Raw genomic sequence first — 55,026 nt, 5'->3', positions numbered from 1 at the left:
TTACCGCCTCGCTCAGCAGCACGTGAGCGAGGTCGGCCCGAGAGGTGAACCGGCCGGGCAGGCGGGAGGCCGCGACCCGGTAGTCGCTCACCGTCCGGGTGTCGAAGAGACCGCCCGGGCGGATGATCGTCCACGCGTGGCCGCTCGCGCGCACGACCTCCTCCATGCGTCGCATGTCCTCGTAGACGGTGTGTCCGACGAAACGGACGATGAACGGTTCGATCACCTTCCGGAAGAGGAATCCCTCACCGGGAGCCTCAACTCCGAACAGCACGGTCGACGTCACGCACACCAGGCGGTGGACACCCTGTTCCGTCATGGCCTGCGTGATGTGGGTGAGGCCCGTCGAATACACCGTGACCGGGGCCCGGCCGTAGGGAACTCCGAGCGTGGAAATCACCGCGTCCTGTCCGGCGACCGCACGCTCGACCGCGGCGAGGTCCAGCACGTCCGCGGCTTCCACGCGCAGCCGAGGATGACTCAGGGGGAAGGTGTCGGGATGACGGGTCACGGCGGTGACCGTGTGTCCTGCGGCGATCGCCTGCTCGGTGACCTGCCGTCCGGTCGGGCCGTTCGCCCCGAAGACGACGAGTTGCACTGGCTTCTCCTCTCTCACCAAGGAAGCTGTTCTCACCAAGGAACCTGTCGCTGGAGGAGAGGAGGGAGGAGGCGGCGAGTGTGACGTGTCAGGCACAGGGTGAGACGTGAAGCACATGTCCGCGGTGGATGTCACATTCCCCGGGGTGCGACGCCTCCCAGTAGGGAGCCATAGCGAGGAGGCGCGTCATGAGCGACGACCAGGTGCACACGTCCGCGGACACCGCCACGCAGGTGTTCCTCGACCACCGCGAACTGCTCTTCGCCGTCGCTTACAACATGCTCGGCACCGTCGCCGACACCGAGGACGTGCTCCAGGAGACCTGGTTGTCCTGGGCGGCCAGGGCGGGCAGGGCGGGGCGGTCAACGGCCACGGAATCCCCTCACGCGGGCTCGGGGCCCTCAGCGCCGATACCAGTGATCGAGAACCCGCGTGCCTATCTGGTGCGGATCGCTGTCAATCATGCGCTCGCGCGTCGGGCGAGCATCAGCCGGCGCCGTGAGACGTACATCGGCCCGTGGCTGCCGGAACCGGTGGTGACCGACAGTGGAGCCGACTCCCCGGGTACCGCCGACGCCTCGGATCACGCGCTGCGCACCGAGTCCGTGTCCTTGGCGCTGCTGGTCGTCCTGGAGACCCTCAGTCCGCTGGAGAGGGCGGTGTTCGTCCTCAACGAGGTGTTCGGATACGCCCACACCGAGATCGCGGACATCCTCGACCGCAGCCCGTCCGCCGTGCGCAAGATCGCCCACCGGGCCCGCGGGCACGTGCACGCCCGGCGCCCACGCTACCGGACCCATCCCCGTGTCCAACGGCAGGTGACCGAGCAGTTCGTGGCCGCGACGCTCGGTGGCGACATCCGGTCCCTCATGGAAATCCTGGCGCCGGACGCGACCATGTGGACCGACGGAGGGGGCAGGACGCGGTCGGCTGTACGGCCGATCCGTGGGCGCGACAAGGTCGCCCGGGCACTGACCGGTTACGCCTCGCGCTCCACAACGGGGTTGGAGTTCCAGCACCGCAGCGTCAATGGTGACGCGTCCGTGGTGGTCTTCGAGGGAGACTCTCCCTACGCCGTGATGGTGATGGACCTCGACCCGGACAGCGGCCAGGTCTCCGGCGTCTATCTGGTCACCAATCCCGACAAGCTCTCCGGCGTGCACCTGGACGATGCCGGTGCATTTTGACGTCGCCGGAGACTGGTTGAGCGTCCCGCAGCGTCAGCTGTGTGGCTTCGCAACTGCTGATGCCCAGTGCGACGCCCGGGTTGCTGAGACTGGCTTCGACGAAGGAGATCCAGCCTGCGACCTTGGCGCCGGGAACAGTCCGTTCCGCGCCCTGGGTGGTCGCGGGGTCCTCACTCTCGTCTCCGCGGACATCGATCGCTACACCACGCAGGAACGCCTGCCAGATGCGACGTTCCAGAGGCGTCAGCTCCTGAGTGAGGCGTTGTCGTACCAAGAACGGCTGCCCTGCCGCCTCAGGACAGTGGCCTTGTCTGTCTTACGTGGGGAACTCGCCGCACCAGTTGCGCCCCAGGAGGGCGGTGGGCAGGTACTCGGACTCGACCTCGATGGGCATGCCCGCGTCGTGGGCGACGCAGGCGATGGCGAGCGGCGCGAGCGCGACGAGGCCCGAGATCTGGAAGGCCCGGCTCTCCTCGCTCCAGTACTCCTTGTGCCACTGGAGGGCGTTGGCGAGTGCCCGGTTGAATCCGGCGTGGTCCTTGCGGACGAAGCGGTGGAACATCTCCATCGGCGGGTACAGCAGCTTGCCCACCGTCTCCGGATCGGCGACGACCTCCGGGTCGGTGCCGTCGACCGCCGCAACCAGCTTCGGGACTAGGTCGGGGCCTCCGAGCCAGTAGGTCTGGAGGGTGTCTATCCAGGCGTAGTGGTACTCCTCGAAGCGCGAACCGTTCTCCCGGAGCAGGGACATGGGCACGTGGCACAGGGCCGTGATCCTCTCCTTCTCCCGGCACACCACGGCCAGGTAGAAGGCGGTGATCCAGGCGCCCGGGGTCACGTACCATTGCGGGCCGGTGGCCCGGAGCGTGCGGTCCTTGTGCGCGATGCGGCACTGCACGTGCTCCTCGGCCGTAGTCGCGGTGGCGAACACGGCGGACCCGACCTGCATCGCGTTGACCCAGGCATCCCACGTGGGGAAGATCGACGCCTGCGGGTCCATCAGACAGTGGGCCTCGGCCAGAGTGAGCGTAGTACTCAGAGCATCGCCCAGATTGGTGGAGCCCGCCTCCAGACCGTGGATCAAGTCCTGCGCGTTCTCCTGGAGCACGGCGAGGCCCTCTTCCGCGTTCCCCGTGGGAAAGGGATGGCGGGGAATGATCGAGACCAACGCGTTTCTCCTTAGAAGATCTTGAAGTGCTTCAGCCAGGCCCGTGCGACAACCCCTCACTTCGCCACCGTCGGCGTCGCCGCTGGCCCATCTCGCCGCGAAACGCCCCACCGCCGTCCGCCGCGGCGGCACCTGGGTGCCCTTGCGGGCCGGGGCGCCGGCGCGGCGGACACACCCGGACGTCGTGGCCGCGGCGCGGGCGCCTCGACGGCTGAACCGCGGTCGCGTGACTGCGTGTGCATGTGGTGGTTCGGTGAACTGAACTGCCGTAGCTCACAGGCGTGGTGGGCGGCGGGGACGAGTCGTCGACTGTCGACGTCGGTGGCGCGCGCCGGGGTCGCGGCGGGCGAGGCGCGGCCCTCGGTTCGCTTCATACCGTGGTCGACACTATGCCCTTGGTGGGTGAGGTGTGCCGATGTCCTATGCGTGATCGGCTTCGGCTTGCCGGCGGCGGTATGCGGCTGCCCTGGCCATGTAGTTCTTGTGCTCCTGGGCGTGGTCCGGGGGAAGGTGCGGGGCGTCCGGGGACGTGGTGGCGAAGAAGCCCCGGAGTGCGTTGTTCGAGCCGGTGGCGAGTTCGCCGGACCGGGGGAACATCGTTGCCTCGTAGCGTGTGATGGCCTTGTCGACGGTGTCCTCCTTGACGATGGCGTGCGCGAGGTCGGCGGCGTCGAGGAGGGCGAGGTTGGTGCCGTGTCCGCCGAAGGGCGCCATCAGGTGGGCGGCGTCGCCGCTGAGGGTGACGCCGGGGAGGTGGCTCCAGGTCAGGGGTGCGGGCAGGGCCCAGAAGGAGCGGGGTATGTAGTCGCCGTCGTTGTCGGTGAGCAGCGGACGCATGGTCGCCGACCAGCCGCTGAACTCCCGCAGCAGAAAGGCCCGGACGGCGTCACGGTCGGCGAGGTCCACGCCTGCTTCGGCGGGCCAGTCGGCTTCGGCGCGGAAAGCGATGTAGCCGCGGACCACGTTGTTGCTGTTGCGCTGGACGATCACTGCCCGGCCGTCGTTGTCGTTGGCGAACATGTGGCCGTCACCGACCAGCGCGGCGATCTCGGGGTGGCGGGTGTCGACGTCGTCGAACCGGACGTCGAGGAAGCAGACCCCGAGGTACTGCGGCGCCGCGTCGGTGAGCAGGGGACGAACCTTCGACCAGGCTCCGTCGGCCCCGATGACCAGGTCGGCCTGCACGCGGGCGCCGTTGGCGAACTCCAGGTGGTGTGTCCCGTCACCGATCGGGGTGACCTGGAGCAGTTTGTGTCCCCAGCGGACGGTGCCGGGCTCGAGGTGTTCGAAGAGCATGGTGCGCAGCTGGCCGCGGTCGATCTCGGGGGCTGCCGTGTCGTCCTCGGCCGGGATGTATTCGGCCAGGACGGTGCCGTGGTGGTCCCGGCGGGTCTTGGCCTGGCCCTCGACGCGGGCCAGCGCCATGAAGGCGTCCATCAGGCCGGCGTCCTCCAGGGCGATCTGGCCGGCGTCGGCGTGCAGGTCGAGTGTGCCTCCCGCGTCACGGGAGTCCACGGCGACGTCGGCGTCGTAGACGGTCGGTTCGATGCCGTGTCGTTGCAGGATGCGGGCGCACATCAGTCCGGCGGGTCCGCCGCCGACGATCGCGATGCGGGGTGTGGTGGTGGTCACGGGTGAGATCCCTCTTCTGTCTGGGAGCGGTCGTCCGCCGCGGCGGCGCCGGGGCGCACTGTCGGCGGTCGTCCTCCGGCCGGCCTCGGTCGGGCGGCCAGGCACCACCACCGTAAGTGAAGCCGATAAAAAAGCGCAACGGTTAAACTTAGTTATCGGATGCGCTAGTGTGGCGGTATGACCGAGATGGGGCGCCGCGAGCGCAAGAAGGCCGCGACCCGCCAGGCACTGGCGGACGCGGCGCTGAGGCTGTTCCTGGAGCGCGGCTACGACGCGGTCGGCGTGCGGGACATCGCCGAGGCCGCCGACGTTTCAGTGACCACGCTGTTCAAACACTTCCCCGACGGCAAGGAAGCGCTGGTCTTCGACGAGGACGCGGACCGCGAGGCCGCACTCGTCGCCGCCGTCCGCGACCGCCCCGTCGGCCAGACCGTCCTCCAGGCGCTGCGCGGACTCCTGCACGAGGAACGCTCCCGGCAGGTCCGCACCGACCCCGGCTTCACCGACTTCCTCCGCCTCGTCGACACCACCCCGCCGCTGCGCGAGTACGGCCGCCGCATGTGGCTCCGCCACGAGAACGCCCTGGCGGCAGCGATCGCCGACGACGCCGGCCTGCCCGCCGACGACCCCGGCTGCCAGGCATTGGCCCACTTCGCCCTCGACGCCGTTGCCCTCGTCCACGGACGACCGGACGCCGAAACCGCCCTCGACCGGGTCTTCGTCCTCCTCGAGAGCGGCTGGAGTGGCATGACCGGTCCGGGCGACGCGGGCGGGCGGGAACGCTAGGCATCCCTGAGTCCACGGGACGCCGGCATGGCGCGCACGGAACTCACCGATGACGAAGGGGAGTTGATCGAGCCGTTCCTGCCGACAGGCAGGTCCGGCCCGTCGGGCAGCGCGATCAACATCGGCAGCATGGCCGGCAGCCTCGGCCTGGCCACCGGCGCCGCCCACGGCGCGACCAAGGCCGCACCGGCATCACTGACACGGGGCCGTGACGGCCGAGTACAGCGGCCGCGGCGTCCGCTTCAACACCGTCGCCCCCGGTCCGGTCTGCACCCGACCGGAGGCCCGCGACCCGTTCGACGCGCTCGCCCCGAGGCCGCCGAGCCGGTCGACGACGACCGGGCGCAGCTCCTCGTAGGGGCCGCACCCCTGCCACACCACCGCGATCAAGCGCGCCGCCCATTCCGCCCAGCCCGCCCAGCCCGCCGAGGCCCCGAGGCCGTCGCGTTCCTCGTCTCGCCGAAGGCCGGCCTACATCACCGGCGCGACCAGCGCCGTCGATAGCGGCCGGCGCCTGCTCGCGGCCGCACCGCCAGCTGAACCTGCCTACTATGAGAGAGCGACACTCATGAACCACACCGTCATGAACAACACCGTGTACGGCCTGAGCGTCGGCGCCGCCGACGCCGAGAGACTCGCCCATTTCCGGGCCGAGGTACTCGGGAGAGACGTCACCTCAGGCGCGAGTCCCGAATCGCCACACTCGCCCCGGACGGGCCCACCCCTCGGCTGAGCTTCCACCGGGTCCCCGAGCCGAAGTCGATGAAGAACCGGCTGCACCTCGACCTCACCAGCCCCGCCTTCGAGGCGGGGCCACAGCGGCTGCCAGCGCTGGGCGCCCCCTCGGATCCGTGACGTGGCGCAGGGCTCCGCCCGCTGGACGACGTTCGCCGATCCCACGACTCACACATGAAAGGTCACCGCCATGAACAGGCTGGACGGCAAGGTCGCCCTCGTCACTGGCGGCAGTAGCGGTATCGGATTGGCGATCGCGCAGAGGTTCGTGGAGGAAGGCGCCTACGTGTTCATCACCGGGCGGCGCCAGCCCGAACTGGACAAGGCGAAGGACGAGATCGGCAGGAATGTCACGGCAGTTCAGGGCGACATCACTGTCCCCGCCGACCTCGGCCGGCTCTTCCAGACCATGGAGAAGGAGAAGGGGAAGATCGACGTCGTCGTTGCCAACTCGGGTCTGGTCGATCCGCAGGAGTTCGGCCAGATCACCGAAGAGAGCTTCGACCGCACCTTCAACCTCAACGCCCGTGGGACTCTCTTCACCGCCCAAAGAGCGCTGCCACTGATGAACGACGGCGGCTCGATCATCCTCGTCGGATCGATCGCCGCCTACACCGGCATGGACGGGTACACCACCTACAGCGCCACCAAGGCCGCCGTGCGCTCCTACGCCCGCACCTGGACCAAGGAGCTCAAGGACCGCGGCATCCGGGTCAACACCCTCAGCCCCGGGCCGATCGACACCCCGATCATGGACAGCCAAGCAGACTCCAAGGAAGGCGCGGACGCGATCAGAGCAGCCTTCGCATCGGTCATCCCCCTCGGACGCATGGGACGCCCCGAGGAAGTCGCCGCGGCCGCCCTCTTCCTCGCATCCGACGAGAGCAGCTTCTGTGCAGGCATGGATCTGAGCGTCGACGGCGGCATGGCTCAAGTCTGAGGCTGGAGTCCGTCGATCCGGGGAATCTCGTCTCCTCCCACGAGTCCAATGGGACCCGCCTCACCAACAGCGATCCGCCGCCACCTGCAGGCAGGCCGTCATGTTACCTGCGGGTACGATGCCAGTCGCCGCGGGCGGACGGCAACGGTTGCGGCCTTGGGCCGTGGAACGTCAGTGCCGCGTTGGATGCGGCAGCCTCCGCGAGGAGCTCGCCGGTCACCGGACGCCGTCCCAGAGCGCCCGGATCGTGCCCCGCGGATCGTGAACGACGTACGAGGAGAAAGGCGACCCAGACCGTGCAGACGGCGTCGGCGGGCGGCTGCGGTGCTCGACGCGAACGGCAGCCGGTCGGCGTCGACGAACTCGCCCGCGCCCTCGGCCACCACTCCGCTGCCCCAGGCGTGTCAGCCCCTGACGGCCTTCGCCCAGTGCTGGGTGACCGTCTGCTGCGACTTCTCCAGTTGCGCGTCTGTGGGGAATTCCGGCGTGCCCTCAACCGTCGGCAGCCTTGCGGCGGCGACCCTGTCGAGGGTGCCGCTGTGCTCCATGGCGTCCATGAGGACCGGGCGGGCGTAGCCGGCGAGCCGGAGATTCTGGCCCTCGGTGCTGAAGAGGTACTCCAGCCATAGGCGGGCAGCTGCCGGGTGCGGGGCGTCCTTGTTGATCGCCTCCGCGTAGTACTGGGCGAAAGTGCCGTCGAAGGGGATCGCGACGTGCCAGTTGATGTCCCTGCTGCGGAACCGGTCGGCGTAGCCCAGGTTGAGGAAGTCCCAACCGATACCGATGGGCGTCCGACCCGTCCCCACCCCGGTCGACGTGGCCTCGGCGGGGTTGAAGTTTCCCCTCCTCCTGAGCTCGGCAAAGAAGTCGATACCCGGCTGGATGTCTTGGAACGACCCGTTGTTCGCAAGGGCGGCCGCGTAGACGTCGGCGAAGCCGGAACCGGCGCGGGTGGGGTCACCGGAGACCGCAACCTTGCCCTTGTACTCGGGCTTCAGCAGATCGGCGAAGGTCCGGGGGCAGATCCGGACGCGGTTGGCGTCGCAGCCGATGGAGACGTAGCCCCCGTAGTTGTTGGACCAGCGGCCCTGCGGGTCCTTCTGGTTGCTCGGGATCGAGTCGTACACGGCGACCCTGTACGGTGCGAGCAGATTCTGCCTGGCCGCTGACCGCGCGAAGGTGTCCCCCATGTCCAGCACATCCGGGGCATCCGGCCGGCCCTTGCCCTTCTGCATCGCGTCGATCTCGTCCTGGCTGTGGCCCTCCGGAATGGCGACCGTGACCTTGATTCCGTACTTCTTCCCGAAACCGTCGATCAGACCGCCGTTGTTGGCCCAGTCCCGCGGAAGCGCGATCCCGTTGAGCGCACCCTCGCGCTTCGCTGCGGCGATCAGTGCGTCCATACCCCCCACGTCCGCGGCGGAGGTCGCCACCGATGGCTTCTGCGGTATGGCGTGGGGGGTGCCGCCGCAGGCACTCAGGCCCAGTGCCACGCAGGCGAGGCCACCGACGACGGCCGCTGCCCGGGCAGGAGGTGCAGTCACGACGGCTCCAGCAGTGGAGAGACCAGGAGATCGACCGGTTTTGCCGCGCAGCGTCGGTTGGCTCCAGGGCGCTCGCCGGTATCACCACGCCATCTCCGCGCCCAGTATCTCCGCACCCCAGTGTCTCCGCACCCCAGTGTCTGCCCACCCCCACTGTCTCCGCACCCCCAGTGTTTCTGCACGTCAGCGGGCTGAGCGCGCCTCCTCCGCTGACCCTCTCGGGCCGGTCCCCACCACTCTCGTTCGTTCGCCCGGCTGAGCCTGCTCTTCAACCTCGGGAGGTCGGAGCCGGATGTTCCCAGGTGCGCAAGTCTGCGACGTCGACCGGTAGTTGGGCATTCCGATCGATAGCCGGCCAGCCTGTCGGTCGCGTGTCCGCCGCACGGTGAACTGCGTGACCGGCGACCGGTGAACTGCGTGACCGGCGACGACGTGGCTCGTCATCGCCGCCCGCACCCAGCTCCGGCTCGTCCGCCAGGTCGCCGCCGACCTACGGCGCCCGTGGGAGAAGCCGGCCGGGCCCGGGTCCTTCTCCTCGTCGGCGGGCGAGGTACCAGCGCCGGCCAGTGGCGAAGGCGCGCCGTGCCGTGCGTACGGCAGCGATCTGGCTGGCAAGGTGGAGTTGGTGGTGCCACGGGCTCTGGCCACCGTGGCGTACCGACATGGCGTGCGCGAACGCGACCGCATCGCGGTCGATGTACTGGTCCAGGTGCTCGAACCACGCCATGCTCGTACGCGCTGCCGCCTGCACCGGATGGAGTTCCGCGCGGCGATGGCGGTCGTACTCCCGCAACGCGTCCTCCACATCAAGGAATTCGTACAGGCTGTGTGCGAGGACGATCGCGTCGATGATCGCCAGTCTGGTGCCGGACCCCAACGTGAAGTGGGTGGTGTGGGCAGCGTCGCCGACGAGCACCGTCGTGCCGTGGTACCAGGTCTCGTTGGTCACGTGCGCGAAGCGCTGCCAATGCGCCGGTGCACCCCGCGACCGGCTGAGCAGTCGGTGGCCGTCGAGAGCGCGCTTGAAGATGTCCTCCAGCAGCCGCACTCCCTCGTCGGGCCCGAGCACGTCGAGCCCCAGACCTCGCCAGGTCTGCGGTGAGCATTCGACGATGCAGGTGCTGGTCCCCGCGACCGAGGGATAGGCGTGAAACCAGATCCATCCGGCGGACGTCCGCTCGAAGCTGAACACAAAGCTGCGGAACGTCTGGTCCGTGCCAAGCCAGATGTAGGGATTGAGACCGACATCGATACGAGTGCCGAATGCTCCGTGGTGTCCCCGGATCCGGCTGTTGGCACCGTCCGCGGCAACGAGAAGATCCGCCTCGGGAAGCGCCGAGAGATCTGCGACGGGGTGGCCGTACCGGACGTCGACGCCGAGCTGCGACGCACGCCGAGCCAGGACGTCGAGCAGCGCCGATCGGCTCATGCTGTAGCCGTAACCACCGAAGTACGCCGTCTGCTCGCCGCACGGACCGTGCACACGCACCTCCTGGTCCTGCCACAGCACGGACCTGGCGGTGACCTCCCAGGCGCTCTCCGGATCGTTGCGATAGAGGACGTCCAGCAGGTCGTCCCAGTACACGACACCCCAGCCGTAGGTGGCCGCGGGCGGGTCGCGGTCGAACACGGTGATGTCGTGCCCCGCATCGCGCAACTTGGCAGAGATCGCGAAATACAACCCCGCGGGTCCCGCACCGACGCACACGATCCTCACCGCTGCACACCACCCCGAGTACGGGTCGGACGGGACGCCTGCCGCTTCAGACGGGTCCGGATGCCCGAGATGCTCGGGCATCCGGTGCAGCACTCGCAAACTGCGGCGTGTTGATCACACTCGTTGCGTTGATGCGTCAGTAGCCGTGGCCACCACCACCGTGATCACCACCACCACCGTGATCGCCACCACCGCCATGATCACCACCGCCATGGTCGCCACCACCGCCATGGTCGCCACGGAAGCCGTGGTCGCCGCCGAAGCCGTGGTCAAAGCCCCAACCGTCACCGGAGTGGCCGCGGTCTCCCCAACCCCAGCCCCAGCCGTCACCGGAGTTGCAGCGGTCTCCCCAGCCGCCGTGGTGAGAGGAAGCAGAGGCGACGGGGGACGACGAGGGGGAAGCGGCCGCGCTGGCAGCGCCGGCTCCGGCCGCGATGGCGAGGATGGGTGCGGTGCAGACGGCAGCGGCTATTCGCCGCATCCTGGTCGTAGTCGCGCGCATGATGATGTCCCCCTTCCGGGGGTCGGAACAGGATTCTCGGGCGCTCGCAGGGGACGCCCATACGCATCAGATCCTGCGCGCGGGTCTGGTGCGCGGTGATCCACCCGCCGGAGGTGCTGAGCAATGTCGAAGCGGTTCCCCGGCAGGCTCGCGGGATCTTACTATTGAGTAGAAGAAAAGGGCATACGGTACGAAACGCCTCGTATCGCCAAGATAGGGTCACTCTTCGGTCAAAGTCAAAGGCTGCACCGGTGACTCACAAGGGAGGCATACGGTGGCTACTCCCAGGCACCAGAACGGCCGTCAGGACCCTTTGGCCACTGAGTGCGCCGCCCCGCCCAACCGCATAGCGCCTCGCTCCCGGCGGCGCCGCCGGGAGTCTCACGAAGCCGTGCTCCGGGCCACAAAAGCCCTGCTCAGCGAGGTCGGATATCAGCGGCTCTCCTTCGAAGGCATCGCGCGGCGGGCCGGGGTCAGCAAGGCGACCATCTATCGGTGGTGGCCGAACAAGGCCGCGCTGGTGATCGAGGCCCTCAGCGGGGACGTGCCCCTTCCTCCCATCCAGGAGACCGGCGACCTGGAAGCCGACCTGCGCACCGCCGTCCGGCTCACGGTCGAGCTCGTCTCCGCCATGCCCACCTGTCTCATCCTCCCGGCGCTGCTCGCCGATGTGATCGAGGATCCCACCGGTACCGGAGCCTTCGCCGAGCTCATCGAACCGCGCCGCGCGTCGGTCGTGGAACTGCTGGAGCGGGCCCGCCTCGAAGGGCGGTTGCCGCCCGACACCGATACGTCACTGATGGTCGACATCTACTCCGGAACCGTCGTCTACCTGGCCGCGGTGAGCCGCGAACCGCCGGGCGAGGCGGTGATCGACCAGGTCGTCAGCCTCCTCCTGCACGGCCGTCTCCCGGCCCTGAAGCCCTCCCACGTCAAGGAGGAGGCTGAGCCAGGCGACCTGCCCAAGGCGGGTGCGGCAGCGCCATCGCCCTTGGCCCCACACGCAAGCCTCGTAGCGCACGGGACCGAGGAACGGGACGCCCGCTGATGCAACGATGAATCGGCGGCCGTCGGGTCGCCTCGTGAAAGCCCGCCCTTCGGATGTGAAGCCCGGGCCAGTGACCGGCCGTCGCCGCCGTCGGATGGCGCGGATGCACCAGACCCGCCGCGGCCAACAGCAGAGGCGGCGCGGTCACAGGGGTCGTCGTCCGGAGGGTTCGCATCGCGCCACCGTACGAGCCCGCCGAGCCCGCTACCGCCCCGATCCCAAGTGCGTAGACACCCGTAGGACGGCCCGGCAGGACGGAGAGCGGACGGGACCTACGAAGGTGGCCGCCGACGGCTGCGGCGGGTCCCCCGCGCGGCCAGCACGAGGGCCGTGACCGTCGCCACCACCCCTAGCGTGAGCAGCCAGTTGCGCGGGTAGTCCAGCGGCAGAACGGAGGAGTTGGCCGGCTTCCCCGGGCGCAGCAGCACCGGCAGGGCGACCGCCGTCAGGGCGCCCGCGACCAGCAGTGCCCCGCGGACCGGCCCGCGCACCCCGCGGCGGACGAGCACCAACCCGATGAGCAGCACCAGCGGCGCGATCACCACGTCGTGCAGGACCAGGGCCCCGCCCAGCCAGACCAGCACGCCCGTCGGGTCCGTCACGTCCGACAGCAGGGACGCGCCCACACCCATGAGCACCAGGCCGACCGCGCCCGTCAGCACTCGCAGCATGCTCACCCTCATGACAGCACCTCCAGTCGGCCGACCCACTTGGTCTGCAGCACGCCGGGCCGGTTCGGGGCTATCAGCCGTGCCGGGTAGCCGTGGTCGGAGGAGAGTTCCTGGCCGTTCAGGCGCAGAGCGAGCAGGGTCAGCGGGTCACGGGCGTGCTCATGCCCCATCTCGGATACCCGGTACCCACCCCGCGTCTGCAGGGACACCACCCGTACGCGGGCGTGCGGTGGGGCGCCCGCAAGCTCGAGAAGGTCCACCATCCGCACACCCGTCCAGTGCGCCGACTTGCTCCACCCCTCCACGCAGGCGATCGGCAGCTCCACCTCGCGCTGCGGCAGGCCACGCAGCTCATCCAGCGTCAGTGTGTAGGGGCGCGGCCCAGCGACCGTCAGACGGTAGCGCTCGGCGGAGATCAGTCCGACTCCGGCCGCGGCGGCAGTGCGGTTGACCGGCAGACCCTGCGGGCCGTGGTCCGGATGGCGGGGTGCGAGCAGGACGAGGTCCTTCAGGGAGGTGAAGGACTGGCCCACGGTGGTCACGGTGACCGCGCCGACCGCCGCCGCCACCGCGGCCAGCAGCGAACGCCGGTCGAGCCCGTCCTCCTCCGGCAGGGCCAGGGTGCCCGGCGACCGCCGGCCCCAGTGGGCCCGGATCTCGGGAGCCTTGACCGCGATGTGCAGTACGAGCGATCCGGCCACCAGCCAGGCCACGGCGTAGTGCACCGGCACGAAGGAGAACGGCCACGGATACCACTGCGCGGTGTTCAGCAGGCCAGTGGCCACTTCGAAGACGGCCGCCGACACCAGCACGGCCACCGACAGCCGCTCCAGGGCGTGCCGCACCGACCGCACCGGCGGCTGGGCGAACAGCCGCGGGTACACCGTCCACAACTTGGCCAGCAGCAGCGGAATCGCGGCGATGCCCGAGGCGACGTGCAGCCCCTGCGTAATCCGGTAGCCCGACACCGGGCGGCTCGGCAGGTCGACGGCCAGCCAGCCGGGCGGATGCTGCAGCACATGGCTGATCAGACCGGTGACGAAGCACACGGCGAAGGCGAGGCCGAGCCACCGCCCGATCGAGGTCGCCGTGCGGGCGTCGTGCAGCCTGCCCTTGAACACCGGTGGAAACAAGCGCGATCTCATGCCTCCCATCACAGCCGCCAGGAGGCCGCCGCGGAACGCCCTTACCCCTTACGGAACAGGGACGCCTGCGAGCAGCAGGCCGCACGGGATCACCCTGCTCGCCGAGCGGGGCACGCCACGCAGACCAACGCGTCCAGTCCACGCTGGACACAGCTTCACGGTCTTCTGCACAGCGAGGGTGAGGTGTACCGCGTGAAAGCCCTGGGCGGCCCCGTGACGGCTCAGCCCCGTGATGGCGCGGCCGCAGCCCTGAGCGCCGCCGTCCACCGAAACCGCCGCCGCACCGCAGGCTCGTTCACTCACCCTGTGAATCGAGATGAATCGAGGCCGGCTGTGTGATGAACCTGCCGTTGGTTTGTTAGATTGCGCAACTACGCAATCGAAGTGACGCCCCATTTCACCTGACGGATCCGGCCACGCGCCCCTGGTCGCACGCCCGACGGTCTGCTGGGCCAACTGTTCGTGGGAGTGGGAGATGAGTGACCTGCGCGAGGATCCGACCGGCCCGGCAACACGCAGCCGGACCGCCCGGGTGCCCCGCCCGCGAACAGATGAGCCCATCGATCGGCGCCCTCAGGGCGGCCGGGCAGCGACACGGGCGGGCTCCCGCTCGTCCGGGCGTGCACACTCGCGGCGCGGCGGCCGGCCGGTGCGGCGCGGCAGGCGGGCGCTGCGGATCGCCGGGATATGCCTGTCCGTTGTGCTGCTGGTCGCCGTCGGGGGCGGGTGGTGGCTCTACCAGCACCTGAACGGCAACATCCTCAGTGTCGGGCTGGACGGAAGTGGCGGCAGCGAGAAGGCGGATGCCTTCGGCCGTACGCCGATCAACATTCTGGTCATGGGATCGGACGGCCGTACCAGCAAGGACGACTGCCGGCTGGGCGGCGGCTGCTCTCAGACCGGCGTGCAGTCCGGCTGGGGGAACGCGGATGTCGAGATGGTGATGCACATAGCCGCCGACCGTTCCAACGCCACTGTGATGAGCATCCCCCGCGACACGATGAGCAACATTCCGGCCTGCAAGGACAGTAGGAGCGGCACCTCAACGCCCGGCTACTACGGCCAGATCAACAGCGCCCTGTCCTACGGTCCGGCCTGCCAGGTGGCCACCATTCACCAGCTCACCGGTATCCCGATCGACCACTTCGTCAAGCTCGACTTCTCCGGCGTGGTCAGCATGTCGGACGCGGTCGGCGGGGTGTCGGTCTGTGTCAGCTCCAACGTGTACGACACGTATTCGCATCTGAAGCTGTCCAAGGGCACTCACGACCTCAAGGGGGTCGCGGCCCTGGAGTTCGTCCGTTCCCGGCATGGCTTCGGCGACGGCAGTGATCTGGGCCGCACCTACGCGCAGCACATGTTCCTGAGCTCGATGATCCGCAAGTTCAAGAGCGCGGGCACCTTGGCCGACCCCACCGCCGTCTACGGACTGGCCGACGCGGCCACCAAGGCGCTCACCGTGGACACCGGCCTCGGCAGCATCGACAAACTGGTGGGACTGGCCTCCGACCTGAACAAGGTTCCTCCGAAACAGATCACCTTCACCACCATGCAGACCGCGCCCGACCCCAACAACAGGGAACGGCTGGTCGTCGGCTCGGGTGCCAAGTCCCTGTTCGCCGCGATCGCCAACGACCAGTCCCTGACCGGCTCGTCCGACAAGAAGTCCGCCACGCCTACCGCCACCGCGCAGGCGGTCGACACCGCGCAGATCGCGGTGAAGGTCGAGAACGGCACCGGTATCGGTGGCCGCGCCTCCGTCATCGCCACCGCCCTCACCGACAAGGGCTTCAGCTCGGGTACGACCACGGCCAACGCCTCGGGCACGACGTCCAGCACCACCCTCACGTACGGCACCGGCCAGAAGCCGCAGGCCCAGGCCGTGGCCCACGCTCTCGGCCTGACCACGTCGCACCTCAAACAGGGCAACGGCGGCGGCCTGACCCTGGTGATCGGCAGCGACTGGCCCAGCGGCACCACCTATCCGAACAGCACCGCCTCTTCCCCTCAGCCCGCCGACACCCACGCCGCCGTGTCCAACGCACATGCCCAGACCGCCGACCAGTCCAAGACCTGCGCCGGGGTCAGCCCCTACAAGACCGTCTCGCTCAACGGTGTCAGCATGACCCCGGCCCAGGCATACGCCGCTGCCTCCAACCAACCCGATTCCGACGCCTGAACCCGATGGCTGCCTCCGCCCATCAGAGCAGGGGTCGCCGTAGCCGCGCCGGGGCATGCGCGGGCCCGGCCCGGATCGAAGGATCCTGGGCCGGGCCGGATCTGTCTGCCGATCAGTTGAACGTGGCGGCGAACGAGCCGGGCTCGTAGGAACCTCCCCGCTGGTGCACGATCACGGCGAGCCGGTTGGCCGCGTTGATCAGGGCGACCAAGGAGACCAGCGCGGCAATCTGGTCGTCGTCGTAGTGCTTGCGTACCTGGGCCCAGGTCTCGTCGGACACACCGTGGTGGGCATCGGCGAGCCGGGTGCCCTCTTCGGCGAGCGCCAGCGCGGCCCGCTCGGCCTCGGTGAACACGGTGGACTCGCGCCAGGCGGCGACCAGGTGGAGCCGGACCGCGGTTTCACCGGCGGCTGAGGCCTCCTTGGTGTGCATGTCGATGCACCAACCGCAGCCGTTGATCTGGCTGGCGCGCAGCGACACCAGCTCCTGCGTGGACTTCGGCAGCGGCGACTGGTGGATCACCAGGCCGGCGTTGGCGAACCGCTTGGCGAACTTGGCGGCGATCTCGTTGTCGAACAGGTTGAATCGGGCGTCCATGACTTCGTCCTCACTCGTGGTGTCGCACTGAACGAACACGAGATGCCGGCGACCCGCTCCTTGTGACGGGGAGCTCGTGTGACGTACGCCACCGCTCATGGGTGTCACAGAGCCGCGGGGACCGGCGTCTTGTGCGCGTGGCACCCTCGAGAGCGAACAGGCAGGAGCAGCCGGTGAAGAGCGAGCACAGCGAGCGCGCAGAGGACACGGCCGGGCAACTCGCCGACGGCGAAGGCGCGGAGCCCGCCACCGAGGCGTTCGTCGCCCATCGCAATCTGCTGTTCACCGTCGCGTACGAGATGCTCGGCTCGGCCGCCGACGCGGAGGACGTCCTGCAGGAAACCTGGCTGCGGTGGGCGGGTGTCGATCTGGGCACGGTCCGGGATCAGCGTGCGTACCTGGTCCGGATCACCACGCGCCAGGCGCTGAGCCGGTTGCGTACGCTCGGCCGCCGTAGGGAGTCCTACGTCGGCCCCTGGCTGCCCGAGCCGCTGCTCACCGCGCCCGACGTGGCCGAGGACGTCGAGCTGGCCGACAGCGTCTCCATGGCGATGCTGCTGGTGATGGAGACGCTCACGCCGACCGAGCGGGCGGTGTTCGTGCTGCGTGACGTGTTCGAACTCGGGTATGACGAGATCGCCGAAGCCGTCGACAAGAGCCCGGCCGCGGTCCGCCAGATCGCGCACCGGGCACGGGCACACGTCGCGGCGCGCCGGCCGCGCGGGGTCGTTTCCCCGACCGAGACCCGACAAGCGCTCGATGCGTTCCAACGGGCGGCCGAAACGGGCGATCTGCAGAGCCTGCTCGACATACTCGCGCCGGATGTCGTCTTCCTGGGTGACGGTGGCGGAGTCAAGCAGGCCGTCCTGCGGCCCGTCCGGGGGGCCGACAAGGTGGCCCGCCTGCTGGCCGCCGGGCTGGGCAGGATCACCGCGGCGTCGCTGCGGCCGGCACAGGTCAATGGCTACCCGGCGCTGATTCTCCGGCTCGACGGAGCGATCGACACCGTCCTGGCGGTGCGCATCGACGACGGCCTCATCACCGGGCTCTACGCCGTGCGCAATCCCGAGAAACTGTCGCACATGCAGCAGGAGACCGCCCTGCGCCGCTGAGCCCGGGGCCCCTCGTAGATGGGCTGCCAGGGCATCGACGCGGAACACTGCGGCACCCGAGGCCTCAGAGCACGCGCAGGACCCCGACGACCTTGCCGAGGATCTGCACCTGGGAGCCGGGGATCGGCTCGTACGCGGGGTTGCGGGGCATGAGCCACACCTGCCCTTCCTGACGGCGCAGCTGCTTGACGGTGGCCTCGTCCTCGAGGAGGGCGGCGACGATGTCGCCGTGGTCGGCGCTGTCCTGGCGGCGGACGGTGACGATGTCGCCGTCGCAGATCGCCGCGTCGATCATGCTGTCGCCAGACACCGTCAACGCGAACAGCTCGCCTTCGCCGACCAGCTGGCGTGGCATCGTGTAAACGTCCTCAACCATTTCTTCCGCGAGCAGAGGCGCGCCGGCGGCGATCCGCCCGACGAGGGGCACGTCCACGGCGGCAGCCGCGTTACTGCCGAGGTCGGGAGCCCAGGTGGAGCGCACGCGGTAGGCGCGCGGCCGGTTCGGGTCGCGGTACAGGACCCCCTTGCGTTCCAGCGTCATCAGCTGGTGCGCGACGGAGGAGGTGCTCGCGAGGTGCACGGCCTGGCCGATCTCCCGCATCGACGGCGGGTAGCCCTGCCGCTGGACCGTGTCGGTGATGAACCGGACGATGTCCTGCTGGCGGCCGGTCAGCTCGCCCTCGACGGGCCGGATGCCGGGCGGCCGCCCCCGACCTACCGGCGCGTTGTTCTCCATCCCGGGCACCTCCGTACAAGATCTCTCAGAGCGCGACCTTAACCCGCCGGCGTCGGCAGATGGAACGCTCTTCCGGCTGGAGCCTGCCCGGCCAGATCCTGGCTCCGGCACGGAGTCACGCCGCCGCACCAGGTTCTCTCGCGCAAGGTGCGCCTACCAGGGCATGCCCAGGTGCCGGTGAACGACGGGTGCGAGGTAGTCCACGAGCGGTCCGGAAAGGGCCTTGAGGTCGGTGGGGGCGTATAGGAACTCGATCTCGTCGAATTCGGGGGCGCTGCCCGCTGCCTGCGCAGCGGCCGCCACAGCCGCGTACCGCTCGTGCAGAACGGCTCGGGGCTGGAGCGGGGCCTTGTGGAGAACGCCGATGTTCCCGTTCTGGCCGCGGCTGGTGGCCCCGAGCCCGAGGTCGTCGGGAGCGGCGTCGACTCCGATCTCCTCGGCCAGTTCCCGGGCGGCGTTCTGCCGCGGCGCCGTGGTGCCGAGCCGTTCACCGTCGCCGGGTGTGTCGACCGAGCCGCCCGGCAGCTGCCAGCGGCCGGGGGCAACGGTCGAAGACGGATCTCCGCGGCGTCGCGGCACCCGGCACGCACTCTCGCCGCACCGTGTCGGCCACCGCGGCCGGGTCGCCGGCACGCAGGGCCGCGCAGGGGTGTGGCGTCGTCAGTGTGCCAGCAGGTCGTCCAGTTCGGCCGCGAAGAGCTGCACGGGGTCGAATCCCATCCCGGTGAAGTGGCCTGCGACTTCGAGGGACAGGACGCCGTGCAGCCGGGTCCAGAAGGTCAGGGCCCGGTGGAGGACCGCGGGCGGGGCGGGGTGGCCGTCCGCCCACTGCCGGTGGCCTTCGAGGTGCGTATCGAACGGTGCCGTGGGGTTGTTCGAGGGCAGCGCCGCGAAGGCGTCGAGCAGGGTCGTCATGATCTCGGAGGCGATCGCGGTGATGTCGTCGGGTGCGTGGTAGCCCGGGACGGGCGTGCCGTAGACGAGGAAGTACCGGTGGGGGTCGTCCAGGGCCCAGCCGCGCAGTGCGTGCGCCAGCGCGGCGATGTCGGCGCCGGACTCGGAGGTCGCCGAGCCCGCCCGGAAGGTGTCGGCGAGGCTTCGGTACGCGTCTCTGACGAGCTCGGTGATCAGCTCGTCGCGGCCGGCGAAGTACCGGTAGAGGGCAGGTCCGCTCATGCCCATCTGCTTGGCGATCGCGTTGAGCGAGAGCGCGGACGCCCCCGCCGTGGCGATCTGCTCCCACGCGCGTTGTTTGATCTCCGCGCGCACCTGGGCGCGGTACCCGTACGCTGGACGGCCACCGGCACCTACGCCGGCGGCTTCCCCGGCGCCCACGCCGAGCCCGGCACCTTGGTCACCTTCACCGGGACCGACACCCTCCGCATGCAAGACGGCAAGTTCGTCGAGTACTGGGTCAACACCGACACCCTGCAATGGCTCACCCAGCTCCAGGCCCTCTGAACCACAGACCAGCCCCGAGCCACTGCCGCCCTCCTCAGCCCGACGCGAGGAGGGCGGTGGCGCGGCGGCATGGTGATCGGCAGGTGAAAACGGTGACGTATGAAACCGCAGCGGTGGTGCCTGCGTCCTCGTCCACCTCGACGGCGATGTTGGTCGTGACGTGGTGGGTGCGTGGCGTGCCGTCCTCGTAGAGGATCACGGCGTCCCGGAGCATCTTCTCTACGGCGTCACCGCCCATGACCGGTGGACCGCTGCCGATGAGCACGCCGTCGGCAAACAGATCGCCGACTGCGGCAAAATGTCCGGTGTCCACCAGTTTGGTGTACTTGCCGATCGGGTTCGTTAGTTACGGCGAAGGTGTCCGCAACTGCGCTCATGCCCTGTGGTGTTAGGAGATCGTTGCTCACAGGGTGCGCGAGCTGCGTCCGCCACCGTAGGTGCGGTGACCTACTGGACGATGCTCGTGACTGCCCCGTCTTCGGGGTCCCCGTACTTCGCGATCAGCTCTCCGTCGGTCATACGGTCGACCTCTGCGCTCCGTTCAACGGGAAAGATCACGTGGATCTCCTTGTCCGTCCAGTACTCGACGACGCGATGGGTGTCAGTGGCGCGGGCCATGCTGTGCTCCCTTGAGGTACGTGAGGGTTCAGGGTGCATGTGTGCAGGTCGAGGGTCAATAGGAATGAGGTCTTCCGATTTGGCCATCGGAGGCGTACGTTCCGGTTATCCCGTGAGGGCGCCCTTCAGGGCGTCGGCCCGCCGAACCCGGGGCGGCGGGCCACGCGGGGGCCAACCAGCCTGCGGACATCTCCCGCGGCGTCGTCCCGTGCTGTGTTCGGGGGCTACGGCCGCTGTACGCCTCGACGCACGAGCACCCACCCTGGTGTGGGGCGCTCGATCGGGTCGCGCTTCTCGGGCCGTGTCACGTGCTCCGCCGGACGGACGAGCCCCCGCGGTGGCCGCCTTCCCCACCCAACTCGGGGCAGCACCTGACAACTTGGCATCGCGAGATGTCTCCGTGGACAGAACACCCTGCCCCCCAGCCCCTCCCTGGGGTGGCTCGAGTACGCCGCCTGGCAGTACGCCGGCGACTCCGCATGGGAACCCCTCGCCTCTCCCCCGGTTGTTGCCGTCCCGGTCTGTGCCGAGCAGCGGACGTGGACAGCCGCAGCGAACGGGAGGCACGATGGCGCATACTGGGGGCAATGACAAAACCTGCTGCATCGAAGCGTCATCTGCCTACCAGCCCCTTCAAGGCCCCGGTCACTCCGGCTCCCAAGCACTTCGCCGTGGGCGACCAGGTCACACACGACATGTACGGCCTCGGCCGGGTCATCGGCGTCGAGGACGGAATCGCGGTGCTCGTGGATTTCGGCTCGGCGCAAATGCGGATCTTGAGCCCGTACGCCAAGATGACCAAGCTGTAGGACCGCTGTGCGCGGTCACGGCACGCCAGGCCCCTTCAGGGACCTGTAACGAAAGAGAGACCTCTCATCGATCTGACGTCGTTGTTCTCCGCTCTGGAGGGGCAACCCCGCTGTTCCGCCGCAGCAGCATTGCCGCCTCCGACGACAAACCCCTTCCGGGCGCCGGACTTCGGGGAAGACGAGACCTTCCTGCTCGAGGACGCGCAGGGACCCGCTTCGGGCATGCCTGGCGCGACCCAAGGCGGCTTAGCTCCCCCGAGTGACGGTGGTTTCGGCAGCTGGCCGGGGGCTGTCTCCGGTGCTCCGGTGCTGCGGTGAGGCGTGCGGCCGTCTCGGTTTCCGTCTCATTCAGCCCCTTTCACCATCGTTCGGACGAGACCGTGTGCCGGGCCTTCCCGTAGGCAGGCCGCCCACGAACGCAGGAGCGGCCGACCTCGATGCCCAGCTGCCGGGCCTGAGCGGTCAGGGAGTCCAGCGTCCAGTCAGCCGGCCCAGCCTCGTCCGCAGCCGACAGGTCCCCGCCCGCCTGCACGGTCAGCCGGCCGGGCGGTACCTGCCGAACCAGGGCGATGATCTGGCGGCGCTCGGCCTCGGTGATCCGCCGCTTGCGGCCCTGCCTGCCCCGATCCTCCAGCCCCTTCAGCCCGGAGCGGTTGATGATCGAGCGGCGACCACCGACTCCGTAACCCTCGGTCACCGTGGGACGACGTTCCGTTTTGGGGTTCGTGAGGGAAACAGCCGGTCGAGTCCTTCGACCTGGGGGGCGGAGAGCGAAGGGACACTTCGTCCCATCAGGTCTAGGCGATCGGCTACTCGCCTTGGGCAAGCTGATTGATGAGTGCTCGTTCGCGGTCCGTCGGGTTGGCTGCAAAGGGGACCGAGATCGTGCTGGTCTTCGACCTGGGCGCAGGCACCTTCGAGGCCTCTGCTGGATGTGGGCGACACCGTGCGGAGTTACCTGCCACGGCCGGTGACAGCCACCGGAGAGGTCACGGCCGGTGACAGCCACCGGAGAGGTCACGGCCGGTGACAGCCACCGGGGAGGTGACGACTTCGGCCAGCGGCGGGTAGGTCCCCCTTGCCGACGTCTTCAAGCGGAGGCACGGTATCGACCTGTGCAGCGATCCGCCAGGCTCCGCAGCGGCTGTTGAGGCATCGCGGATACCTCCGGCCCGAAGTCCCTCACTCAGACGGTGACTTCGGGGAGGACGAGGCAAACGGACCGGGAGGAACCCAGATGACGCACGAACGAGCCGGCCAGCCGGCCCAGCCCGAGGACTTGGTAGACGTCGCCCGGCTGGTGACGGCGTACTACGCGCTGCATCCGGATCCAGCGGAACCGGCCCAGCGGGTCGCCTTCGGCACCTCCGGGCACCGCGGCTCATCGCTGTCTGTGTCCTTCAACGAGGACCACATCATGGCAACCTGCCAAGCGATCTGCGACTACCGCGCGATGCGCGGCACGGACGGTCCCCTGTTCCTCGGTGCCGACACCCACGCATTGTCCGAGCCCGCGAAGGTGAGCGCCCTGGAGGTCTTCGCCGCCAATGACGTCACGGTGCTCATCGACAGTGCCGACGGCTATACCCCCACGCCTGCGGTGTCGCACGCCATCGTGACCCACAACCGCGGTCGCACGGGCAGCCTTGCGGACGGGGTGGTGGTCACACCGTCCCACAACCCGCCCTCGGACGGGGGTATCAAGTACAACCCGCCGAGCGGGGGCCCCGCCGACTCGGCAACGACAGCATGGATCCAGGACCGGGCCAACGAACTGATCGCAAGCAGCCACAGGGGCGTAAGACGGCTCCCCTATGCCCGCGCCCTGTCCGTGCCTACGACCCGGCAGTACGACTTCCTGGGCCGCTACGTCGATGACCTGCCGGCCGTAGTCGACCTGGAGGCCGTGCGCTCCGCAGGAGTACACATCGGTGCCGACCCCATGGGCGGCGCATCCGTCGCCTACTGGGGTCGGATCGCCGAGCAGCACCGCCTGGACCTGACCGTGGTCAATACACTCGTCGACCCCACCTGGCGATTCATGACCCTGGACTGGGACGGCCAGATCCGCATGGACTGCTCCTCGCCCTACGCGATGGCCTCATTGATCAAACAACGCGCCGCATTCCAGGTGGCCACCGGCAACGACGCCGACGCCGACCGGCACGGCATCGTCACCGCCGACGCCGGCCTCATGAACCCCAACCACTACCTCGCCGTTGCCATCTCCTACCTGTATCGGAACCGGGACCAATGGCCCGCCACGGCCGGAATCGGAAAGACGCTGGTCTCCTCCAGCCTGATCGACCACGTCGCCGCGGACCTGGGGCGCAAGCTCGTGGAGGTGCCCGTCGGCTTCAAGTGGTTCGTCGCCGGCCTGGCAGACGGGTCGCTCGGCTTCGGCGGCGAAGAGTCGGCAGGCGCATCTTTCCTGCGCCGCGACGGATCGACCTGGACAACCGACAAGGACGGAATCATCCTGGCCCTGCTCGCCTCCGAAATCACGGCTGTAACCGGCGAATCCCCGTCACAGAGGTACGCAGCACTCACCGAACGCTTCGGGGCGCCCGCCTACGCCCGGATCGACGAGCCGGCCTCCGCGGAGCAGAAAGCCATTCTCTCTCAGCTATCTCCCAAGCAGCTGTCGGTCGACACCCTCGCAGGAGAGCCGGTCACCGCCGTCCTCACCGAGGCGCCCGGCAACGGCGCCCCGATCGGTGGCCTCAAGGTGACCACCCGACATGCGTGGTTCGCCGCGCGCCCGTCCGGCACGGAGGACATTTACAAGATCTACGCCGAATCCTTCCTCGGCCCCGACCATCTCGCCCGCGTCCAAGAAGAGGCCAAGATGCTCGTGACCACAGCCATGAACACCGCACGGTAGCCTCGAGCCCTCGGTGGCGTGCCACCTTCAGGTCGTGACGGGACCGTTCCAGACCGCATACCAGGCACCTCTGGCATCCAGCAGGGCATCCCTCTCATCGAACACGCCGGCAAGGCCCCGAACTTCCCCCTGTTCGTCGAGAATGACGAAGCCGTCGTAGAACGTGCCGAAAACACGGGATGCGCCGACGCCATGCGCAAGTTGGATGCTGTGCGTGGTCGCGCTGTACCGACCCTCGACCGGATGATCAGCCAGCCTCGCCTCCAGCCCGCCGTCGGACAGGACCCTGAAGATGCTCAGAGGCGTCGAGGTGTACTCGTTCGCCTGGCGGGTGCCGCCCGCATGGAACGTGTAGCTACCACGCACATTCACCATGTCTGACTTCCCTTTCCTGCTCGCCGGGCTGAACATTGGCAAGGACGTCCCGCTGAAGCCAGGGCGGATCCATGAATCCGCACCGTCTGGGTGACACGGTTCCCACCGTCTGGCGGGTAGATGCTGTTCGCCAACCCCGTGGCCGGGGCGAGAGCAGCGGCAAGGGTGTGAGTCGGAAAGGCCCACCTGGACTGCGCCGGGCGGGGCGGCTCAGCCAGGGGTGGTCAGCGCAGTACCGGAGTGCACCGCGACTTCCTCCGGTGGCACCTCGTGGCCCTGCTCGCAGGCCAGCCGCAGCGCGACCGGTGCATCACATCCAGCGTGGCGCCCGGCGGCCTGACCACCACGGACGTGGTCTCGGCACCCCAGCACCCCAGCACCCCAGCACCCCAGCACCCCAGCACCCCAGCACCCCAGCACCCACAGCGTCACGCAACGCCATCCCACTTGAAGCGGATAGGCCATCCGGATCTGCTATCGTGGCGCCAACCGGATGACCTATCCACTTATGCAGAATGGGTTGCGCGATGACACAGACAGCGGTGGTCACGGCAGGGACGGCGGGCATCGGGTTCGAGACCGCCTTGGGGCTGGCCGAGGCAGGCCTTGCGGTCACCGTGGTCGGGCGCAACGCCGAGCGCGGTGACCGTGCGGTCGAACGGATCAACGCCACAGCACCGCTGCACTCTGCGCGGTTCCTGGCCGCCGACCTCTCCTCGCTCGACGCGGTCCGCGCTCTCGCCGACCGGATCGCCGCAGGCGGTCCGCTGACCGTGCTGGTCAACAACGTCGGAGCGATGTTCCCCGACCGGCAGGACTCGGCCGACGGGATCGAGGCAACGTTCGCCGTCAACCACCTCTCGCCGTATCTGCTGACCGAACTGCTGCTGCCCACGCTGCGAGCCGGTGCGCCGAGCCGGATCGTGAACGTCACCTCGGGCGCGATCGGCGTCGCCAAGCGCGTCTTCGACGCCGCCGAGCCGCCGGGTGGCTACTACGGATTCCACTGGTACGGCCGCGCCAAGCTCGCCAACCTCGCCTACACGCTGGAGCTGGCCAGCCGACTCGACGGCACGGGCGTCTCGGTCTTCGCAGCAGACCCCGGCGGCGCCGCCACCGACATGACCAACGGCACCATGCGCGATCCGAAGATCGTCTCGCCACGGCTGCGGCTGCTCTGGCCGCTGGTCCGTCGGAAGTTCGAACGCTCAACCTCCGGCCCGGCGTCCGTGGCGGCCAAGCCCTCGATCTTCGCCGCGACCGACGGCGCGCTGACCGGCCGGACCGGCCTCGTCATCGGACCCCAGGCGCATCCGGTCGCCCCCTTCCGTCCGGCAACGGATCCCCGCATCGCCGAAGCCGTCCGCCGCCTCAGCGAGCGGCTCGCGCCACTCACGGCCGGGTGATGAGACCCAGGCTCGGCACGGAGTTGGCCGTAGGGGCAGATGGGTGACTGATCCGGATCACAGGTCGCAGCAATGCGGTGAGCCATCCGACTACACTTCTCCCGTGACGACCGCCCCCCTGCGCAAGGACGCAGCCCGCAACTGGGAACGGATCGTCGCCGTGGCGCGTGCTCTCGTTGACGAGGGCACACCACTGCAGCTCAACGATGTCGCCCGCCGCGCCCACCTGGGCGTTGGCACCGTCTACCGCCACTTCCCCACCGCCGAGGCTCTCCTGGAGACGGTCGCCACCCCCAGCCTGGAGGCACTCGCCGCCCACGGCGAGCAGGCGCTGGCCGATGACAACCCGGGGCGCGCCCTCGCCGACTTTCTGACCCGCACCATCGAAGCGCAGGTCACCGACGCTTCCCTGTCCACAGTCACTGCCGCGCCCACGGACGCCCTGCCGCACACCACCGAACTGAAGCGGGCTCTGCGGTCGGTCGGCCGACAGCTGCTCGAGCGGGCCGTCGACGCCGAGGTTGTGCGCGCCGACCTGACCTCCGACGACATGGTCCCGCTGATGTGCGGAATCGCCTACGCCGCGAACGTCCACAGCGCCCCCGCCACCCGCATGGAGACCGCCCGCCGCTATCTGACCGCACTGCTGGAAGGCATGTACCTCCGTTAAGGGGGCCCCGGAACAACCGTCGCCGGCTTCGTTGTGGCGGGATGGGATGTCAGAGCTTGTCGTAGATGGTGGCCAGGTGTGGCAGGACATCGGTGGCGGTGTCGTGGTGGCTGAGGCGGCGTGCAGGGCCCGGGTGAGGGCGGCTTGGCGATCGCGGTGGCGCTGCGCGCCGGCGCGACGCGTTCGAGGCGTTGTCGGGCGGGGTCCGTCAGTCGTACAGGGTCTGCGCGATTTCCAGCGCCAGGCGCAGTTCCAGTGAGCTGCCGGTGATGGTTGTCGCGGGCAGCAGTTCCTCTGCGCGCTTGACGCGGTAGGTGACGGTGTTGCGCGCCACGTGCAGACGGTCGGCCGCCATCCGCAGGCCGTGCTCCTCGGCGAGGTAGACGCGCAGGGTCTCCACGTCCACGACACCGTCGTCGTACACGAGAACCAGACGGTCATTGATATTGGCTGTGCGCATGGCGCGCCTCCTCCGGATGAAGAATCGGAAATCGGGGATCGGTCCGTCAGGTCGCAAGCCGGCGCCAGCGCAGGACCAACTGGGTATCGCCGGGTTCGGTCGTCGGGTGGGCCCGTCCCCTTGCCGGGACGGGCCCACCCGGGGTGGATGTCAGTCGTTCACGTCCCTGTCTCGGTGTCCCCCGAGGCACCTGTCACTTGGGCAGTGGATACGACGTGTACACGATGAAGCCCTCGTGGCCCTTCCTACGCGGCAGCCTCTTGAGGACCACTCGGCGGCGAGGCGGAGGGCCAGACGTCGTCCTGGGACTGGGCGGGCCGGCGAAACCGGACCGGGCGTTGTGCCAGGAGACGTCGCCGACCGGCGTCACTCTGCCCCAGGAAGTGCACCGGCGGCCGCCCGTGCGGAGCTCCCAGCAGGCGCGCAGCTGTGTCGGGGACCGGGCGGGCAGCATGGGCGTGACGACGTACTGGTCGGTCGAACCCTGGTTGATGACGGTTGCCGTCTCGGCGGAACCGGCGCGATCCTCCACCCTCACTCGGTCGCCGACGGACGAGTAGGAAAGCCGTGCCCAGGCAGCGGCGCAGTTGCGGCTCACTCGGAGCTCCACATGGCTCATGCCGACCCGCAGATCGGCGTACGAAGCCGCATCGATGTCACAGGCCATGGCCCCCGCCTCCCGGCCCCTGCACTGATCGCCCCTGCAACCGACGGTCAGGGGGACCGGATTGAACGCCTTGGGACCGACGGGCCGAGCCATGTCCGGCGACGCGCCGAAGATCTCGGCACAGGCCCAGGCGACGGCGGCCACGACCGCCGCCACCATCACCCCCAGGCGAATCCAGCCAGCGGCCCCATGACGATGCGAAGGGCCGGAGACGGGCGAGGACTGCGTGGGGACCGGCCGAGCGGTGTTCCCCGGTGGGACCACACCGGTCACAGGCTCTGCGTCACGCCCGCTCGACTGTGCCTCGGCCAGCTTCCACAGCGCCACCACCCTCGCGGGCGGCTCTCCCGCGAGCCGGCCCAGCATTTCGACGGCCTGCCGCGGAGGCAGCTTCAGGCCGCGCAGGTAGCGGTCCCATGACGACCTGCTGTACGGCGTCCGCGCCGCCAGGCCGGTCAGGCTGAGTCCGGAGCGGTCCTTCAGCTCTCGCAACACCTCAACCAGGTAGGCGGTCTGCGGATCGAGGGACGGCGGGAGGGGGCCCCGGGCGGTGCCGCTCATGTCCGCAGCAGGGCCCAGGTCTGCGGGCCCACCTTCCCGTCGACGGCGGCGCCGCCCGCACGCTGGAGTTCCTTCACGGCCTTTTCCGTGAGTTCACCGTAGAGGCCGTCGATCCGACCGGGGGAATGCCCGTGGTACGCCAGCAGGCACTGCACCTCGACCACCTGCTCACCGCCGGAGTTCAGCACGACGAGCGGCTCGTCGGCGCTGTGACCCGCGAGAAGCCGGCCGTTTCGCCGGGTGTAGTGACAGGCGAAGCCGGACGGCTGTGCGGCCGCGCGGGTCGCCTGCTGCTGCCCGGATGGTGCGGACGCCGTGTCGTCGCGTAAGGTCATCCAGCCCGCCACGGCCAGCACGGCGAGCGCCGCGGCCACGACCGCCGCGATCACGGCCGGGCGCGAACGGCGCGAAGCGCGTTGTCCTTCCGGCCCTTTACTCCCCGCTCCTTTGTTCCCCGGTCCTTTGTTCTCCGGTCCCTTGCTCCCCGCTCCTTTGTTCTCCGGTCCCTTGCTCTCCGACCCTTTGCTCCGCGGCCCTTTGTTCCCCGGCCCTCTGTTCGAGCGTGCGTACTCCGCCATTTCCCAGAGGGCGAGCACCTGTGCCGGGTCCGTGCCGGACACCCTGCTGATGGCCTCGACGGCCTGACGCGGGGGCAGCGTCCTGCCGTTGAGATAGCGCTCCCAGGACGACCTGCTGTATGCGGTCTTGGCCGCCAGGGTCGTGGTACTGACGTCCATCTGGTCCTTGAGCTCCCGCAGGCGGACGACCAGCCGGCGAACCGGTGGTTCGAGTCCGTCGGCCAACGGTTTCCACTGTCCCATGCTGTCCCCCAGGCACGCGGCGGCTTCTCTCACAACCTTGGCGCACGCGAACCGGATCAGTACGCGCTCTTCGGGTTCGTTTTCGGCCATCAGCACGTGACCGGCGTCCCGGAAATGCGTCAGCGATCGTCGAAGACCCGCAGGTCGCAGCCGCGGTGTCCCGCCTTTGCCCGTCCTACGCCGCTGTCCTGTCCCCGACCCCGTCCCCTCGGCAGGATCGGAGCCGCTCCCCCCGCAACCGACCCGCACACGGGCCGCGTGCGGGCTTCACCGCGACAGGAGATTCCATGACCACACGAAAGAGCCGCATCCTGCTGTGCGCGGCGGCCGCGGCGTTGAGCGGCGGCCTGATGGCCGCGCCCGCGGCACAGGCACAGTCGCCGGCACTTCCCGCGGCCGAGCAGAGCACCGGCCACATCACCGCCCAGGCGGCGAGCGGCAACTACACCTACTTGGAGTTCAAGAAAGGGTCCAACCCGCAGAACTCCCGCCTGTACTTCGTCTACGTGCAGGGCTCGAACCCGGACCACCCCCGCATCCACACCCTGGGCAGCTGGCGGGCCGGCTCGGGCAACGGCAGCAAGGACACCTGTGCGAGCAACGCCGGCTGGCTGCCGAACGGCAGCTACAGCATCAAGGCGTACTACCCGCGTCACAACGGGGGACCCCACGGCGTCAACGGCATCGCCTGGTACCTCGGTAACCACAAATGCCACAGCGGCGGCTGGCGCACCGACTTGTTCGTCCACAGCGAGATGCTCCCCAACGGGAAGGCCGGCAGCTCCGAGCCGTACCGGTGGGACGGCGACAGCGACTACAAGTCCAACGGATGCATCAAGCTCAAGCCCTCCGACATCCGCGCACTGCGCGACCTCCAGGCGAGCCACCCCAACCCCCACACGCTGTACGTGCACTGACTCACTCGTCCCCGAGGAGCACATGAACGTGATCACCAACCACTCGAAGGCCAGCTCCGCCGCCGTCGGCCTCGCCCTCGTCTGCGTACTCCTGTCCACGGCCGGCGGCGCGTCCGCCGCCCCGGCGAGGGCCACCGGCCACGCCGTGGCACAGACCCGTTCCGAAGTCGTGTGCGACTACTTCTACGGTGACCGGCCGACGATCTCCTACGGGAGTTCGGGCCCCATCGTCAAACAGGCGCAGTGCGAACTCAACGGTGTCATCCACGCCGGCCTCGCTGTCGACGGAGCCTTCGGCCGTGCGACGGAAAACGCGACGAAGGAGTTCCAGATGAAGTGCGGGCTGGTCAAGGACGGCATCATCGGCCCGAAGACGTGGGCCCGCCTCAACGACATCTTCTACTACCACGCCCGCTGCTGACGGCGGGCCACTACCCGGCCGTGTGCTTCTTCAACGGCTACGAGCGCACCGGCTTGTTCGTCGACATCACCTCCGGCTGGCAGGCCCTGACGGCCGGCAAGAACGCCACCGGGGCCTGGAACACACGCCACGACGACGGGGCGCTCCTCCACTTCACCAACGGCAGGACGCCGTGTCTGCGCCCGGGGGACGCCCGCAACGACCTGCGCACCACCGGAACCGTCGACAAGATCCGGATCACGGACAGCCCCAGCTGCTGGGAGCACGGGCTTCGAACGGGGGAAGGGATCAGGGGCCGGCCGTCACACGAGACGGCCGGCCCCTGATCCCGCTGTTCAACAGGCTGCGACCCGTGCAGGCACTGGCACGAGAGGCACCCCCGGGGGCAGTGCGTGCGCTGCCCCCGGGACAACCTCCCTGGTCAGCCGATCACCTCGAACCGGGTGACGCTGCGCTCCGCCAGCTCGGGCAGGGCCTCGCCGAGGACGTAGGACTTGAAGGTCTCCGTCTCCCGGTGCTCCTCGTAACCGGACGCGTCGGTGTACTTCTCGTACAGCACGAAGGTGTCCGGATCCTCGACGCTCACGTGCGCCTCGAACTGCAGCATCTTCTCCTCGGCGCGGTTGAGCGGCGCCACCGTCTCCAGGATCTTCCGGATGCGCGCGGCCCGGCCGGGCTTGGCCTTCCAGGTCGCGATGACCACGTGCGGCATGGCTGTGTCCTTTCTCTTCAGAAGTGGGTGAAACCGATGGCCCGAAGCTGATCGCGGCCGTCTTCACTGATGTCGGCCGGCCGCCACGCCGGCAGCCAGGACCACTCGATGTGGAAGTCCGGCACGAGACGGGACTCCTCCAGGAGCACCGTGCGAATCTGGTCCCGCATCACCTGGGTCAACGGGCAGGCGGCCGAGGTCAGGGTCATCGTGATGATCGCGTCACCGTCGGCGGCAACCTGGATGTCGCGGACGAAGCCCAGATCCACGATGTTGACACCGAGGTCCGGGTCGATCACCTCGTACAGGGCGTTCCGGACCGCGGCGGCACGGATGTCGGGCGGACCGGCCGCCGGCGGGGCGGGTGGTGTTTCCTCCCGCGGGGCCGGCTCCGCAGCGACCTCCTCGGGAAGACCGTGCAGCCCTGCCGGCCGCAGCTCGATCCGCACGTCGGAGGTGGGGCTGCTGATCCAGTCGGCCTTGCCGTGTGCCTTGCGGCGGACCCGGACGATGTCCTCGGCCGTGTCCACGGTGCCGCCGAGCACGACCAGCTGCTCGGCGCCGAGGCCGGCCCGCCCTGCCCGGGCGAGGGCCTTGTCGATCAGGCGTGCCACCGGTTCGCAGGTCCGGCCGGGGCCGAGCCTCAGCTTCGCCACGGCCCGGACGGCCGTCAGCCCGCTGACCGATTCGAGCGCGGCGCGGGCGTCGGCCACGGTGACCCGGACCTGCCGCTCGTGGACTGTCAACACTCCGACAGTGGTCATGGTGGTTCCTTCTCCGGTCGTGGGATCAGACTCGGGCGGCCGCCCCGCGGGTCCGTGGCACCAGTCGCTTGAGCGGGACCGACTCGTCCCGCAGCTGCTCGGCGTTCACCTGGTGCGGCTCGAACAGCAGGCGCCGCACCGCCAGCACGTCGCCGGGCCGGTTCAGCGAGATCACGCCCCGGATCCGGTCGCCGGCCAAAGAGAAGGCGGAGAAGCTCCGCTCCGCCAGCGAGCCGCGGATCACCAGGCCGTCCAGAACCTGCGGCCGGCCTGCCGCCTGCAGGCTGTGCTCGTACTGGTCGGACCAGAACCAGTAGGTGTCGGCGTGCCCCTCGCTCGCGCCGGTGAGCGTGGCGGCGACGTTCGCGCCCTGGCGCTGCGCGTTGTCGTGGTGCTCGACGCGGATCCGGCTGCGGTAGACCGGGTGGTACTGGGCGGCGACGTCCCCGACCGCGTACACCCCGGGCGCCGTGGTCCGCCCGCATTCGTCGACCACGATCCCGTTGCCCGTGGCGAGCCCGGCCCGCACGGCGAGCTCCACATTGGGCTCGGATCCCACGCTCACCAGCACCAGATCGCATTCCACCCGCTCGCCGAGGTTGGTCGTCAGCAGGAGCCCGTCCCGGGTGGGCGTGAGCGAGGTGGCGTACTCGCCCGGGCGGACGTCCACGCCGTGCTCCCGGTGGACCTCCGTCAGAACGGTCCCGATCGCCGAACCGAGAGCCCGCTCCAGCGGAGTGCCGGCCGGCTCCAGCACGGTGACATGCTTGCCGAGCCCGGCCGCGGTGGCGGCGACCTCGCAGCCCACGAAGCCCGCGCCGAGGACGACGAGGCGCTGCGAGCAAACGAGTTCGGCATGCAGCCGCCTCGCGTCCGCGACGGTACGCAGATGGTGCACGCGTTCACCGTCGAATCCGGGCAGCTTCCGTGGCCGCAGGCCAGTGGCGAGCACCAACGCGTCGTAGCCCAGCCGCTCGCCGGTGGACAGCGTCACCGACCGCGCGCCCGGGTCGAACGACGCGACCCGGGTGCCCAACCGGAGCTCGACCTCCTGCTCGTCGTACCACGCGGGTTCGCGGGCCTGCAGCTCGCCGAAGTCCGCGGTCCCTGCGAGGAACCCCTTCGACAGCAAAGGCCGCTCGTACGGCGGGTCCGGCTCTTCGCCGATCAGCACGATCTGCCCGTCGAACCCGCGCCGGCGCAGATGGGAGGCGGCCGACGCGGCGGCGACGCCGCCTCCCACGAGCAGGTAGCGCCGCGTGCTCATCCGACGTCCACCAGGATCATGCCGTCCTCGTTCACCCGGCACGGGTAAGCGGTCAGCCGGCAGTTGTCCGGATTGACGCCCCGGCCGTCGCGGGCGTCGAAGACCCACATGTGGCGCATGCAGGTGATCTCCCGTCCGTCGAAGTCGGCTTCGTCGAGCGCCCACGCCTGGTGCGGACACTTGTTCTCATAGGCGCGGATCTCACCGTCCACGTTGACCAACAGGATCTTCTTGCCGCCGATCTCGACGGGCTCCTTCTCGCCTTCCCAGAGGTCCTCGAGCGCCATGGCCTCCTGCCACTGACCGGTCATCGCGCTGCTCATCGCAATCCCTCGAACACCCTGGCGTGGAAGGCCTCGCGTGCGGCCCGGGCACCGGCGGCCACCTGGCCGGCGTCGCGACCGCGCTCGGGCCGGGACCCCAGGAGCCCGCCCAGCCCCGCGGCGGCTTCGTCGGCGATCGGGGTCCAGCGCCGAATCCAGCGCCGCAGCGCTTCCTCGTTGCCGGGCTGCTGCCCCAGGCAGAACGACACCAGTGCGGCGCTCCACCGGTTGCGCCGGTCGCTGTCCGCCTGCAGGAACGAGGCCAGCAACCACGACAGTTGGTCGCCGTTGTCACGGGAGACCTCCCGGAACTGGCGGGTCAGCACGTCGTCCAGGGTGGGCGCGATGACCAGGTTGAGCGCCGTGAACGCCTCGCCCCAGTCATAGGCGACCAGCGCCTTCTCGATCGCCCGGCGGGCCGGTTGCCAGCTCTCGTCGGTCTCCCAGATCCGCCGCTCGCTCTCGCCGATCCCCGAGTCCGGGTGGGCGAGCTGCAACTCCCTGGTGCGGTACGCGGTCAGCGTGACCCGCCGCAGGAAGTCCGCGGCCGCGAACCCGGCGGCGTTCGTGATGTAGGACGTGGGCGCCATGTACCCGATGTAGGCCTCGATCTGCTGGCAGCCGTGGAGCAGGTACCGGGACGGGGTGTACAGGGAACCCAGCAGGGCCAGTTGCCCGGGTGAGAGTGCGCGGTCCGCCTCCGCATCGGCGTACTCCTCGAGCACGCCGCCGGTCTTCGCCTCGGCGTCGGCCTGCATCGAGACGTAGGCGCGATAGGTCAGCGAGTCCGGGTCGCGGAACTGCTCCCAGTCCTCGGCCTGGAGCGGCGAGTTCTCGCGGTAGGTGAGGAACCACAGGTTCGCTGGCGACGAGGGGTTCTGCTCGAACGCGGCGAGCCGGTTCGACCGCGTCGTCCAGTTCTGGGCGTGGGTCATCACCTCGTACTCGCTCGGCATCCTCCGGACGTCACCGAAGGCGCTGAACGTACGGCGGGAACGCGGCTTCTTCGCCGGAACGGTCATCGGGTCACTCCCTTCCCGCCAGGGCGTCGCGGCGGGCGGACACCTTCTCCCAGGTGATCGAGTCGCTCGTGGTGATGATCCGGCCGCTGAACGAGGACATGATCGCCTCGAGCGAGCGGATCGCGTAGTCGGCGCCCAGGTAGGCGCGCAGGGTCTCCTGGGTGAGGGTGATGCGGTCCTCCGCCTGCACCCGGACGTAGGAGCCGCGGTCGATGACCTCGATCTCCTTTCCGGGGTTGTCGTCCTCGATCGCAGCGACGACCTTGTCGATCTCGTCCCCCATGCGCAGGATGGGGCCGACAGGATTCTTCACTTCGTTCCCTTCGGCAGGTCGTACTCGACGCGGACGTGGTCGTGCGGCTCGATTCCCGCCTCGGCCACCGTCATCTCCGGGGACAGACGCCGGCCGCGGTGGAAGACCACCTTCTCGTACGGCAGGGCCCGCACCCGCTTGCCCTCGACGTGGTACGCGACCGCCGCGGCGACCTCGCGGACGGTGTTCGCGGTGGTGACCGGCACCAGGATCTGGACGAAGTCGGTGGCGAAGATCGCGTTGAGCGGCACCAGCTGCGGTGGCTGGTCCCGCAGGTCGCGTTCGGCGGTGGCGTTGTCGGTCATGACTCCTCGCTCTCGGCCGAGGCCAGGGCCAGACCGGTCGCGGACCGGCCTACGTAGTCCTTGGTCCAGGCGGCGTAGTCCGGGTCGTCGCCCATCACGTCCGGGGTCAGGCCCATGTAGCCGAGAATGCCGCCGACGTCCATGGGCTGGATCTGGCCGGCCAGGAACCGGTCGATCACCGTCTCGTGATTGACGTTGTCGCGGTCCTTCCACCAGATCTGCCGACAGGCGTTGGTGCAGAAGTGGTAGGTCCTGCCGTCGTACTTCAGCGACCAGTCACGTACGCGCCAGCTGCCGTCGCGGGACTGCGTCGGGTTGCAGGCCGGCAGGTGGCACATGCTGCACAGCCAGGGCAGGGTCTCCGGCAGCGTCGCCTCGACGTTGTTGGCGTTGATGTTGTCGATGATGACGTCCCACTTGTCGCCGTAGACGCCCTCCCAGTTCGGGTACTTCTCACGCAGCCACTCACGCTCGTCCTTGCTCACCCCGGCCTTCGGCCGCCACCAGACGGTCGGCCGCCAGAACCACAGGCCCATGTGCAGCGAGTGGTGCCAGGTGTCGAGGCCGCGCATGAACTCGTCCCAGAACCAGGGCTTCTTCAGTCCGTAGTCCTGGATGGTCCGGATGTACTGGTCGATGATCCACTCTTCCATGAACTCCCGGTAGGACTGCTTACGGTGTTCCAGCGGGGTGTAGTAGTCCATGGCCGGGCCGGTGAGCGCGGCGAACGCGCGGGCGGAGCCCCAGAAGCTCTTCTCGATGACCCACTGGGCGCGCACCGGGTCGTGCTCGACCAGGATCTCCAGCGTCGGGCCGCCCTGCTGGGAGTGGCGTGCCTCGTCGGTCTGGATCGACGAGATCATGTTCGCGAAGTTGACATCGCCGGACTGCAGCGCGTCCGCCGACAGGGCGACGAACTGGAGGTTGGTGAAGCCGGTTTCGAAGGTGAACGGCAGCTCGATCGCCAGGTCGACGACGTTCGGGGCGATCATCATGCCGTCGAACAGGTTCCGCAGCGAGATCGGCACCCAGCAGTTGGTGTGGAACGTCTTCTGCGTCCAGTCGTACTGCGGGTCCTTGCCGATGAACTCGTGGCCGAAGAACGTGGTGATCTGCGAGTGCCGCAGTTCGTCCAGTTGACCGAAGGTGGCCATGTTCCGCCAGGCGCCGTTGAGCCCGAAGCGGGCCATCTTCAGCTCTCCCAGCACCGCGGCGTACTCGACGAGGGCGACCCCGCCGAAGTGCATCTTGGTGGAGGACTTCCAGCCCTCGTCGAGGGTGTCGAACGAACTGGACCGCTGCAGCGCCGCCTTCACCGCGTAGGCCGCGGACTCCTTCTCACGCTGGGTCGCCACGTACTCGGGGTAGGTGACCTTGTAGTCCTCCTCCCACTTCAGCCAGGCCTCCCGCGGCACCTTTCCGGTGCCGCTGTGCCATTCCGGATACACCGCCTCGTCGTCGACGTAGGAGAAGGTCCAGTCGACGTCGCGGACGAAGTGCTGCCACTCTTCTCGCCTCAGCAGGCTCATCTGATGTCCCTCGGTTCCTTCCTCAGTCGACTTCGAGATGCCCGAGCTGGGTGTTGATGCCGGCGTTGTTCCAGTAGGCCTTCACCTTGTCGATGAGTCCCGACTCGTCGACGTGGAAGAGGAACAGGTGGGGTTCGCGGAACTTCTTGCCCTGCGGGGCGGCCAGCGCCCACGCGATCTGCTGCGTGCCCCCGATGTCGCAGGTCACCACGACGTCACCGTGTTCGTTCGCATCGACGGTGTGCACCTCGTTGAACAGGTCGGGGAAGGAGTTGATCAGCCCGGTCCAGATGACCTTGCCGATCGTCCGCACCTTCCCGTCCCCGCGCAGCACGCGCTGCTTTCCCCACAGTTCGAAGGGGACGTAGGAGAAGTCGGCGTTGTCCGTGCACTTCTCGACCATCGCCTCGACGTCGTGGCGCCGGTAGGCGTCGAAGAAGTCGGCGACGACCTGGGCGGCGGTTCGACCCCGACTCGTCATGTCCGTGGTTGTCATCTTCGTCCTCACACGATCGCGATCTGGTCGACCCGTTTGACGGCGAGACGCCGGTAGAGCTGGCCCTGGCACCAGTACACGCCGACCGCTGTGATCAGCCCGGCGGCGACGGTGAACCGCCACGCCTGGTCGAGGTCGAGGTGCTTCTCCTGGTTGACCACCCCGAGGTAGTCGCGGGCCTGGGTCCCCTCGACCTTGAGCTCGACGGTGACCACGGAGCCCGTCGGGATGACGTTGAGCACGGTCACGCGCAGGTCGGGGAACGCGGTCACGACCTCGTCGAGGAGGCCGCGCAGGTCGTCGAACCCGCCGGCCCGCACGCCGAGCGGGAACACGTCGGCCTGTACCGAACCGTCCACTACGGACATCGCGGTCTTCACGTCACCGAGCTGGAACGCGGTGAGGAACGCCTGCACGGTCTGTTCCGGTGTCATGTCCACTCTCTTCCGCTCCTGGGTGTCGGTGGGCCGGGGGCGGCGCCTGAACAACCTCACCGGATGCCCAGCGCCTTCAGCACGGCATCGGCGGTCGCCTCGGTCGAGCCCGGGTTCTGGCCGGTGATCAGGTTGCGGTCGACCACGACGTGCGAGACCCACGCCGAAGGGGCGTCGTCGAACACGGCGCCGGCGTTCTTCAACGCGGCGTCCAGATACCACTGCATACCGATCCGGCCCGGCGCCGTCTGGTCCTCCTCCTCGTCGGTGAAGCAGGTCATGCGGTAGCCGTCGAACAGCCACTGCCCGTCCTCGCGCTCCGGCGCGGACAGCAGCAGCGCCGGGCCGTGGCACAGCGTCGCGATCGGCGCGCCCTTGTCGTGCAGGATCTTCAAGAGCCGTCCGGCGTCCGGGTTGTCCGCGAGGTCGACCATCGGCCCGTGCCCGCCCGGGGCGAACACCGCGTCGAACTCGGCGAGTCGGGAGTCGCTCAGGCTTGCCAGGGAGACCGGGGCGCGGAAGCCGGGGATCGCGTCGAGCTTGCGCTTGCGCTCGGCCGACAGCGCACGGGCGTCCTCCTCGAGTTCGTCCACGGCCGCCTGGATCTCCGCCCGGGACAGTCCTCCGTCGAGTGCCTCGGTGACCATCACCTCGGTCAGTTGGCGATCCTCGCGCCACGCGATCTTCGCCGCCTTGCTGACGAGCGCGTGCGCGCCGGCGGAGGTGGCACCGCGTTCCCTGAGCCGTTCGGCGATGCGGCGGACGGCGACCAGGCCCAGCTCCGTCGTGTGGTGCAGCGTGATCCAGATGTCGTCCGGGTCGTGGTGGAACGTACGGGTCACCGAGGCGAAGAAGTCCATGTCCTGCTCGGGAAAGTGGAAGAAGTACTCGAGCCCGTAGGGGTCGGCCGTCGGCGGCCGGCCGTCCGGAGTGAGGACGACGACGTCGGCTCCGGCGGCGACGAACTTCTCGTAGGGCTTGATGGCCTCCTCGGCGAAGTAGCCGGTGGGATGGGTGGCGCCGTCAGCGAGAGCGATCTCGCTCGCGCTCGAGACGAGATAAGCAATACGGGGCATGACAACTCCTGTCCAGCGGGGAGCGGCGACCGTTGAGGAACGGTATCGGCGCTGTCGCGTCCGCCGAATCAAAGATTCCTGCGGGAGTTGTGCGTATTCCGACGCGGCGACGGCGGAGTGTGCGGGATCCGGCTGAGCTGTACCGGATTCCGGTTGAAGAAGCCCGTCCGGCGGCATTGCGCGGTTACCGTCGGTCCAGGTTTCCTCATTCGGAACGAGGGACCTCCGAGCCATCCGGAGCAGAGAGGCTTTTCATGACACGCGTACTCTTCGCCGTGTCCGGCGTGGACTATTGGACGCTCGCAGACGGCACCCGGCACCCGTGCGGCTTCTGGCCCGAGGAACTGGCCGTCCCGCACGAGATCTTCCGGGGGGCCGGCTTCGACCTCACGATCGCCACTCCCGGCGCGGCCGTGCCCACCGCGGACGAGGCCGGCTTCACGGCCGCGATGAACGGCGGTTCCGAGGAGCCGGGCCGGCGCTTCCGCGCCTACCTGGACGGCATCGCCGACGAACTCCGCGCGCCGGCGGACCTGGACCGGGTGGACGTGGCTGCTTTCGACTTCGTCTTCGTGCCCGGCGGGCACGGCCCGATGGAGGATCTGGCCGTGTCCGAGGCGTTCGGCACACTGCTACGCGAGTTCACCGAGGCGGGCAAGGCCGTGGCGGCAGTGTGCCACGGCCCCGCCGCCTTGCTGCCCGCCCGGGACGCGAGCGGGAACTGGCTGTTCGCCGGCCGCCGAGTGACCGGTTTCAGCAATGCGGAAGAGGCACAGGTGGGCTTGGCGGAGAAGGCCGCCTGGTGCCTGGAGGACCGGCTTCTGAGCTCCGGCGGCAGGTTCGAGCAGAGCGGTACCCCGTGGCAGCCGCACGTCGTGGTGGACGGAAACCTCTGCACCGGACAGAACCCGGCGTCCTCCGCCCCCCTCGCCGACCGGCTCGTCGCCGAGCACGCGCCGCTCGGCGCGGCTCGCTAGTGCTGTGGCCGGAAAGGTTTGCCGGGAAGCTCGCGGCGTCCGGTGCGGTGCATCGCAAGGCGGAGCGTCGCCCGCGTACTGGATGTACTCGGGCGATGCGACAACGCGGCGAGGTGCCGTGCCGGGCGTCGCGAGCCGGTGAACCTCTCCGGTCGCAGCACCAGCAGCGCCGGGGTGCCCTTTCTCCGGGCACCCCCGCCCGGCGCGCTCACGCTTTCCGCACACGCAGGCCTCTCTTGAGCGAATCGAGGTCGCAGTACGCACGGGGACTGGCGCCGAACCGGTCGCGGAACTCGTTGATGAAATGGGAAGTGCTCGAGTAGCCGACCGCGCGGGACACCTGCGTGACGCTCAGCTCCCCCTCGAGCAGCAGCTCCCGCGCACGGTTGAGCCGCATCTCCTTCACGAACCGGTACGGCGACTTCCCCGTCACGTCGCGGAACAGATGGGAGAACGCCGACGGACTCAGCGCCACCCGCTCCGCGAGGTCACTGACCGTCAGCGGCTCCGACATGTTCTCCTGCACGTATGAGATGACCTCGCTGAGCGGATTGCTCGCCACCTCCGTGGCCGCCACTTCCAGCAGCCGGGCATACTGCTCCGCCTGCAGTACCCGGTACACCATCTCCTGGAGGTACACCGGGGCCAGCACGCGCCGGTCCGCTCCGGTGTCGGTGGCGCGGAGGAACCGGACCATCGCGCCCACGAGGCTGCGGTCGAGCGGGGTGACGAACGCGCTCTCGGGTTTTCCCTGCGGTGGCCGGCCGAAGGTCGTCGTGCGCCGGTCGAAGATGTCGGCCGAGATGCGCCGCACCAGGTTGGGATCGATCTGCAGCACCAGCGACAGGAACGGCTTCACCTGGGTGGCTTCGAGGATCTCGGCGGTGAAGTGACGGCTGTTGCTCAGCACGAGGTAGTTGAACGCGTCGTAGACATACTCCTGGTCGTCGACCACGACGGACTTCCGGCCCTGCGCGACGATGCACAACGACAGCGACTTCACCTCGTCCCAGTGAGGCGCGGTCGGCTGGGTGAACCGATAGAAGGTCAGCCCCGGCCAGCCGCCCGGGTTGCCGCCGATCTCCGGGGCCCGGGTGCGGATCTCCGCGAGCAGGTCTCCGGGTGTGTGAGTCTCGTCGAGCAGGTGAAGCGCATCAGTCACGGTCGCGTTCCTCCGACGTCATCGACGGGTACGACCCCGGCCTCGAGGAGGGCGTTCGCGCTACCCGTAACGGCAGGTGGCTCAGAAGCTACGACAACGCTGCGGCTGTGACGATGCCGGTTACCGCTGAATTACTGCGGGTTCCACCGGCGTTGCGCGACGCAGCGCCGACCGCGAGCGAACGCCCCGGTCGGACGTCGCGCCCCCAGCCGCCTCACCGGGACCGTCCGGCGCGGGCCCGCGCCGGGAGTGGAACGGGGGCGTAGTGATGGCCACGGCCCCATCCATTCGGATTTGTCGGGGCCGCCACGAAGTGCGCACCTGGCGATATCGGCGACCGGCTCTCCGCCCGGCCCGCGTTCTCGCATCGAATGGGCATATTCGCAGCAGGATTCCGCATAGCCGTGAAGCAGCCCGACGGTTAGTGTCCTTCCGCGGTAAGGGGCCATCAGTGTCTCGAGGTTTACCCGTATGCGGCCCCGGGAGATGAAGAGGTATCGATGAGCGTCGAGAACCGCCCGAGGATCGAGGGCGTGCACCACTTTTCGCCGACCGTCACCGACATCGACCGCAGCATCGAGTGGTATCAGCGCGTCTTCGGCCTCGAACCTGTTCCGGTGAAATTCCCGCATTACGAGGACGAGGACGCGGGGTACGCCGTCCTGTTGACCGACCCCCACTCCAACATGGCGATCGGCTTGCACCATCACGACGAGAACGCCGGCGAAGGCTTCGACGAGCGACGCACAGGGCTCGACCACATCGCGTTCTCGGTGGCCGGCCGGGACGAGCTGACCTCGTGGGTGAGCTGGCTGGACGAGCTCGGCGTCGATCATTCAGCCATCACCGACATGACCGAGCCGTTCCGCTATTCGGTCCTGGTGTTCCGGGATCCCGACAACATCCAGCTGGAGCTCTTCACGCTGGGTTGAGCACACCCTCCCGGCAGCCGCCCGAGGCGCCGGGCGTCGTCCCGTTCGTCAACAGGTCAAGGAGGCCATCCATGCGAGCCGCTCTCGATGCCGGATTGGCTGCCCTGTCGTTCGAGCCACTGACCCCGACCGCATACCTCGACAGGGCGGCAGCCGCGCACGGTGATCGGGTCGCGGTGATCGACGGCGACCAGCGCTGGACGTACGCGGAGCTGCACCGTCGCTGCCGACAGCTGGCGGGCGCGCTCCACCCGCTCACCGGCGGCCGCCCGGTCGCCGTACTCGCTCCCAACACCCACGTACTGCTCGAGGCGCATTTCGGCGTGCCCTGGGCGGGGGTACCACTGGTCGCGATCAACACCCGCCTGTCCGCGGGCGAAATCGGTTACATCCTCGGCCATTCGGAGGCCGCCGTACTCGTCTACGACCCGGCGCTCGAGCCCCTGGTCGGCCCGGCGCTCGCACGGGCGAACACGGCGCCGCTCACGATCAAGGCGGGGCCGGAGTACGAGGAGCTGCTCGCCGGCGCCGCTCCTCGTCAGGCGAGGGCCGACGACGAGCGGTCCCTGCTGTCCATCAACTACACCTCGGGCACCACCGGCATGCCGAAGGGCGTGATGTATCACCACCGTGGTGCCTACCTCCAGGCGCTGGCGATGGTGGGGCACACCGGGCTGTCGCCGTCGGCGGTGCATCTGTGGACGCTGCCGATGTTCCACTGCAACGGCTGGTGTTTCCCGTGGGCGGTGACGGCGGCCGCCGCCACTCATGTGTGCCTGCCGAAACCGGAGCCCGCCGAGGTATGGCGGCTGATCCACGAAGAGGGGGTCACCCACCTCAACGCCGCTCCGACCGTCCTTTCCATGCTGGCGTATGCGCCGGAGGCCGAACCCGTCGCCACGACCGTGCGGGTGGCGACGGGAGGCTCACCGCCCAGCCCGGCGATACTGCGCCGGATGCGGGAACTCGGCTTCGAGGTGACGCATCTCTACGGGCTGACCGAGACGTTCGGCCCCGCGATGATCTGTGACTGGCGTCCGGAGTGGAACAGCCTCGACGCGGGCACGCAGGCCCGGCTCAGGGCGAGGCAGGGGGTCGGGAACATGATCTCGTGCCAGGCCCGCGTGGTGGCCGAAGACGGCTCGGAGGTTCCCGCCGACGGGCGGACCCTCGGCGAGATCACGTTGCGAGGGAACAACGTCATGCTCGGCTACTTCAAGGACGAGATCGCCACCCGGCGTGCCGTGCCGGACGGCTGGTTCCGCACGGGCGATCTCGGGGTGGTCCATTCCGACGGTTACGTCGAGCTGCGGGACCGGAGCAAGGACGTGATCATCTCCGGTGGAGAGAACATCGCCTCCGTCGAGGTGGAGCAGGTGATCGCCGAACACCCTGCGGTGCTCGAGGTGGCGGTCGTCGCAAGGCCCGACGAACGCTGGGGCGAGGTACCCGCGGCCTATGTGACGCTGCACGACGGGGCCGTGGTGACCGAGGACGAGCTGATCGCGTTCGTCCGGGAACGGCTTGCCCGGTTCAAGGCGCCGAGAACGGTCGGCTTCGGTCCCCTGCCCAAGACCTCCACCGGCAAGATCCAGAAGTACCTGCTCCGGGAGGAGTCCTGGGCGTTGGACAGGCCCTGACCAACGGCTGCCGGGAGGGAACGGAGGCCGGCTGAGAGTGCCGCATCCCGCGCACACTTGCACCGGGAGCTGTCGCGGCCGCGCGCTGATCGGCGACGATGTGGGCGGCGCCGGCCAGATCCCCGTAGGGTGGCTGCGGCAAGCGGGGCGAGTGGGAGGTGCACGGTGGTTTCGACGGCTTCGGCGCAGGAGGGGGAACCCGAAGGCGACGAGGTGGCAAGTCAGGGGCAGCGGTGGCTGGTGCTCGTCTACCGGGTGCCGAGCGAGCCGACCCGGCTCAGGGCCGCGGTGTGGCGCCGTATCAAGGGCCTGGGCGCGATCTATCTGCAGAACTCGGTGGCGGCCTTCCCCCGGACCGTCGCCGCGGAGCGGGCGCTGCGTGTACTGCGCAAGGAGATCATCGACATGGGGGGCACGGCCCAGCTGCTCGGCTCCGAGGTGCTCGCCGGGGAGAGCGATGTCGCCGCCGCGTTCAACGCCGCCCGGGACGACGAGTACGAGGAGATCATCGACCGTTGCAAGGACTTCCTGGAGCAGGTGGAGAAGGAGTACCGGGCCGACCACTTCACCTACGCCGAGCTCGAGGAGAACGACGAGGACCTCACCAAGCTCAAGAACTGGTTCGCCAAGGTGCGCAAGCGCGACCTGCTGTCGGCGTCCGGCCGCGCGGAGGTGGAGGCGGCGCTGAAGCGGTGCGAGCAGGTCCTGGAGGAGTACGCCGCACGGGTCTATCTCGAGGAGGGCGAGACCCGCTGACCGCCGCCGGAGGCGGGCGGGCCGGCATGAGGCGGAGCGGGTCCGCGTCATGCCGGCTCGTTGCTCCGGCGGACCGCTACGCGCCGCGGGTGGCCCGCCTCAGCGACACCCCCAGCAGCGCCACCACCGCGACCGGTACCAGCCACCACGCCGGGACGTCACCGATGACAAGCAGCGCGGTGACGCCGAGCGCGAGGACCACGCCCACCGGGACGGTCCAGTCGTCGCCGACCAGGAAGTCGTACCAGAAGCGCAGGAAGCGCGTGATCGGTGTCATGAGGCCGCTCCGGCGTTCTGGGTGCGGGCCGCCACGCCGGTGCGGCGGAGCAGGGCCACGTAGGCAAGGGACACGGCGAGGACCCCGGGGACAAGGACCAGCAACGCGGCGTCGGCGCCCGGCCATTGGACCCCGGCGCCTTCGGCACCCCAGAAGGTGCCGAAGGCGGTGAGCAGCACACCCACCGCGAACTTCATGGTGTTCTCGGGCACCTTGGCCAGCGGCGCCCTCACCAGCAGGCCGACCGCGACCACCAGCACCACGGCGGCGGCGGCCCCGAGCGAGGCCGTCCCGATCTGGCCCTGGACGGAGCCGAAGGTGATCACGATGAACGCCACCTCCAGGCCCTCGAGGAGCACACCCTTGAACGCCAGAGTGAAGCCGTACCAGTCGGTGACGAAGGCCCGGCTCTCGTGGGAAGCGGTCTCGGCGGCCGCGACCTGCTCCTGGTAGATCTTGTCCTCGTCGTGCAGCGCCTTGTACCCCGACGCCCGCAGGATCGCCTTGCGCAGCCACTGCAGCCCGAAGACGAGCAGCAGTGTGCCGATCACCAACTGCATCGCACCGATCGGGATCCGGCCGACGGCCGGCCCGAGCACGGCCACCACGACCGCCAGGACGAGCAGCGCCGCGCCGACGCCGAGCAGGGGCGAGCGCCAGCCGCGGGTGACACCCGCGGCCAGGACGATGGTGAGTGCCTCGACGGCTTCCACCGCGCAGGCCAGAAAGACGGCGAGGACCAGTGCAGTCCCGCTCATGTGTTCCTCCAATGGTTATCGTGCGTGCGACGCGTGTGCGGGGTGGTCGGACAGAGCACGTCCGGCGCTGGGGTAGGCGAAACATCCGCCGGTCTCCACGGTCAGCGTGACGGTCTGGCCTCGCGGCCAGGCCCGCTGGTCGAAGACCCCGCAAAGCAGCGACCCGTCCGGGAGTTCGACGACGTGGTCGTACCCCCGCCCCCGATAGGCGGTGTCCTTGATGAAACCGGTGAGCGTGCGCTCCGCCCCGGCCGCGTCCGGGCGGCCGATCCGCAGGGCGGCGGGTCTCATCAGCAGATCCACCGACGCCCCGTCGGCCGGCCTGGTCGGCGCGTGGGCCACGAGCGTGCGGTCCAGCACCCGTACGTGCACCGCGCCGTCCTCCGCGGCCCCCGCGACCGTGGCGGACAGTTCCCCGGACAGGCCGGTGAACCGCGCCACGAAGGGCGAGGAGGGCCGGGAGTAGATGGATTCCGGAGTGCCTTGCTGCACCAGCCGGCCCCCGCGCAGCACGCTGATCCGGTCGGCCAGCGCGAACGCCTCCGACTGGTCGTGGGTGATGTAGATCGTCGTCGCACCGGTCTCCCGGGCCAGCGTGGCGATCTCCACACGAAGCCGTTCCTTGAGGTCGGCGTCCAGATTGGACAGCGGCTCGTCGAACAGCAGCAGGCTGGGGCGCCCGGCCAGGGCGCGGGCCAGGGCGACGCGCTGCTGCTCGCCGCCGGACAGTTCGCCGGGGTGACGCTGTGCGTAGCCGCCCAGCCCGACCCGCTCCAGCAGCGCGCCGACCCGTGCCGTCACCTCCGCCCGATCGATCCCCTGCCTGCGCAGGGCATAGCCGACGTTGTCGGCGACGGTCATGTGCGGCCACAGGGCGTAGTCCTGGAAGACCATGCCGAGGTTCCGCCGCTCCGGCGGCACGCACACCCGCCGGTCGGCGAGGACCCGGTCGCCGAGCAGCACCCGGCCCTCGTCGACCCGCTCGATGCCGGCGATCACCCGCAGCAGCGTGCTCTTGCCCGACCCCGACGGACCCAACAGGACGTGGAACTCGCCGGCCTCGACGGTCAGCGAGACGTCGTCGAGGACCGTGTGGGGGCCGTACCGCTTGACCACCCGGTCGATCTGCAGCCGGGTTGCCCCGGCACTGGTTTCGGGTTTCACCGTTGTTCCAATCGATGCCAGCTGGACGGGGCGACGAGACGGAAGGTCAGAAGTACGAGGGCGATGACGAGAAGGACGCCCGCGCAGGCGATCACCAGCGAGGCGGTGCCGGTGCCGAAGTCGTAGTTGACGATCAGACTGGTCACCGCGACCGACAGCGGCTGCCGACCGGGGGGATACAGCATCGAAGCGAGCGGTAGCTCCAGGAACCGGTCGCCGAAGGTCAGCAGCCACGTCCACAGCAGCCCTCGGGACAGCAGGGGCAGGACGGTCGTGGCCCAGGTCCGTGCCGGTCCCGCGCCATGCACCCGCGCCGCCGCGAGCATGGAGTCCTGCACCTGCGCGAACGAACCCGCCAGCATCCGGGACGCCCCCGGCAGGGCGCCCGCGAGCAGACCGATGGCCAGCAGCGTCAGGGTGCCGTAGAGGTGGATGCCCAGGACGTTCATCAGCGGCAGGTTGTACGTGAAGATGTAGCCGGCGCCCAGCACGATCGAGGGCAGGGCGACGGCCCCCAGCAGGAGCAGGTCCAGCACGCCCGCCGCCCTTCCGGCCCCGGTACGAGCGCTGCGGGAGAGGAAGCGGGCCACGAGCACGGCGCCGATCAGCGCCGCCGTCGCGGTGACGGCCGCCAGTTGAAGGGACAGCAGGAGCGGCTCGAGCAGGTTGGACTGCTGGAAGACCTGTCGGTAGTTGTCCAGCGTGAAGCTGTGCGCCGTCACGGTGCCGAAGGGTCCGAGCATGGAGGCGGAGACCACCCCCAGAGCCGGTACGGCGAGCGCGAGCAGGAAGAAGAGGCCGAGACCCAGGGCCGCCGCCGAGCGTCGGCCGCTCAGAGGCACCCGGGCCGTGAAGCGGGTACGCCCGGACAGCACCGCGTAGGACCGGCCGCGGGTCGCCCTGCGCTGCGCCAGCATGGCCAGCACGATCAGCACCATCAGCAGCCAGCCGACCGCCGCCGCCGTCGGGTAGTCCGCGGGGAAGTTGGTCACGGCGCCGGCGAGGGCGTAGGTGGCGATGGGGAAGTGCGCGTCCGCGGCGAGTGTCGCGGCCACGCCGTAGTCGCTGATGGCCTCCGCGAAGACGATCGCGACGGCGGCCCACAGTCCTGGGGCGAGCATGCCGAGCGTGATCCGGAGCCGGGAGCGGGTTCCCGCGCCGTGCACCCGCGCCGCGTCCTCGAAGTCGCGGCCGAGTCCGGCGACGGAGCCGGAGACCGCGAAGAAGGCGAAGGGCACGCCGCGGCTGCCGAGGACCCAGATCACCCCGAGCGGCCCCATCACCAGGTGACGCAGCCAGCCGACGTCGATGCCCAGGAGCTGAGTGAGGACCCCGTCCGGTTCCACGAGGCGGGTCCAGCCGAGCGCCTCGAGATAGGACGGGGCCAGCAGCAGGGCCCAGATCGCCACCCGCCACAGGCCGTCACCCGGGACCTTGGTCCGGCCCAGCAGCAGCGCCAGAGCGGTGCCGACCGCCGCGGCCAGCACTGCGGCGCCCGCTCCGGTGAGGGCGGTGTCCAGCAGCGCCCGCAGCATGCTCCCGCTCAGCGCGGAGCCGAAAGGGGCCAGGGTGAACCACGCCGAGCCCTGGCCGAATGTCCTGGGGCTGACCGCGACCAGCAGGAACCCTCCCACCGGCGCCAGCAGCACCAGCCCGGCGGCGGCCCCGGCGAGAGGCCCCGCCAGGGCGCGCACGGCCGGGCCGGCCCCGCCGAGCCGTGGCTGCCCCGACCGGGCTGCACGCTTCGGCCCTGGCCGGCCGGCCGCCTCCCGAGGGCCCTGGCCCCGGTCGGCCGCCAGAGCCGGGGCGAGCCTGTTCGTCGTCATGCCGCTACTTCGCGATGTTCGCGGTGAACCACGAGTTGATCTCCGCTTCCTTCGGGCCCCAGACGTACGGGTCGACCGTCTGGTACTTCACCGAGGACAGCGCGGGCACGGCCGGAAGCGGCGAGACGCCCTGGATCACCGGCCAGAACAGCGAGTCGCCGGTCGGGTTGCCGTTCTTCGCGGCCTGCTGTCCGGCAGGGCTGAGCACGAACTGCTCGAACTTCTTCGCTTCGGCCTGCACTGCGGCGGGCGCCTTGGCGTCGATGGCCATGACACCCGGCAGCAGGCTGACGCCGTCGACGAAGGCAGTCCTGAGGTGGGGGTCGTTCACCTTCTTGGCCGCGCCCAGGCCGGCCGAGCTCTGGACGAGGGCGATGTCGATCTGCCCGGTGGCGAGCGCGTGCAGCGTGTCGCCGTTCGTCTGGAAGACGTGCAGCCCGTTCGCCTTGAGCTTGGTGTAGTAGTCCTTGCCCTGGGACTCGCCGCCGAGCTTGTTCATCATTCCGGCCACGAACGGGTAGGTCGGCCCGGACACGGCGGGGTTGTTCATGCCGACCTTGCCCTTCCAGGCCGGGGTCAGCAGGTCCTGCCAGGAGGTCGGCGGCTTCGGCGTCTTGGTCGTGTCGTAGACGATGGTGCCGGCCATGGTCGCGCCGGACGGGGTGTAGCTCCTGTCCTTGGGCAGGGCGGCCCGGCCTGCCGCGTTGAAGGTGACGGACGGGCTGTAGCCCTTCAGCAGCTGTCCCTGGTTGTCCAGCGCCGCCGCCCACTCGGCACCGTCGGCCCACAGCAGGCCCCACTGCGGATTGGCCCTCTCCGCGGCCACCTTCGCCAGCAGCGGTCCCGTGCTGTCGTCCACGACCTTGGTCGGGATGCCGGTCGCCTTCTGGAAGGCGTCGGCCACCGGCTGGTCGTAGCCCATGGCCGAGTAGAGGACGAGTGTCGGCTTGGCCGTGCTGCCGGCCGCCCCTGACGTGGTCGTCGAACCGCATGCGGTCGCGACCGTCATGGCAGCGGCCGCGACGGCCGTCCACGCCGCCACTCTCCTGCTTGCCCATGTGACCATGGTGCACCTTCTCCTCTAACCATGAGAGCTCATCGATCGTAACAACGGTTAGAAAGAGTTGATGGCGTTCGTTACGGGCAATGTGGTGGGCGATGACTGGGATCGGAACAGCGTGTGATCGGCGTGGAAAGCTTCGCGGGTTGCGAAGGCGGCGATGCGCCGCCGAGCGTCGTGTACCTGGCGCCGTGGATCTACGGCCTGGTCAGTGATTCACGGCGGTCACTGCTGCCGACGGGCGACCGCGAACGGTGATCGAGCACGCCCACCGGCGGATCCGCCCCCTGGGAGCGACCGCGCATCCCACCGCGTCCAGCATCAAGGCTGTGACCTGAGCGGATGATGTATCGGCAACCGCAAACCTGCGGGCGACGCCGCTTACCGCCCCCGCCCCCGCGCCCGTGTCGAGGCTCCAGAGAATACGGTCGTGAGCCGCCGACTGGAATGCTGCACCCAGGTCTATCCCTGGCGTGATCTTGCCATCATAATGTCCCGCATGGTGCGGGTGGGACTTGTTGACGATCACCCGGTGGCACGGCGAGGTCTTGCAGCCATCCTGGCCGAGGACGCGCGGGTGGCAGTGGTGGGGACGGTCGCCGATCCGGCCGACCTACCGGATCCGGGATCGTTGGACATCGTCTTGTGCGACCTCTACCTGGGCACGGATTTCCCCGCCGTGGCCGAAGTCCGCCGACTCGCTGCCCAGACATCGGTGTTGATGATTTCCGCGGCCAGCCGGCCTGCGGATGTGCTGGCGTGCATCATCGCCGGTGCGTCAGGTTACGTCACCAAGGACAGTGACGAGGAGGTGCTGCGCGCCGCCGTGCACGTCGTCGCCGAGGGCGAGTTCTATCTGTCGCCGCAGCTGGCCGGGATGGTCGATGCGGCCGCCAAGGGGGCCAATGCGTCCGGTGGAACTTCTCCTCTCACAGCGCGGGAGGAGGAGGCACTTGGCTGGATCGCGCGGGGGCTGACGCATCAGCAGACCGCGCGGAGGATGGGCGTGCAGACCTCCACCGTGGACACCTACGTCAAACGCATCCGGGCGCGCTTGCACCTGGGCAACAAGGCGGAACTGGTCTGGTTCGCACGCAACCTCTTCGAGGGGGGCGGCCCTGACCGGCAATAGAGCGCACGGCGATGTGCCGCGCGAGCGCGGGTGGGCCGGTGCAGAGCCATGGCAAGCCAGTCATACGATCCGTTTGGGGGACGCGAGCCGACGCGTGGCGCGCCTCGAGGGCCGCGCTCTCTTGGCGACTCGCGGCGCGGCCCTGCTCAATGTCGCCGTCGCGCTGGGTACGGGGTTACGGGAAGGTGTGATGCCGCCTTTGGCCGCGGCACTGGCAGCGGCCCTCCTGGCCGAGTCGGCAGCGCTGGCATTGATCGGGGTCAGGCACGGCGGTCGTCTGCCGGACTGGGTAGGGGGGATCGACACGGCGGTGAGCTGCGCTGCTCTGTCCGTCAACGCGGCACTGGTTGCGGGGCCGGAGATCCATACATGGGGCTTCTTCGCCTATCCCTACAGCTTGGTCGCTTCCTGTGCCTGCGGATTGTTGCTGCGCGAGGCGTGGCGGGTGTGCGCGGCGTCGGGCTGCTTGGCCGTCGTGTATCTCGTGTCCGACCATCTCGCAAGTGGACAGCCATGGTGGAACGCGGTGCCCAATGCGGGTAGTTATCTCGGGATCGGGCCCGTGACCTGGCTGGTGGTACGGGAACTCCGGCGAATGGGTGCGGAACTGGACGCCTCCCGGGCCGTGACCGTGGAACTGGCGCGCTCGGGCGCCGTCGTGGAGGAGCGCACCAAACAGGCCCGGCTGCTGCACGACCGGGTGTTGCAGACTCTGGAGACGCTGGCGCAGGGGCGCTGGGTCTCCGATACGTGGATGCGCAACCAAGTGCGCGCAGAGGCCGGCTGGCTACGATGGCTGATCGATCACGGACCGGACAGCGTGAACTTGTTCGCCGGCTCCGCGGGAGCGGATTTCGCGGCCGCCCTGCACGCGCTGGCACAAGAACGAACCCGGCAGGGCCTCAAGGTCTCCGTACAGGTGCCACACGACGCGCAGGCTCACTTCGCCGGCGTACCCGACGAGGTCAAGGATGCGCTGCTGGCCGCCTGTCACGAAGCTCTTACCAACGTGGTCAAACATGCCGCGACCGATCGGGCCACGCTGGCCGCCGCTGTGGAGCGGGGCTGCCTTCGAGTGAGCGTCGTCGACCAGGGAGTGGGCTTCGACCCTACGGCGCGGCCTGAACGCATCGGTCTGCAGCACTCGGTCCGCGGTCGGATCGCCGACATCGGCGGGACCGTGGAAGTAAGCAGCGCCGTCGGCGAGGGCACCGTCGTGGAACTGCGCGCTCCGCTTCCGTAGGCGTCGTCGGCCCAGGTGGTCCGTGCTGGTTCCCAGATGGGGAACCAGCTGGAGGCGAGGACGCCGTTCGGGATTACCGCCCTGCCATCCCTTTCGGCCGTATCCCGGCTGACCCTCCTCCTCAGCCGACGGCCGTCTCCCGCTCGATCTCCGGCCGCCGTCGCAACACCTTGCGAGTGGCATTTCGTCGGTAGCGCACCGTCCGTTCGGGAGCCCCGGAATCGGCTCGGACTGCCACCCTGTCCCCGAAACCGGGGACAGCGCGCCCATGGCGGCACGTTGCTGAATGGCTTACCAATTGACTGTGGAACACGCCCCTTCGCAGTCGCTCCCTTCCTTGCCCCTGCCCCGAGAGGACCACCGTCGTGCAGACGTCCGACTTGGCCCGTCGCGTCATGGCCGCACTGTCCATCGGGCCGGCCTCCTTGCACAACGAAGCGATCCCATGTGACCTGTTGGACCGGCACGCCGGCCTGCAACACGCCTGGCAGTCCTGGCGTGAGCATCCCGCCCGACTGGAACGAGCTACGGCCCTCCGTGTGGCCCTGGACGAGGCACTGGGCAGGGACCCGGAACTGCGCACCTGGGCCTGGGCATTGACCAGAGAGGAGAAGCACCGTGCCGTGGAGCCCGATTCTGCCGAGCCTGTGCACATGACGCCAGTGCGACCTCGACCCACCGAACCTCCGCCCACTGCCTTCACCCCACACGATTGACCGCCGCGGTGAGCGCCGCCGTGCTGGTCCTCAAAGTGCTCCGAGTTCCGTTCCGCGCCGCTCCTCAACATGCAGGGTGACAGGGAAGTCTGCGATGTATGCCAACGTCCTGGCCGACAGATTGCTCACCGCATTGACCAGAGATCCTGAGGGTGTGCGCGTGCCCGACGACGTCGCTCGGCGGCACGGCGAGATCATGAGGCGGTGGGCCGAGTGGAACGCCGGTCCAAGCGCCGGCACCCGGCGACGCCTTCTGACGGCGCTGGAACAGGCGCTCGCCGGCGATCCGCTGTTGCGTGATGCCGTACGTGCTGGCGCAACAGGGAGTCTCTGGCGCGACATCGCGGCGGGCGGTACTCCCGTAGCCGCAATCCCGTTGCCGAAGCCAGCAGCACGGATGGGCGTCGCATCGCAGTCGGCACCTCTTGGCCCGGGCGGTGTTCCGCGACCACCGGCCTACCCTCCTCCCCCGTCCGCGTCGGTGCTTTCCGCGAGTTGGCGGATACCGGAAGCACGTCACGGCATGGCGTTCGCCGCTTATCTCATCGCTCTGGCCGTCTTCGGGTTGAGCCCTTTCGGTGGCGCACTTTTGCTGATCGCCGCTTGTGTGGCAACGCTCGGCGTCGTCATCCACGTGGGAGTCCAGTGGGCGCAGGCCGTTCTGTTCGTCCTCGGGGTGGTCCTCGCGCTCGCGGGAGCCGCCGGGATGATCGGCGTATTCGGAGAAGACGCCACAGCTCTCAGGGGCACGGCCTTGGCAGTCGATGCACTGGTCCTTGGCCTGGGGGCCGCCGTGCTGCCCTTCAACCGGGATGCCCGGCGGCCACGTCACCCCGTCGCTCAGCAGGCCGCCGTCGCCACCGCCCATGGGAGCCCGGCGAGTGTGGTGGTACTGGCCATGCTCGTCGCTCTCGTCGCCGCACTCACCTTGGTGTCTCGTGCCGGCTCCACGGCTGTTCTCGGAGCCGTTCTTGCCGCTGACTCGTCGGGCTCGCTCGGGAACCGGCCCTCCATCGGACTGGGCATCCTGCTGTCCTGGACAACCGCACTGGCGCTGGCGGCATGTGTTCCCGGTGCGCTGCGCGGTGCCCTGTGGGCGCGCGCCCTGCTGAGCTGGCTCGTCGTGCTCTCTCTGGCGCAGGAGGCAGCCGCCTTCATGGCGGTCCAAGTCCACTACGGTGAGTTCTTCGCCCGGTACGCCATGCCGGTGCCTGGTCAGCCGCTCGTCTCTCTGATCGTCGTCGCCATTCAAGTGTGGTGCCTCTACGTCCTGCGCGTGTCCGCCACGGCCGCCGCACACTTCGCCGGTCGCTGATCGGGCTTCGCCCGGGGCCGCCTCATGACGGCGCAGACAGGGCTCGGACATACCGCATTCATTGTGGTCGCGCTTATGCGTCACCTTCGCAAGTGATAACGCGACTCGACGTGGGCGATTGCCGCCCCGGCGGCAAGACACCGACGGGAGATCATCTGTGACCGAAGCACGGCCCGTGACCGCTGACCCGGAGATGTTCGGGGATTACGTGATCCGGGGCCGCCTGGGAGCCGGCGGCATGGGCGTCGTTCACTTGGCGGAGGCTCCTGGCGGAACCCTCGTAGCGCTCAAGATCATGCGTCCCGAGCTTGCCGACGACCCCGGCTTTCGAAGCCGGTTCGCGCGGGAAGTGAGCGCAGTCCGCGCTGTCGAGGGACCCCACACCGTCCAGGTGCTGGAGGCGGGCACCGACGGTGACCGGCCCTACCTCGTCACGGAGTATGTCGACGGCCCGTCGCTGGCTGACCGCATCGCGGAGGGACCGCTGCCGACGGAAGAGGTCCTGTCGCTGGCTCGGTCTCTCGCGGTGGCGCTGGCCGACATCCACGCGGCGGGCGTAGCCCACCGCGATCTGAAGCCGTCCAACGTACTACTGGGTCCCGACGGCCCCAAGGTCATCGACTTCGGCATTGCCCAGATCGCGGACGCCACCGCGCTCACACGCACGGGCATGGTCGTGGGCACTCCGGGCTATCTGGCGCCCGAGCAGGTACTCGGTCAAGCCGGCCAGCCGGCAGACGTCTTCTCCTGGGCGCTGACGGTGACTCATGCCGCGACCGGCCGACCGCCGTTCGGCACTGGGCCCGCGGACGCGGTGATGTACCGCGTGCTGAACACCGCGCCGGATCTTGACGGTCTGCCCATCCAGCTCAGAACCGCCGTGCACGCGGCCGTCCGCAAGAACCCCGCCGAACGGCCCCCGGCCGCGAGCCTCGTCGGGCTGCTCGAGCGTGATGACGAGCCCACTGCCCCGTACACGGCGGCGTCCATGAGACACACGCACTCCGACGCGTCGGTGGCCCGAAAGAGGCGCGTGTGGCCGCTCGTCACAGCGGTTGCGCTGCTGATTGCGGGCGGGACGGCAATAGCCTCGTACGAAGTCACGGCGGCCGGCACGCGGAGCCGTGCCGGGGCACACCCCACTACCCACGCCACGGCCCGTGGCGCTCGGACGGCGTCCGATGCGTCGGCCGCCACGAAGGTGCTCACCTTCTCGCCATGGGGCATTGGAAACAGCAGCGGCGGTCCGGCGCCGGGCGTCCGAGTCGCCGCCGTGCGCCACGGGACATGCACGGGTGGCTCGACTTTCGGCTCACGCGGCGACGCCTACGCCTGCTCGGACGACGACTACACACGTCTCGACCCGTGCCTGGCAGATCCTGTGTCCATCAGTCCGGACCTGTTGTGCTGGGACGGATCTCTCACCAAAGTGATCAGGCTTCAGGTCGACAAGCCGCAA

General features: G+C 69.1%; 61 protein-coding genes (1 of these 61 only partly in view). 24 read left to right on the top strand and 37 right to left on the bottom strand.

Going from position 1 to position 55,026, the window contains the following annotated elements:
- Positions 1-598: the 5' portion of an NAD(P)-dependent oxidoreductase gene (locus ASC56_RS33670; RefSeq protein ID WP_055495399.1), read on the bottom strand. It extends 101 nt beyond the left edge of the window; only the first 598 of its 699 coding nucleotides appear in the window; its start codon is at positions 596-598; its stop codon lies off the left edge, out of view.
- A 188-nt stretch (positions 599-786) separates the two neighbouring features.
- Between ASC56_RS33670 and ASC56_RS33665 the strand changes: the two genes are divergently transcribed.
- Positions 787-1,785, top strand: coding sequence for a sigma factor-like helix-turn-helix DNA-binding protein (locus ASC56_RS33665; protein WP_055495398.1), 999 nt, complete (start codon positions 787-789; stop codon positions 1,783-1,785).
- A gap of 316 nt (positions 1,786-2,101) precedes the next feature.
- Here ASC56_RS33665 and ASC56_RS33660 read toward each other — a convergent pair whose 3' ends face one another.
- The gene (locus tag ASC56_RS33660; RefSeq protein ID WP_063785043.1) at positions 2,102-2,953 is read right to left on the bottom strand and encodes an immunity 49 family protein; all 852 of its coding nucleotides are present in this window, start codon (positions 2,951-2,953) and stop codon (positions 2,102-2,104) included.
- A 420-nt stretch (positions 2,954-3,373) separates the two neighbouring features.
- On the bottom strand, positions 3,374-4,585 hold the full coding sequence (locus ASC56_RS33655; protein WP_234377181.1) for an NAD(P)/FAD-dependent oxidoreductase: 1,212 nt from the start codon (positions 4,583-4,585) through the stop codon (positions 3,374-3,376).
- Positions 4,586-4,771: 186 nt separating this feature from the next.
- Between ASC56_RS33655 and ASC56_RS33650 the strand changes: the two genes are divergently transcribed.
- The gene (locus ASC56_RS33650; RefSeq protein WP_199836144.1) at positions 4,772-5,371 is read left to right on the top strand and encodes a TetR/AcrR family transcriptional regulator; all 600 of its coding nucleotides are present in this window, start codon (positions 4,772-4,774) and stop codon (positions 5,369-5,371) included.
- A gap of 192 nt (positions 5,372-5,563) precedes the next feature.
- Here the strand turns inward: ASC56_RS33650 and ASC56_RS33645 are convergent, their stop codons facing one another.
- Entirely contained in the window at positions 5,564-5,761 is a 198-nt protein-coding gene (locus ASC56_RS33645; protein ID WP_055495396.1) for a hypothetical protein, read from the bottom strand.
- A 303-nt stretch (positions 5,762-6,064) separates the two neighbouring features.
- On the opposite strand from ASC56_RS33645, the gene ASC56_RS40880 reads away from it, so the two are divergent.
- Both ASC56_RS40880 and ASC56_RS33640 read left to right on the top strand, forming a co-directional pair.
- Complete coding sequence (locus tag ASC56_RS40880) at positions 6,065-6,226, top strand: VOC family protein (protein ID WP_159039771.1); 162 nt, start codon at positions 6,065-6,067, stop codon at positions 6,224-6,226.
- Between the two features lie 70 nt (positions 6,227-6,296).
- Complete coding sequence (locus ASC56_RS33640; protein ID WP_055495395.1) at positions 6,297-7,046, top strand: SDR family NAD(P)-dependent oxidoreductase; 750 nt, start codon at positions 6,297-6,299, stop codon at positions 7,044-7,046.
- A gap of 404 nt (positions 7,047-7,450) precedes the next feature.
- Here ASC56_RS33640 and ASC56_RS33635 read toward each other — a convergent pair whose 3' ends face one another.
- From ASC56_RS33635 to ASC56_RS40875, 3 genes are all read right to left on the bottom strand, one after another.
- Positions 7,451-8,590, bottom strand: coding sequence for an ABC transporter substrate-binding protein (locus tag ASC56_RS33635; RefSeq protein ID WP_055495394.1), 1,140 nt, complete (start codon positions 8,588-8,590; stop codon positions 7,451-7,453).
- 490 nt (positions 8,591-9,080) lie between these two features.
- Positions 9,081-10,019, bottom strand: a complete 939-nt coding sequence (locus ASC56_RS33630) for an FAD-dependent monooxygenase (protein ID WP_234377182.1) — start codon at positions 10,017-10,019, stop codon at positions 9,081-9,083.
- A 402-nt stretch (positions 10,020-10,421) separates the two neighbouring features.
- Positions 10,422-10,580 (bottom strand): hypothetical protein, encoded by a 159-nt coding sequence (locus tag ASC56_RS40875; RefSeq protein ID WP_159039769.1) that lies wholly within the window; start codon positions 10,578-10,580, stop codon positions 10,422-10,424.
- A gap of 620 nt (positions 10,581-11,200) precedes the next feature.
- Here ASC56_RS40875 and ASC56_RS33620 point away from each other — a divergent pair.
- Entirely contained in the window at positions 11,201-11,857 is a 657-nt protein-coding gene (locus ASC56_RS33620; RefSeq protein WP_055495391.1) for a TetR/AcrR family transcriptional regulator, read from the top strand.
- A 272-nt stretch (positions 11,858-12,129) separates the two neighbouring features.
- Here ASC56_RS33620 and ASC56_RS33615 read toward each other — a convergent pair whose 3' ends face one another.
- Entirely contained in the window at positions 12,130-12,540 is a 411-nt protein-coding gene (locus ASC56_RS33615; protein WP_055495390.1) for a hypothetical protein, read from the bottom strand.
- A complete protein-coding gene (locus ASC56_RS33610) occupies positions 12,537-13,673 on the bottom strand; it encodes a molybdopterin-dependent oxidoreductase (protein ID WP_371330364.1) in 1,137 nt (378 codons plus the stop codon). Before ASC56_RS33610 ends, ASC56_RS33615 begins: the two co-directional genes overlap by 4 nt.
- A gap of 475 nt (positions 13,674-14,148) precedes the next feature.
- On the opposite strand from ASC56_RS33610, the gene ASC56_RS33605 reads away from it, so the two are divergent.
- The gene (locus ASC56_RS33605) at positions 14,149-15,852 is read left to right on the top strand and encodes an LCP family protein (protein WP_079102882.1); all 1,704 of its coding nucleotides are present in this window, start codon (positions 14,149-14,151) and stop codon (positions 15,850-15,852) included.
- 112 nt (positions 15,853-15,964) lie between these two features.
- Here the strand turns inward: ASC56_RS33605 and ASC56_RS33600 are convergent, their stop codons facing one another.
- A complete protein-coding gene (locus tag ASC56_RS33600) occupies positions 15,965-16,450 on the bottom strand; it encodes a carboxymuconolactone decarboxylase family protein (RefSeq protein ID WP_055495433.1) in 486 nt (161 codons plus the stop codon).
- 173 nt (positions 16,451-16,623) lie between these two features.
- On the opposite strand from ASC56_RS33600, the gene ASC56_RS33595 reads away from it, so the two are divergent.
- Positions 16,624-17,562 (top strand): RNA polymerase sigma-70 factor, encoded by a 939-nt coding sequence (locus tag ASC56_RS33595; RefSeq protein WP_055495388.1) that lies wholly within the window; start codon positions 16,624-16,626, stop codon positions 17,560-17,562.
- Positions 17,563-17,626: 64 nt separating this feature from the next.
- On the opposite strand, the gene lexA is transcribed toward ASC56_RS33595, so the two are convergent.
- The 3 genes from lexA to ASC56_RS33580 all read right to left on the bottom strand — a co-directional run bounded on the left by lexA (position 17,627) and on the right by ASC56_RS33580 (position 19,567).
- The gene (gene lexA / locus ASC56_RS33590; protein WP_055495387.1) at positions 17,627-18,298 is read right to left on the bottom strand and encodes a transcriptional repressor LexA; all 672 of its coding nucleotides are present in this window, start codon (positions 18,296-18,298) and stop codon (positions 17,627-17,629) included.
- 153 nt (positions 18,299-18,451) lie between these two features.
- The gene (locus ASC56_RS33585; protein ID WP_055495386.1) at positions 18,452-18,877 is read right to left on the bottom strand and encodes an NUDIX hydrolase; all 426 of its coding nucleotides are present in this window, start codon (positions 18,875-18,877) and stop codon (positions 18,452-18,454) included.
- Between the two features lie 81 nt (positions 18,878-18,958).
- Complete coding sequence (locus tag ASC56_RS33580; protein ID WP_234377180.1) at positions 18,959-19,567, bottom strand: TetR/AcrR family transcriptional regulator; 609 nt, start codon at positions 19,565-19,567, stop codon at positions 18,959-18,961.
- Between ASC56_RS33580 and ASC56_RS40220 the strand changes: the two genes are divergently transcribed.
- Positions 19,547-19,759, top strand: coding sequence for an ester cyclase (locus ASC56_RS40220; RefSeq protein ID WP_199836140.1), 213 nt, complete (start codon positions 19,547-19,549; stop codon positions 19,757-19,759). The two genes, ASC56_RS33580 and ASC56_RS40220, sit on opposite strands and share 21 nt — an antisense overlap.
- Before the next feature lie 34 nt (positions 19,760-19,793).
- Here the strand turns inward: ASC56_RS40220 and ASC56_RS33575 are convergent, their stop codons facing one another.
- Positions 19,794-20,072, bottom strand: a complete 279-nt coding sequence (locus ASC56_RS33575) for a nuclear transport factor 2 family protein (RefSeq protein ID WP_055495384.1) — start codon at positions 20,070-20,072, stop codon at positions 19,794-19,796.
- 134 nt (positions 20,073-20,206) lie between these two features.
- Positions 20,207-20,377 (bottom strand): hypothetical protein, encoded by a 171-nt coding sequence (locus tag ASC56_RS40870; protein WP_159039768.1) that lies wholly within the window; start codon positions 20,375-20,377, stop codon positions 20,207-20,209.
- Between the two features lie 587 nt (positions 20,378-20,964).
- Here ASC56_RS40870 and ASC56_RS33570 point away from each other — a divergent pair.
- Positions 20,965-21,186, top strand: a complete 222-nt coding sequence (locus ASC56_RS33570; RefSeq protein ID WP_055495383.1) for a hypothetical protein — start codon at positions 20,965-20,967, stop codon at positions 21,184-21,186.
- A 358-nt stretch (positions 21,187-21,544) separates the two neighbouring features.
- Here the strand turns inward: ASC56_RS33570 and ASC56_RS38860 are convergent, their stop codons facing one another.
- Complete coding sequence (locus ASC56_RS38860; RefSeq protein ID WP_055495382.1) at positions 21,545-21,883, bottom strand: helix-turn-helix domain-containing protein; 339 nt, start codon at positions 21,881-21,883, stop codon at positions 21,545-21,547.
- A gap of 540 nt (positions 21,884-22,423) precedes the next feature.
- Here ASC56_RS38860 and pgm point away from each other — a divergent pair.
- Positions 22,424-24,070 (top strand): phosphoglucomutase (alpha-D-glucose-1,6-bisphosphate-dependent), encoded by a 1,647-nt coding sequence (gene pgm / locus ASC56_RS33560; RefSeq protein ID WP_055495381.1) that lies wholly within the window; start codon positions 22,424-22,426, stop codon positions 24,068-24,070.
- 27 nt (positions 24,071-24,097) lie between these two features.
- Here pgm and ASC56_RS33555 read toward each other — a convergent pair whose 3' ends face one another.
- Positions 24,098-24,445: a hypothetical protein gene (locus ASC56_RS33555; protein ID WP_055495380.1), complete on the bottom strand. Its 348-nt coding sequence runs from the start codon at positions 24,443-24,445 to the stop codon at positions 24,098-24,100.
- Positions 24,446-24,972: 527 nt separating this feature from the next.
- Here ASC56_RS33555 and ASC56_RS33550 point away from each other — a divergent pair.
- Positions 24,973-25,851, top strand: a complete 879-nt coding sequence (locus ASC56_RS33550; RefSeq protein WP_055495379.1) for an SDR family NAD(P)-dependent oxidoreductase — start codon at positions 24,973-24,975, stop codon at positions 25,849-25,851.
- A 103-nt stretch (positions 25,852-25,954) separates the two neighbouring features.
- Positions 25,955-26,521 carry a TetR/AcrR family transcriptional regulator gene (locus tag ASC56_RS33545; RefSeq protein WP_055495378.1) on the top strand — a complete coding sequence of 189 codons (567 nt, stop codon included), beginning with the start codon at positions 25,955-25,957 and terminating at the stop codon, positions 26,519-26,521.
- A gap of 208 nt (positions 26,522-26,729) precedes the next feature.
- Here the strand turns inward: ASC56_RS33545 and ASC56_RS33540 are convergent, their stop codons facing one another.
- The 3 genes from ASC56_RS33540 to ASC56_RS33530 form a co-directional block, all read right to left on the bottom strand.
- Positions 26,730-26,981 carry a helix-turn-helix domain-containing protein gene (locus ASC56_RS33540; protein ID WP_055495377.1) on the bottom strand — a complete coding sequence of 84 codons (252 nt, stop codon included), beginning with the start codon at positions 26,979-26,981 and terminating at the stop codon, positions 26,730-26,732.
- A 193-nt stretch (positions 26,982-27,174) separates the two neighbouring features.
- Positions 27,175-28,209, bottom strand: coding sequence for a helix-turn-helix domain-containing protein (locus ASC56_RS40215; protein ID WP_055495376.1), 1,035 nt, complete (start codon positions 28,207-28,209; stop codon positions 27,175-27,177).
- On the bottom strand, positions 28,206-29,030 hold the full coding sequence (locus ASC56_RS33530) for a peptidoglycan-binding protein (RefSeq protein WP_063785044.1): 825 nt from the start codon (positions 29,028-29,030) through the stop codon (positions 28,206-28,208). The genes ASC56_RS40215 and ASC56_RS33530 overlap by 4 nt, the downstream gene beginning before the upstream one ends.
- A gap of 287 nt (positions 29,031-29,317) precedes the next feature.
- Between ASC56_RS33530 and ASC56_RS33525 the strand changes: the two genes are divergently transcribed.
- Genes ASC56_RS33525 through ASC56_RS33515 form a run of 3 tightly spaced genes read left to right on the top strand, consistent with a single transcriptional unit; the run spans position 29,318 to position 30,694 of the window.
- A complete protein-coding gene (locus ASC56_RS33525; protein ID WP_055495374.1) occupies positions 29,318-29,947 on the top strand; it encodes a L,D-transpeptidase in 630 nt (209 codons plus the stop codon).
- 22 nt (positions 29,948-29,969) lie between these two features.
- Positions 29,970-30,368, top strand: coding sequence for a peptidoglycan-binding protein (locus ASC56_RS33520; protein WP_055495373.1), 399 nt, complete (start codon positions 29,970-29,972; stop codon positions 30,366-30,368).
- A 20-nt stretch (positions 30,369-30,388) separates the two neighbouring features.
- Positions 30,389-30,694, top strand: a complete 306-nt coding sequence (locus ASC56_RS33515; RefSeq protein ID WP_055495372.1) for a hypothetical protein — start codon at positions 30,389-30,391, stop codon at positions 30,692-30,694.
- A 95-nt stretch (positions 30,695-30,789) separates the two neighbouring features.
- Here ASC56_RS33515 and ASC56_RS33510 read toward each other — a convergent pair whose 3' ends face one another.
- The 11 genes from ASC56_RS33510 to ASC56_RS33460 are packed head-to-tail and all read right to left on the bottom strand — an operon-like array spanning position 30,790 to position 38,609.
- Positions 30,790-31,080, bottom strand: a complete 291-nt coding sequence (locus ASC56_RS33510; RefSeq protein WP_055495371.1) for a putative quinol monooxygenase — start codon at positions 31,078-31,080, stop codon at positions 30,790-30,792.
- A 17-nt stretch (positions 31,081-31,097) separates the two neighbouring features.
- Positions 31,098-31,844 (bottom strand): iron-sulfur cluster assembly protein, encoded by a 747-nt coding sequence (locus ASC56_RS38845; RefSeq protein ID WP_079102876.1) that lies wholly within the window; start codon positions 31,842-31,844, stop codon positions 31,098-31,100.
- Between the two features lie 25 nt (positions 31,845-31,869).
- On the bottom strand, positions 31,870-33,111 hold the full coding sequence (locus tag ASC56_RS33500) for an NAD(P)/FAD-dependent oxidoreductase (protein WP_055495370.1): 1,242 nt from the start codon (positions 33,109-33,111) through the stop codon (positions 31,870-31,872).
- Positions 33,108-33,434 carry a Rieske 2Fe-2S domain-containing protein gene (locus ASC56_RS33495; protein ID WP_055495369.1) on the bottom strand — a complete coding sequence of 109 codons (327 nt, stop codon included), beginning with the start codon at positions 33,432-33,434 and terminating at the stop codon, positions 33,108-33,110. The genes ASC56_RS33500 and ASC56_RS33495 overlap by 4 nt, the downstream gene beginning before the upstream one ends.
- Positions 33,431-34,456 (bottom strand): toluene hydroxylase, encoded by a 1,026-nt coding sequence (locus tag ASC56_RS33490; RefSeq protein WP_055495368.1) that lies wholly within the window; start codon positions 34,454-34,456, stop codon positions 33,431-33,433. Before ASC56_RS33490 ends, ASC56_RS33495 begins: the two co-directional genes overlap by 4 nt.
- 4 nt (positions 34,457-34,460) lie before the next feature.
- Positions 34,461-34,769: an MmoB/DmpM family protein gene (locus tag ASC56_RS33485; protein WP_055495367.1), complete on the bottom strand. Its 309-nt coding sequence runs from the start codon at positions 34,767-34,769 to the stop codon at positions 34,461-34,463.
- A complete protein-coding gene (locus ASC56_RS33480) occupies positions 34,766-35,074 on the bottom strand; it encodes a toluene-4-monooxygenase system B family protein (RefSeq protein ID WP_055495366.1) in 309 nt (102 codons plus the stop codon). Before ASC56_RS33480 ends, ASC56_RS33485 begins: the two co-directional genes overlap by 4 nt.
- The gene (locus ASC56_RS33475; RefSeq protein ID WP_055495365.1) at positions 35,071-36,603 is read right to left on the bottom strand and encodes a toluene monooxygenase; all 1,533 of its coding nucleotides are present in this window, start codon (positions 36,601-36,603) and stop codon (positions 35,071-35,073) included. Before ASC56_RS33475 ends, ASC56_RS33480 begins: the two co-directional genes overlap by 4 nt.
- Before the next feature lie 22 nt (positions 36,604-36,625).
- Positions 36,626-37,084 carry a nuclear transport factor 2 family protein gene (locus tag ASC56_RS33470; protein WP_199836139.1) on the bottom strand — a complete coding sequence of 153 codons (459 nt, stop codon included), beginning with the start codon at positions 37,082-37,084 and terminating at the stop codon, positions 36,626-36,628.
- A gap of 23 nt (positions 37,085-37,107) precedes the next feature.
- Positions 37,108-37,533 (bottom strand): nuclear transport factor 2 family protein, encoded by a 426-nt coding sequence (locus ASC56_RS33465; RefSeq protein ID WP_055495363.1) that lies wholly within the window; start codon positions 37,531-37,533, stop codon positions 37,108-37,110.
- Between the two features lie 56 nt (positions 37,534-37,589).
- Positions 37,590-38,609: a type 1 glutamine amidotransferase domain-containing protein gene (locus ASC56_RS33460; protein ID WP_055495362.1), complete on the bottom strand. Its 1,020-nt coding sequence runs from the start codon at positions 38,607-38,609 to the stop codon at positions 37,590-37,592.
- Positions 38,610-38,863: 254 nt separating this feature from the next.
- Here ASC56_RS33460 and ASC56_RS33455 point away from each other — a divergent pair, with 254 nt between their 5' ends.
- On the top strand, positions 38,864-39,586 hold the full coding sequence (locus ASC56_RS33455; RefSeq protein ID WP_055495361.1) for a type 1 glutamine amidotransferase domain-containing protein: 723 nt from the start codon (positions 38,864-38,866) through the stop codon (positions 39,584-39,586).
- Between the two features lie 208 nt (positions 39,587-39,794).
- Here ASC56_RS33455 and ASC56_RS33450 read toward each other — a convergent pair whose 3' ends face one another.
- Positions 39,795-40,748, bottom strand: a complete 954-nt coding sequence (locus tag ASC56_RS33450) for an AraC family transcriptional regulator (protein ID WP_055495360.1) — start codon at positions 40,746-40,748, stop codon at positions 39,795-39,797.
- Positions 40,749-41,248: 500 nt separating this feature from the next.
- On the opposite strand from ASC56_RS33450, the gene ASC56_RS33445 reads away from it, so the two are divergent.
- The 3 genes from ASC56_RS33445 (at position 41,249) to ASC56_RS33435 (ending at position 44,076) form a co-directional block, all read left to right on the top strand.
- The gene (locus ASC56_RS33445; RefSeq protein WP_055495359.1) at positions 41,249-41,680 is read left to right on the top strand and encodes a VOC family protein; all 432 of its coding nucleotides are present in this window, start codon (positions 41,249-41,251) and stop codon (positions 41,678-41,680) included.
- A gap of 71 nt (positions 41,681-41,751) precedes the next feature.
- Positions 41,752-43,320 carry an AMP-binding protein gene (locus ASC56_RS33440; RefSeq protein ID WP_055495358.1) on the top strand — a complete coding sequence of 523 codons (1,569 nt, stop codon included), beginning with the start codon at positions 41,752-41,754 and terminating at the stop codon, positions 43,318-43,320.
- Between the two features lie 213 nt (positions 43,321-43,533).
- Positions 43,534-44,076, top strand: a complete 543-nt coding sequence (locus ASC56_RS33435; RefSeq protein WP_055495357.1) for a Chromate resistance protein ChrB — start codon at positions 43,534-43,536, stop codon at positions 44,074-44,076.
- A 76-nt stretch (positions 44,077-44,152) separates the two neighbouring features.
- Here ASC56_RS33435 and ASC56_RS33430 read toward each other — a convergent pair whose 3' ends face one another.
- The 5 genes from ASC56_RS33430 to ASC56_RS33410 are packed head-to-tail and all read right to left on the bottom strand — an operon-like array spanning position 44,153 to position 49,167.
- Positions 44,153-44,353: a hypothetical protein gene (locus ASC56_RS33430; RefSeq protein ID WP_055495356.1), complete on the bottom strand. Its 201-nt coding sequence runs from the start codon at positions 44,351-44,353 to the stop codon at positions 44,153-44,155.
- Complete coding sequence (locus ASC56_RS42435; RefSeq protein ID WP_055495355.1) at positions 44,350-45,111, bottom strand: COG4280 domain-containing protein; 762 nt, start codon at positions 45,109-45,111, stop codon at positions 44,350-44,352. Before ASC56_RS42435 ends, ASC56_RS33430 begins: the two co-directional genes overlap by 4 nt.
- A gap of 15 nt (positions 45,112-45,126) precedes the next feature.
- Positions 45,127-46,275, bottom strand: a complete 1,149-nt coding sequence (locus tag ASC56_RS40865; RefSeq protein WP_055495354.1) for an ABC transporter ATP-binding protein — start codon at positions 46,273-46,275, stop codon at positions 45,127-45,129.
- A complete protein-coding gene (locus ASC56_RS40210; protein ID WP_055495353.1) occupies positions 46,272-48,101 on the bottom strand; it encodes an iron ABC transporter permease in 1,830 nt (609 codons plus the stop codon). Before ASC56_RS40210 ends, ASC56_RS40865 begins: the two co-directional genes overlap by 4 nt.
- 4 nt (positions 48,102-48,105) lie before the next feature.
- A complete protein-coding gene (locus ASC56_RS33410; protein WP_063785042.1) occupies positions 48,106-49,167 on the bottom strand; it encodes an ABC transporter substrate-binding protein in 1,062 nt (353 codons plus the stop codon).
- Between the two features lie 114 nt (positions 49,168-49,281).
- Between ASC56_RS33410 and ASC56_RS40860 the strand changes: the two genes are divergently transcribed.
- From ASC56_RS40860 to ASC56_RS40205, 5 genes are all read left to right on the top strand, one after another.
- Positions 49,282-49,419: a hypothetical protein gene (locus ASC56_RS40860; RefSeq protein ID WP_159039767.1), complete on the top strand. Its 138-nt coding sequence runs from the start codon at positions 49,282-49,284 to the stop codon at positions 49,417-49,419.
- A gap of 172 nt (positions 49,420-49,591) precedes the next feature.
- Complete coding sequence (locus ASC56_RS33405; RefSeq protein WP_159039766.1) at positions 49,592-50,293, top strand: response regulator transcription factor; 702 nt, start codon at positions 49,592-49,594, stop codon at positions 50,291-50,293.
- 94 nt (positions 50,294-50,387) lie between these two features.
- Entirely contained in the window at positions 50,388-51,536 is a 1,149-nt protein-coding gene (locus ASC56_RS38825) for a sensor histidine kinase (protein WP_159039765.1), read from the top strand.
- 810 nt (positions 51,537-52,346) lie between these two features.
- A complete protein-coding gene (locus ASC56_RS40855) occupies positions 52,347-53,567 on the top strand; it encodes a hypothetical protein (RefSeq protein ID WP_159039764.1) in 1,221 nt (406 codons plus the stop codon).
- A 175-nt stretch (positions 53,568-53,742) separates the two neighbouring features.
- On the top strand, positions 53,743-55,026 hold a 1,284-nt coding region (locus tag ASC56_RS40205), incomplete at its 3' end, for a serine/threonine-protein kinase (RefSeq protein ID WP_234377179.1).

The sequence above is a fragment of the Streptomyces sp. TP-A0356 genome, assembly GCF_001417775.1.
Taxonomy (GTDB): Bacteria; Actinomycetota; Actinomycetes; order Streptomycetales; family Streptomycetaceae; genus Streptomyces.
Note: the sequence above shows the minus strand (reverse complement) of the source record. Positions and strands in the feature narration are given on the sequence as shown.

Bases quoted from the DNA above. Each gene is read 5' to 3' on its own strand.
- ASC56_RS33600 (WP_055495433.1), bottom strand. From the start codon at position 16,450: ATGGACGCCCGATTCAACCTGTTCGACAACGAGATCGCCGCCAAGTTC.
- ASC56_RS33500 (WP_055495370.1), bottom strand. From the start codon at position 33,111: ATGAGCACGCGGCGCTACCTGCTCGTGGGAGGCGGCGTCGCCGCCGCG.
- ASC56_RS33520 (WP_055495373.1), top strand. From the start codon at position 29,970: ATGAACGTGATCACCAACCACTCGAAGGCCAGCTCCGCCGCCGTCGGC.
- ASC56_RS33570 (WP_055495383.1), top strand. From the start codon at position 20,965: ATGACAAAACCTGCTGCATCGAAGCGTCATCTGCCTACCAGCCCCTTC.
- ASC56_RS40870 (WP_159039768.1), bottom strand. From the start codon at position 20,377: ATGGCCCGCGCCACTGACACCCATCGCGTCGTCGAGTACTGGACGGAC.
- ASC56_RS33475 (WP_055495365.1), bottom strand. From the start codon at position 36,603: ATGAGCCTGCTGAGGCGAGAAGAGTGGCAGCACTTCGTCCGCGACGTC.
- ASC56_RS33605 (WP_079102882.1), top strand. From the start codon at position 14,149: ATGAGTGACCTGCGCGAGGATCCGACCGGCCCGGCAACACGCAGCCGG.
- pgm (WP_055495381.1), top strand. From the start codon at position 22,424: ATGACGCACGAACGAGCCGGCCAGCCGGCCCAGCCCGAGGACTTGGTA.
- ASC56_RS33640 (WP_055495395.1), top strand. From the start codon at position 6,297: ATGAACAGGCTGGACGGCAAGGTCGCCCTCGTCACTGGCGGCAGTAGC.
- ASC56_RS33430 (WP_055495356.1), bottom strand. From the start codon at position 44,353: ATGACACCGATCACGCGCTTCCTGCGCTTCTGGTACGACTTCCTGGTC.
- ASC56_RS33440 (WP_055495358.1), top strand. From the start codon at position 41,752: ATGCGAGCCGCTCTCGATGCCGGATTGGCTGCCCTGTCGTTCGAGCCA.
- ASC56_RS33615 (WP_055495390.1), bottom strand. From the start codon at position 12,540: ATGAGGGTGAGCATGCTGCGAGTGCTGACGGGCGCGGTCGGCCTGGTG.
- ASC56_RS33470 (WP_199836139.1), bottom strand. From the start codon at position 37,084: ATGACGAGTCGGGGTCGAACCGCCGCCCAGGTCGTCGCCGACTTCTTC.
- ASC56_RS33465 (WP_055495363.1), bottom strand. From the start codon at position 37,533: ATGACACCGGAACAGACCGTGCAGGCGTTCCTCACCGCGTTCCAGCTC.
- ASC56_RS33550 (WP_055495379.1), top strand. From the start codon at position 24,973: ATGACACAGACAGCGGTGGTCACGGCAGGGACGGCGGGCATCGGGTTC.
- ASC56_RS40210 (WP_055495353.1), bottom strand. From the start codon at position 48,101: ATGACGACGAACAGGCTCGCCCCGGCTCTGGCGGCCGACCGGGGCCAG.
- ASC56_RS33495 (WP_055495369.1), bottom strand. From the start codon at position 33,434: ATGAGCAGCGCGATGACCGGTCAGTGGCAGGAGGCCATGGCGCTCGAG.
- ASC56_RS40855 (WP_159039764.1), top strand. From the start codon at position 52,347: ATGTATGCCAACGTCCTGGCCGACAGATTGCTCACCGCATTGACCAGA.
- ASC56_RS33455 (WP_055495361.1), top strand. From the start codon at position 38,864: ATGACACGCGTACTCTTCGCCGTGTCCGGCGTGGACTATTGGACGCTC.
- ASC56_RS38845 (WP_079102876.1), bottom strand. From the start codon at position 31,844: ATGACCACTGTCGGAGTGTTGACAGTCCACGAGCGGCAGGTCCGGGTC.
- ASC56_RS40215 (WP_055495376.1), bottom strand. From the start codon at position 28,209: ATGAGCGGCACCGCCCGGGGCCCCCTCCCGCCGTCCCTCGATCCGCAG.
- ASC56_RS33665 (WP_055495398.1), top strand. From the start codon at position 787: ATGAGCGACGACCAGGTGCACACGTCCGCGGACACCGCCACGCAGGTG.
- ASC56_RS33650 (WP_199836144.1), top strand. From the start codon at position 4,772: ATGGGGCGCCGCGAGCGCAAGAAGGCCGCGACCCGCCAGGCACTGGCG.
- ASC56_RS33540 (WP_055495377.1), bottom strand. From the start codon at position 26,981: ATGCGCACAGCCAATATCAATGACCGTCTGGTTCTCGTGTACGACGAC.
- ASC56_RS33445 (WP_055495359.1), top strand. From the start codon at position 41,249: ATGAGCGTCGAGAACCGCCCGAGGATCGAGGGCGTGCACCACTTTTCG.
- ASC56_RS42435 (WP_055495355.1), bottom strand. From the start codon at position 45,111: ATGAGCGGGACTGCACTGGTCCTCGCCGTCTTTCTGGCCTGCGCGGTG.
- ASC56_RS33630 (WP_234377182.1), bottom strand. From the start codon at position 10,019: ATGAGCCGATCGGCGCTGCTCGACGTCCTGGCTCGGCGTGCGTCGCAG.
- lexA (WP_055495387.1), bottom strand. From the start codon at position 18,298: ATGGAGAACAACGCGCCGGTAGGTCGGGGGCGGCCGCCCGGCATCCGG.
- ASC56_RS33460 (WP_055495362.1), bottom strand. From the start codon at position 38,609: ATGCCCCGTATTGCTTATCTCGTCTCGAGCGCGAGCGAGATCGCTCTC.
- ASC56_RS33510 (WP_055495371.1), bottom strand. From the start codon at position 31,080: ATGCCGCACGTGGTCATCGCGACCTGGAAGGCCAAGCCCGGCCGGGCC.
- ASC56_RS33410 (WP_063785042.1), bottom strand. From the start codon at position 49,167: ATGGTCACATGGGCAAGCAGGAGAGTGGCGGCGTGGACGGCCGTCGCG.
- ASC56_RS33480 (WP_055495366.1), bottom strand. From the start codon at position 35,074: ATGACCGACAACGCCACCGCCGAACGCGACCTGCGGGACCAGCCACCG.
- ASC56_RS33610 (WP_371330364.1), bottom strand. From the start codon at position 13,673: ATGAGATCGCGCTTGTTTCCACCGGTGTTCAAGGGCAGGCTGCACGAC.
- ASC56_RS33525 (WP_055495374.1), top strand. From the start codon at position 29,318: ATGACCACACGAAAGAGCCGCATCCTGCTGTGCGCGGCGGCCGCGGCG.
- ASC56_RS33530 (WP_063785044.1), bottom strand. From the start codon at position 29,030: ATGGGACAGTGGAAACCGTTGGCCGACGGACTCGAACCACCGGTTCGC.
- ASC56_RS33555 (WP_055495380.1), bottom strand. From the start codon at position 24,445: ATGGTGAATGTGCGTGGTAGCTACACGTTCCATGCGGGCGGCACCCGC.
- ASC56_RS33490 (WP_055495368.1), bottom strand. From the start codon at position 34,456: ATGACCGTTCCGGCGAAGAAGCCGCGTTCCCGCCGTACGTTCAGCGCC.